Here is a 55,618-nt window from a genome sequence, read left to right as displayed (position 1 = left end):
GGAACTCTTCGTAGTGCTTGCGGTGCGTGTCGCTCATGATGTCGTACACCATGGCGTGAACGCCCTTGTGATCGAGCGCATCGACGTTGATGCGGCGCACGTCGCCGTTGACGCGGATCATGGGCGGCAGCCCTGCGGAAAGGTGCAGGTCGGAGGCTTTGTTCTTGACGCTGAACGCCAGCAATTGGGTGATGTCCACGGGGCTCCTCGGCTCGGTTCTGGTGACGTTTTGATACGATTTTGGACGATTATGACGATGATTGGCGACGACCTCCAGCAAGTAAACAACCGGATCGCAAAGGCATGTGTAACGGCCGGCCGCGCGCCCGCCGAGGTGAGGCTGCTGGCGGTGTCCAAGACCTTCGGGCCGCAGGCCGTGCGCGAGGCGCATGCGGCGGGCCAGTCGGCCTTCGGCGAGAACTACGTGCAGGAAGGCCTGGACAAGATCGAAGCCCTCGCCGACCTGCGCGCTTCCCTCGAGTGGCACTGCATCGGCCCCCTGCAAAGCAACAAGACGCGGCCCGTGGCCGAGCACTTCGACTGGGTCCACAGCATCGACCGGCTGAAGATCGCCGAGCGACTTTCTGCCCAGCGGCCGGCGCACCTGCCGCCGCTCGATGTATGCCTTCAGGTTAATGTGGACGGCGGCGCGAACAAGTCCGGCGTGCCGCCCGAAGAGGCGCTCGCGCTGGCGCGCGCTGTGGCGGTCTTGCCACATCTGCGGCTGCGCGGGCTCATGGCGATCCCCGAGCCGGCGGCCGATTTCGAAGCGCAGCGCGCGTTGTGCCTGCGCGCGCATGCGGTGTACCAGTCGATCCGCGACGCGGGCATCGCGCTAGACACGCTGTCGCTCGGCATGAGCGCCGATCTTGAAGCAGCGATCAGCGCCGGCAGCACGATGGTGCGCGTCGGCACGGCCATTTTCGGCGGCCGCTCGTACGGCAAGCCGGCCTGACCGGCCCGTGTTTCAGATCCCCAGCGGCAGGCGCGCGCTGCTTTTCACTTCTTCCATCACCGCGTAGGTCCGCGTCTCGCGCACGCCCGGCAGCTGCCACAGCACGGTGCCGGCGAACTCGCGGTACGCGGCCATGTCGGCCATGCGGGTCTTGAGCAGGTAGTCGAAGCCGCCCGCGACCATGTGGCATTCCATGATCTCGTCGCGCACCTGCACGGCCGCCTTGAACTGGTCGAACACGTTGGGGGTGGTGCGGTCGAGCAGCACCTCGACGAAGACGGTGAAGCCGCGGCCCAGCTTGTGCGGATCGAGCCGCGCCTCGTAGCCCAGGATGAAGCCGTCGCGCGTGAGCCGCTGCACCCGCGCCAGCACCGCGGTGGGCGAGAGCGCCACCGCCTCGGCCAACTTGAGGTTGGTGATGCGGCCATCCTCCTGAAGGATCTTCAGCAGCCGGAGATCGATGCGGTCCAGGTCGAGCATCGGAGGATTATCCGGCTCGAATGTCAATTTCTTGCAGAAGATGCGGCCTATGGGTGCTGGCCATAGGAAATAGAACCAGGGAGTGCCGGCGGCCTACCCTTGCCTACCCAACGCGCCGCATCTGCGGGGTCGATGCGCCGCGGTGCCTATCGCTCGCCGGACGGAATCGTTCCCTCTCGCATGGCCTTGATGGCCTCGGCCTCCACGGCTTCGCGCGTGGCGGGCTGGCCGGTGCGCGCCACGGGCCAGGGTGCGCCGCGGCTCACGGCGCTCCATGCGGGCTGGTTGCGCGCCGTCTCCAGTTCGGCGACGACGCGATCGCGCGACGGATCCAGCCTGGCGTGGTCGGGGTGGCGCGTCACGCCGGCCTCGGTCGGCGCGAAGTGGTATTCGCTCGCGGCCGAAGCGGCCAGGGGCGCCAGCGCGGCGGCCGAAACGGCCACGGCGAGAAGAGGAAAGAGAAGTGTGCGGTGCAGCATGGTGATGGATGTCCCTTGGTTGTTCGCCGTCGCCGACATGGCGCCAGCCATGCCAGGCCTGGGCCGGCATGCCGGTCGAATCTAGGGAGGCAGGCCGTCAGGTGCCGCACGCCGCGATTACATCGGCGCAATGCGTGGTCCCAACGTCTCTTGCATAACCGTCAGCGCGGCGCGCATAAGCCATGGCGCGACGCGCGGTAGAGGTCTATCGTTGCGCCCACCCGAACAAACCAAGGGATATCCCATGAGCGAAAAACTCTCCTTCGTCAGCCCGACCGCCAACAGCCCGTGGGGCACGTATCTTTCGCAGGTCGACCGCGTCGTGCCGTACCTCGGCCCGCTGGCCCGCTGGGTCGAGACACTCAAGCGCCCCAAGCGCGCGCTGATCGTCGACGTGCCGATCGAGATGGACGACGGCACCATTGCCCACTTCGAGGGCTACCGCGTTCAGCACAACATGAGCCGCGGCCCGGGCAAGGGCGGCGTGCGCTTCCACCCCGACGTCACGCTGGAAGAGGTGATGGCGCTGTCGGCCTGGATGACCATCAAGACCGCGGCCGTCAACCTGCCGTACGGCGGCGCCAAGGGCGGCATCCGCGTCGACCCGAAGAAGCTCTCGCTGCAGGAGCTGGAGAAGGTCACGCGCCGCTACACCAGCGAGATCGGCATCATCATCGGCCCGCACACCGACATCCCCGCGCCCGACGTGAACACCAACGCGCAGATCATGGCGTGGATGATGGACACCTACTCGATGAACGTCGGCGGCACCGCCACCGGCGTCGTCACCGGCAAGCCGCTGCACCTGGGCGGTTCGCTGGGCCGCGTGAAGGCTACCGGCCGCGGCGTGTTCGTCACCGGCCGTGAAGCCGCTCGCCGACTGGGCATGGACCTGCGCGGCGCGCGCATCGCGGTGCAGGGCTTCGGCAACGTGGGCTCGGTCGCGGCGGAACTCTTCGCCGAAGCCGGCGCCAAGATCGTTGCGGTGCAGGACCACACCGGCACCATCGTCAACAGCAACGGCCTCGACCTGGCCAAGCTGGTGCCCATCTCGCGCACCGACGGCGTGGTCGGCTTCAAGGCCGGCGGCGACATCGTGCCGAACGAGGACTTCTGGGAAACGCCCTGCGACATCCTGATCCCGGCCGCGCTCGAAGGCCAGCTCACGGCCGAACGCGCACAGAAGACCACTGCCAAGCTGGTGCTCGAAGGCGCCAACGGCCCCACGGTGCCGATCGCCGACGACATCCTCGCCGAGCGCGGCGTGCTGGTGGTGCCCGACGTGATCTGCAACGCCGGCGGCGTGACGGTGAGCTACTTCGAATGGGTGCAGGACTTCTCGTCCTTCTTCTGGGACGAGGACGAGATCAACGTGCGCCTCGACCGAATCATGATGAACGCGCTCAACCACATCTGGGACACGGCGGACAAGCACAAGATCACGCTGCGCACGGCCACCTATGCGGTGGCCTGCGAACGAATCCTCATGGCACGCCAGGAACGCGGTCTGTACCCATGATTTTTTGACAGGAAGAGGCAGTACGCTCGGGGCATGACCACCATGCCCGCGCAGAACCTCCCTTCCATTCCCGCGGATGGCCTGGCCCGTCTGCAGGCTCTCATGGCCAGCGGGCGGCGCAAGCTGTTGGGCCTCGTCGGCGCGCCGGGCGCAGGCAAGTCCACGCTAGCTGCAGCGCTGCTCCGCTCGGTGGGCGCCGACCGCGCCCAGGTCGTTCCCATGGACGGCTTCCACCTGGCCAACGTCGAGCTGCAGCGGCTCGGCCGCACTGCCCGCAAGGGCGCCCCCGACACCTTCGACAGCGCCGGTTATGTTGCGCTGCTGCAGCGCCTGCGCGAGCAGCGGCCCGACGGCGGCATCGTCTACGCGCCCGAGTTCCGCCGCGAGATCGAGGAGCCGATCGCCGGCGCCATTGCCGTGCTGCCGTCGACGCAGCTGGTCATCACCGAAGGCAACTACCTGCTGCACGCCGACGGCCCCTGGGCCGGCGCGGCGGCGATGCTCGACGAGGTCTGGTACGTGGACATCGACGACGCGGTGCGCGAAGAGCGCCTGGTGCGGCGCCACCAGCAGTTCGGCCGCAGCGCCGAGGAAGCGCGCGCCTGGGTGGCGAGCACCGACGCACCCAACGCGCGCCTGATCGCGGCGACGCGGATGCGCGCGCACCACGTGCTGCCCTGGTCCTGAAAATCCCGCGCGACAGGGAACGCAAGCGCGGCGGCGCGCTCGAAGCCATGCCGGCGAGCCGCCGGTTAGCATTCGCCGCTCCATGCCGTCCACGCACCCCACCTGCTTCTCTCTTGCCCGCGCCCCGGTCCTCGTGCTGGGCCTGCTGTCCGCCTTCGTGCTCGCCGGCTGCGGCAGCGCTTCGCACCGCGTGTCATACGAGCCCGAGGCCTTCGGCTCGACCACCACCCACACCCGCGACTACGAGGCCACCGAGGCCCAGACCTGCGAGGCCGCGCGCCGCGCGCTGCTGAGCCAGGGCTACATGATCACGGCCGCCAACACCGACCTCGTCACCGGGCGCAAGAGCTTCCAGCCTGCGGCCGAGGTGCACGTGGAGGTCGAGTTCCGTGTGGTCTGCGCGCGCGAGAACACGAGGGGCGGCAAGGCCAGCAAGAGCACCGTGGCCTTCGCGACCGCGCTGCAGGACCGCTACGGCATCAAGAAGGTGAACAACTCCGCCAGCCTCGGCGTGGGCGCGATCGGCTCGCTCTCGCTGCCGTTCTCGAGCAGCGACGACGCGATGGTGAAGGTCGCGAGCGAGACGCTGACCGACGAGCGCTTCTACGACCGCTTCTTCGCGCTGCTCGACCGTTTCCTCGACGGCCCGGAAGGAGAGGGCGAAGCCGCGGCACCCGCGGAAACGCCGGTCGCTTCACCGCCTGCCGCGGCGCCCGCCGTCACGCCCGCCGCGGCGCCCGCCGTCACGTATCCCGTGAACTCGTCACCCAACCGGGGCTGACGCCCGGACGCCAAAGTACCAAGATGCGTCTTACAATCCGGGCATGGCTTCCCCCATCCCGGATCCGGCGCAATGCGCCTCGCGCCTGCGCGCCTCGGTGTCGCAGCTGTCGCGCCAGCTGCGCAGCGGCAGCGCCGGGCCCGATGGCCCGAGCGTGGCCAAGCTCAGCGTGCTCGGCCAGCTGCATCGGCACGGGCCGTGCACACCCACCGCGTTGGCGGGGCTCGAACGCGTCAAGCTCCAATCGCTGACCCGGCTGCTGGCCGAACTGGAGGCCGAAGGCTGGATCGGCCGCGCACCCCACCCGAGCGACGGGCGCCAATGGCTGCTGTCGCTCACGGCCGAGGGCGTGCGCCGTCTCAAGGCGCTCATGCGCAGGCGCGAGGCGGCGCTGGCCGAGGCGATCGGCGCCACGCTGGATGTCGGCCAGCGTGCCTTGCTGCTGCAGGCTTGCGGGCTCATCGATGGCATCGCAGCCGCGCTGGACAGCGGTTCAGCGGCAGCAGAGTCATGATCGGCGCCCCGGCTCTCCAACGCCTGACGGACCCCTGGCGCCACGGCCGCTGGCGTCCGGGCGTACAGCTGGCGGCGGCAGTGGCCATCGCCTGGGGCGTGGCGGTCGTCCTGCATCTGCCCGAAAGTTTCTGGGCGGTGATGAGCGTGCTGATCGTCATGCGCCCGAGCGCCGGTTCGACGCTCGACGCCGGATGGAACCGGGTGCGCGGCACGGCCGCCGGCGCGCTGTGCGGCCTGGCCGGCGTCTGGATGCAGCACCACGGCACACCGGCGCTCGCGAGCACGCTGGCCGTCGTCATGCTGCTGTCCTTTGCCAGCGCGGCCGCGCCGGGCCTGCGCAGCGCGCCGGTGGCTGCGTTGATCATCCTGTCGGCCGGCGGCATCCCCGGCCAATCGGCGTTGCAGGTGGCGCTGCTGCGCATGGCGCAGATCGGCATCGGGGTGGGGGTGGCGTTGGCGGTCTCCACGGTCGTGTCCGAATACCACGCGGGTGCGCGTTTCGACGAGAGCTGCGCCGCGCTGCTGCACGGCATCGCGAAGCGCATGGTGGCCGCGCGGCAGCCTGCCGATGCCGAGGCGGAGCGCATCCACTCAGGCACGCGCGTCGCGCTGGGCCGGCTGGCCGTGCTGGCCGACGGCGCGGACCTGGAGGCGCGGTGGTGGCGCCGCGGTGATGCCACGGCGCGCGGCCCCTACCGCGACAAGGCCCGGCTGGCGGCGCGCATCTTCCAGGACGCCGTGGTGCTCGATCGCGTGTTCCGGCAAGCGCGGGACACGGCGGCCGACGCCACGTGGCGAGAAGCCGCACAGGCTGCCGGCACCGCCATCGCCGGCATGGCCGATGCGCTCGCGGGAAGGAGCACTCCGCCCGACCTCGACGGGCTCGGCCGCTGTGCGCAGGCGTCGCGCAGCGTGCCGTCGAATGCGCTCCTGGCCGCGCCGCTGAGCCTGCTCTTCGACGACTTGCGCCGCCTGCAGCACGTGCTCGGTGCCTGATCGCCGTCATCCGCCTGACGGACCCAAGCCCTAGAATCTTCCGAAAATCAATCGTTTCGGAGAGGGACGGGCATGGAAGACCAGTCGCAGGATGCGCGCTACGCACCGCCGCAATCCCATGTGGAGGACGTGCTGCAACCGGGCCGGGCGCAGCCCGGAGAACTTGCATCGCGCGGCAGGCGCTTCCTGGCCGCGATGCTCGATGGCGGCATCTCCATCGCCGCGATATGGCTCCTCGCGAAGTTCACGCCGATCAATCTCTGGGAAGACGACGGCCTCGGCCTCTGGGTGCCCCGGCCCGCCGACGCGGCCGCCGGCATCGTTCTCTACCTCGTGCTGCACGGCTACCTGCTGGTCACACGCGGCCAGACCATCGGCAAGGCGCTGTTCAGGATCCGCATTGCCCGGCCCGACGGAACGCAGGCGCCGATCGGCCGCATCCTCGGCCTGCGCGACAGCCCGATGTTCGTGATGAGCATCTGGCCGCTGCTCGGGCCGATCTACATGCTCGTCGACTGCCTCTTCATCTTCCGTGCATCGCGCCGCTGCCTGCACGACCAGATCGCCGACACCGTCGTGCTGCAGGCCTGAGCTGAGCGCCACGCCAGTGCGCCTCGACACGCTCTACACCGCCGAGACCCCGGAAGGCATCGCACTCTCGCTGCGCCCGGCCGGCCTGGTCGCGCGCGGGCTGGCGTACCTCATCGACTTCGCGATCCGGCTCGGCATCTTCGTCGCGATCTCGATCACCGCCGGCATGCTGGGCAAAATGGGTGTCGGCATCCTGCTGATCAGCTACTTCTGCCTCGAGTGGCTCTACCCGGTGGTCTTCGAGCTCACGCGCGCCGCGGCCACGCCCGGCAAGCGCGCGATGGGGCTGCGCGTGGTGATGGACTCGGGCCTGCCGGTGACGCCCGCCGCCGCGCTGACCCGCAACCTGCTGCGCGCGGCCGACTTCGTGCCGTCCTTCTATGGCGCGGGCATCGTGTCGATGCTGTGGCGGGGCGACAGCAAGCGGCTGGGCGATCTCGCCGCCGGCACGCTGGTGGTGTTCAGCGACCAGGTGAGCCTGCATGGCAGCGTGCCCGCAGCCGAACCGCAGGCGCCCGCGCGGCCGTTGACGGCGCGCGAGCAGGTGGCCATCGTGTCGTGGGCCGGGCGCGCGACGCGCCTGACCCCGGAGCGCTTCGACGAACTCGCACGCGTCGCCGAACCGGTGCTGGGCCCCGACACTTCCGGCGCTTCCGCGTCGCAGCGCCTGCTCGGCGTGGCGCAGTGGGTGCTGGGCCGCCGCGCCGGCGCCGATGCGCGAGGAGCAGCAGAAGGAAGAGGGCCATGACGCCGATCGATTTCGAAGCCGCCTATGCGCCGCTGTGGGCCGAACTCGAAGCCGTCGTCCGCGTCGCGGAGACTCGACGCAAATTCGACGGCGCGCGGCTCGCCACGCTGTACCGCCGCGTGTGCGAGCACCTGGCGCTGGCGCAGGCGCGCGCCTACCCGATCCACCTCACGCAGCGGCTCGAGGGCTTGACGCAGAGCGCGCACCGGTTGATCTACCGGCAGCACGACTACGGCCTGGCACGCTTCGCCCGGCTGGCGCTGGTCGACTTTCCCGAGGCGGTGCGGGCGCACCGCGGCTACCTGCTGGTGTCGGCGCTGATGTTCGTGCTGCCCCTGTTGGCCGCCGGCTGGGCGGCCTATCGCGACCCCGGCTTCATCCTGCACCTGCTCGACGCCAGCGCCGTTCGGCAGTTCGATTCCATGTACGGCGATGGCGCCGAGTCGCTGGGCCGCGCGCGCAATGCAAGCGACGACTGGCAGATGTTCGGCTTCTACGTGATGCACAACATCGGCATCGGCTTTCGCTGCTTCGCGGCCGGCATCTTCGCCGGCGTGGGCAGCGCCGCGGTGGTGGTGTTCAACGGCGTCCAGATCGGAGCGGTCGGCGGCTACCTGATCGCCTCGGGGCATGCCGGGAACTTCTGCTCCTTCGTGGTCACGCACTCGGCCTTCGAGCTCACGGCGATCGTGCTGGCCGGCGCGGCCGGCCTGCGGCTCGGCTATTCGTGGGTCGCGCCCGGAAGACACACGCGGCTCGAGGCCCTGCGGCTGGCCGCGCGCCATGCCGTGGTGATCGTCTACGGCGTCATCGGGCTGCTGCTGATCGCTGCCGCGGTCGAGGCTTTCTGGTCGTCGGCGCGCTGGATCGCGCCGGCCGTGAAGTACGGCGTGGGCGGCGCCTGTTGGGCGCTGGTGCTGGCATACCTGGGCTGGCAGGGCCGGCCGCGCGCTGCTGCTGCTGCTGCTGTCGCAAAGGCCGATGAACATGCAGGTTGACGGTCTCGCCATTGCGCTGCGGCCGCGCCCCATGGCCGAGGCCGCCGACCTGGGCGTCCAGCTGGTGCGCAACCATGCGCGCTCGGTGTGGCGCACCTTCCTGCCGGTGTATGTGGTGACTGTGCTGCTGGCCTTGTGCACGTTCGAGATCGCCGGCTGGCTGCCCAGCCTGCTGATCTTCTGGCTCAAGCCCTGGTTCGACCGCAGCCTGCTGTTCGTTCATTCGCGCGCGGTGTTCGGGCAGGAGACGCGCTGGGCCGACCTGTGGCACAACCGCCGCGCCGTGTGGGGCGGGCAGCTGCTGCGCACGCTGGTGTGGCGGCGCTTCTCGCCCTGGCGCTCGTTCACCCAGGCGATCGAGCAGCTCGAAGGCCAGCGCGGCAGCGCCCGGCGCAAGCGGCGCACGCAGCTGCTGCACGGACGGCGCGGCGCGGCCACGGGAATGCAGCTGGTGTTCGCGAACGTGGAAATGTCGCTCGACATCTGCCTGCTGTCGCTGCTGTTCTGGTTTGCGCCGGAAGGCAGCGTGAGGGACCTGTTCGGCTGGCTCACGCAATCGGACAGCTCGCTGCAGAGCCTGCTGACCGCGGGGGCCTATGCGCTGGTCGTCGGCGTGCTGGAGCCGTTCTACGTGGCGGCGGGTTTCGCGATGTACCTCAACCGCCGGGTGGAGCTCGAGGCCTGGGACATCGAACAGGAGTTCCGCCGTGGGTTCCTGTGACACCCCCAGGCTTCGCGCACTTCGTGTCGCTGCGCCTTCCCCCTTTCAGGGGGCGATGCCAGCGGCCCGGCAAAGCCGGTTCCGCGGTAGCCCTGGAAGAGGGTTGATCGTCGCAATGCTCGTGTTGTGGGGCGCAGGGGCGCTGCCGGCAGCCGTGGCCGCAACTGAGGCATCGCCGACGCGCGAGCAGGTGAAGGCTGCGGTCGACAAGGTGCGCGCCGATCCGAACATGCCCGGCACCAAAACCGAGAAGAAGCTCCGCTTCAAGGAACGGGACGATGAGGAAGACGAAGCCGAGAAGAAGTCCGATAGCCTCGACTGGCTGCGCGATTTCGTGAAGGCGGTGGCCGAAGGGGCGCGCTGGCTCGTGTGGGGGCTGGGCGCGCTGGCGCTGGCCTGGCTGGCGATTCGCCTTCACCGATGGATGCAGGTGCGTGCCGGCGGCGCGCGGCCCGGCAAGGCGCCGCTGCCCAGCCATGTCGGCAGCCTCGACATCCGGCCCGAAAGCCTGCCCGACGACATCGGCAATGCCGCCGCCGCGCTATGGCAGCGCGGCCAGCACAGGCCCGCGCTGTCGCTGCTGTACCGCGGTGCGCTGTCGCGCCTCGTGCATGCGCACGAAGTGCCGGTGCGGGCCGCGAGCACCGAGGGCGAATGCATGCAGCTCTCCGCGACCCGGCTGGCGCCTGACTCGCAGGCTTTCTTCGTGCGGCTGGTCGGGGCCTGGCAACTGGGGGCGTACGGCGGGCGGCTGCCTTCCACCGCACAGGTGCTGGCGGTCTGCAGCGAGTTCGACCTGCGCCTGCCCGCGACCGCGCCGGCCGGCAGTCCGAAAGGCGTGGCCGCATGAGCGCCTGGCTGGTCCGCATCGGCTCGGTGCTCGTGCTGGCACTGATCGGCTTCTGGCTGGTCTGGGCCACCGAATGGGCCGACACCGAGGTGCCGACACCCGCGAGCGGCGAGGCCAGGACGAATTCCTTCTATGCGGCGCAGGCGATGCTGCGCGAACTCGGCATGCAGGTGGTCAAGCGCGACGACCTGGACGCCATGCCCCCCGCACAGGCACGGCTGGTGCTCGCCTCCGGCCACTGGGACATGTTCCCCGAGCGCGAGCGGCGCCTGCGCGAGTGGGTGGAGCAGGGCGGACACCTCGTGATGCCCAGCCATCTGGTCGACAGCGACCTGCTGGAAAGCTGGATTCCGCTGGTCAAGGAAAAGCCGGCAGCGGCGGACGAGAAGAAAGAGCCACCCGTACCGAGGACGAGACTGCCCAGGTCGCCATTCGCCGAACCCGCCAGGGACGCGGATTGCCGTGCGGTGACCGAACCCGAGACCGTGCCCGCGAGCTTCGCCGGCGGCCGCGGCTTCCGGATCTGCACCTGGGCGTCCGCGGCGCGCTACCGGCCCGCCGACAAGCAGCAGCCGCCGCTGTGGGCGGTGGCGGGCAAGCGCGGCACCGAGGCGATCCGCGTTCAGGCCGGACGCGGGACCGTCACCGTGATGCCCCTGGGCCTGTGGCACAACGAGGGCCTGACACGCGCCGACAACGCGCTGCTCACCGCCGCCGCGGTGCAGGCGCGCAGCGGCGCCGAAGTCTGGTTCGTCGCCGAGGAAACGCGCGAACCCTTCCTGCGCTGGCTCTGGCACAAGGGCTGGGCGGCACTGATCGTGGGCATGCTCGCGCTGGCCGCCGCGCTCTGGCGCGCGGCCGTGCGCTTCGGGCCGCTGATGCCCTCGGTTGGCACGCACCGGCGCTCCATGGCCGAGCAGGTGCGCGGCACCGCCGGCTTCCTGCACATGCATGGCGCCGACGCGCTGCATGCGGCGCAACTGCGCGCGCTGCACGAGTCCGCCGGCCGCCAGCTGCGCGGCTACGCGCGCCGCGATGCGTCGGCACGCGCCGCAGCCATCGCCCAGGCCACCGGCCTGGAGCCCGCGATGCTCGTGCGGGCGATGGCCGCGCGAGCGCGCCATGCCGGCGCCATGTCGGTCGACCTGGAGGTGCTGGAAACCGCGCGCCGCCGGCTCGATGCCCACGGGCCGTTCATGCCTTCATCCGATTCTTCCTCCACATCCTGAACCGAGAGACGTCCATGCAAGCCATCCAACCCGAAGAACTCACGCGCGCGGCCCAGTGGCTGCAGACGCTGCGCGCCGAGGTCGGCCAGGCCGTGGTCGGCCAGATCGAGGCGGTCGACCAGACGCTGGTGGCGCTGGTCGCCTCGGGCCACGTGCTGATCGAAGGTGTGCCGGGGCTCGGCAAGACCCTGCTCGCGCGGGCCCTCGCGCAGGCGATGACGCTGCGCTATGCGCGGGTGCAGTTCACCCCCGACCTGATGCCCTCGGACATCACGGGCCACGCGGTGCTCGACCTCGCCACGCGCGGCGAAAGCAGCCTCGGCACGCTGCGCGTGCACCAGGGGCCGGTGTTCACCAACCTCCTGCTGGCCGACGAAATCAACCGCGCGCCCGCCAAGACGCAGAGCGCGCTGCTCGAAGTCATGCAGGAGTACCAGGTCACGCTCGAAGGCACGGCCATGCCGCTGCCGAAGCCCTTCATGGTGATGGCCACGCAGAACCCGATCGACACCGAGGGCACCTACCCGCTGCCCGAGGCGCAGCTCGACCGTTTCCTGCTGAAGATCGACATCGGATTTCCGAGCCACGGCGAAGAGAACGCCATCGTGCAGCTGACCACGCGGCACCGCGCCGGCAACCAGTTTCCGCTCGAGGCCGTGCGCCCCTGCCTCGACGAGGCGCAGGTGCTCGAACTGCAGCGGCTGGCCTGCCTGGTGCAGGCCGACGAGCGCGTGATCGACTACGCGGTGCGCATCGCACGTGCCACGCGCGACTGGCCGGGCCTTTCCTCCGGCGCCGGGCCGCGCGGCGCCATGGCCCTGGTGCGCGCTGCCCGCGCCGCCGCGCTGATGGCCGGGCGCGACTTCATCACCCCCGATGACGTGGCGCGCCAGGCGCTGCCGGCGCTGCGGCACCGCGTGATGATCTCGCCCGACGCGCAGCTCGAAGGCCTGGGCGTCGACACCCTGCTGCGCGCCGCGCGCGACAGCGTGGAAGCCCCGAGGTTATGACACTCCCCCCCAGGCTTCGCGCACTTCGTGTCGCTTCGCCAACCCCCTGCCGGGGGCAACACCTGCGGCCCGGCGAAGCCGGTTCCGCGGTGTTTCCCGAAGGGGCGGTGCTCCGTTGATGCGCCTGCTGCCAATCCCCGCGCGCGCGGCCGTGCTGGCGCTGGCCGGCCTGGCAGCGGTCGCCTCCGCGGCGCTGCTGCTGGGCGCGCCGGTGGGATACGTCGCCGCCGTGGCGGGCGCGCTGCTGGCGGCGGGGCTCGTGCTTGCGGGCGTCGACCTCTGGCACAGCCTGCGCCTTTGGCGCGCCGCGCCGCTGCGCATCGAGCGCAAGCTGCCCGGCGCGTTCTCGCTCGGCGTGCCCACGGTGCTCACGCTCACGCTGGTGAACGAAGGCGCACGGGCCTGGCAGGTGTCGGTGTTCGACGAGCTCGACACGCACTTCGCCTTCGAGGGCCTGCCCCAGACGGTCATCGTGCCGGCGCTCTCGCACATCGCGCTGCGCTACACCGCCACCGCGACGCAGCGCGGCGTTGCGCAGTTCGGCGCCACCCAGCTGCGCTGGCGCACGCGCTTCGGCTGCTTCGACATGCGCCAGACCCTGGGCGAGCCGCGCCGGCTGCGCGTGTACCCCAACTTCGCCGCACTGGCGCGCTACGCCTGGCTGTCGGGCGACCGGCGGCTGGCGCAGATCGGCATCAAGACCTACGCGCAGCGCGGGCTCGGCACCGACTTCCGCCAGCTCGCCGACTACAAGACCGGCGATTCGCTGCGCCACATCGACTGGAAGGCCACGCAGCGCCAGCGCCGCCCGATCGTGCGCGAGTTCCAGGACGATCGCGACCAGTGCGTGCTGTTCCTGCTCGACTGCGGCCGCCGCATGCGTGCCGACGAAGGCGCGCTGGCGCAGCAGGCCGGCAGCCATTTCGACGAGGCGCTCAATGCGCTGATGCTGCTGAGCTACGTGGCGCTGAAGGAGGGCGACGAGGTCGGCGCCATGACCTTCGGCTGCCTTGCCGAGGAGCGGCGCGACTTCGCCCCGCGCAAGGGCACCGCCACCCTCAACGCGCTGATGAACCGGCTGCACGACATCCAGCCCGGCGCCACCCATTCGGACTACCTGCTGGCCGCGCAGGAACTGCTGCGCGTGCAGAGAAGGCGCGCGCTGGTCATCGTGCTGACCAATTTTCGCGACGAAGATTCCGCCGAACTGCGCCCCGCCATCAAGCTGCTGCGCCGCAAGCACCTCGTGCTGGTCGCGAGCCTGCGCGAGCGGGTGCTCGGGCGCATCGCCAATCAGCCGCTGGTGCATGCGCGCGACGCGGTCGACGTGGCCGCGGCGCACCTGTTCGAGCAGTCGCGCCGCGACGCCTTTGCGCGCGTGGTCGGCAACGATCCGCTGTCGGTCGACGTGGAACCGGCCGACCTTGCGGTGGCGTTGGTGAATCGCTATCACGCAGTCAAGAGGGCTGGCCTTTTGTAGGCACCCTTGTTCACAATGTTCGTTCAACAACAGAGGAGAAGCGCATGACAGAGATGGTGAATCCCTATGCCGCGCCGAGGGCGGAAGTGGCCGATGTGTATGACGGCGAAGCCCGAGTGCAGCCCGTGAAGCTGTTGTCCTCCAAGGGGCGGATCGGGCGGCTGCGCTATCTGTCTTACAGCCTCGTGGGCTACTTGCTGTTCGCGATCGTGGTCGGCGTGATCGTTGCGATCTTCGCGAGCTCATTGAGTTCGACCCTCGCGTCGCTGTTGCCGCTGCTGATCGTCATTCCCTATTTCGTGTTCTTCACGCTGCTTTCGATCCAGCGCAGCCACGACATGGGGTGGACCGGTTGGACCGTGCTGCTGTGCCTCATTCCGCTCGTGAGCCTGGTCTGGGTGTTCAACCCCGGTACGAAGGGCGTCAATCGCTTCGGCGCGCCGCCACCGCCGAACGGCGTCGGCGTCATCATCGGCGCCTTGCTTCTTCCCGTCATCGCGGCGATCGGCATCCTCGCGGCCATCGCGCTGCCGGCCTACCAGCAGTACACGGTCAAGGCCAAGGCCGCGCAGGCCGCCAAGCCCTAACGCACCAGCGTCGACTTGCCGAACAGGCTCTCGATGAGTTCGACCGCCACCTCGGCCGTCTGGTTGCGCACGTCGAGCGCGGGGTTCAGCTCCACCACGTCGAGCGAGCCCAGCCGTCCGGTGTCGGCGATCATTTCCATGCACAACTGCATCTCGCGGTAGGTTGGCCCGCCTCGCACGCCGGTGCCCACGCCGGGCGCGTCGGCCGGGTCGAGGCAGTCGAGGTCGAAGCTCACGTGCAGATGCGTGTCGTCGTCCACGTCCTGCAGCGCCTCGGTCATGGTCGTGCGCATGCCGTGCTCGTCGATGTGGCGCATGTCGAACACGCTCAGGCCCAGCGTGCGGATGGCCTCCTTCTCGTCGCTGTCGACGCTGCGGATGCCGATGAAGCGGATGGCGTCGTGGTGCAGCGCCGCGCGCTCGCCGCTCCAGCCCGTGAGCACCGCGGGCCCGTGGCCCAGCAGGCACGACACCGGCATGCCGTGCAGGTTGCCGCTGGGGCTCGTGGTCTCGGTGTTGACGTCGGAGTGCGCGTCGAGCCACAGCACGCGCAGCTTCTTGCCGCGCTTGCGCGCATGCCATGCCACCGCGCTGATGGAGCCGATGGCCAGGCAGTGGTCGCCGCCCATCATCAGCGGCACATGGCTGGCGCCCAGCGCGGTGTCGACGGCCGCGTACACCGAGCGGTTCCAGGCGATCACCTCGTCGAGATGGCGCAGCCCGTTGGCCGGCGGCGCCCACGGCGTGGCGGGGCCCGCGAGGTTGCCGCGGTCGACGACGGCGTAGCCCTGCCGCGCCAGCGCTTCCGGCAGGCCCGCCACGCGCAGGGCGTCGGGGCTCATGCCGGCACCGCGCACGCTGGCGCCGACGTCGGTCGGCGCGCCGATCAGTTCGAGGGTGACGTTGGCGTTGCTCATTTCAACTCCTCAGGTGGTGCCACAGGTACGCATAGCCCAGCGCGTCCATGAAGGCGGACTCCTTGTTGTCCGCGGCTGCGCTGTGGCCGCCTTCCATGTTCTCGTAGAAGCTGCTGGCGTACCCCAGTGCGGACAGCTTTGCGTGCATCTTGCGCGCATGCACCGGGCCCACGCGGTCGTCGCGCGTGGAGGTGGTGAACAGCGCGGGCGGATAGGCCTGGCCCGGCTTCGCGTTCTCGTAGGGCGAGAAGGTCTTGATCCATTCCCATTCCTCGGGCTGGTCGGGGTCGCCGTATTCCGCGATCCACGAGGCGCCCGCCGACAGGTGCGTGTAGCGCTGCATGTCGAGCAGCGCCACCTCGCTCACGATGGCGCCGTAGAGCTGTGGATACAGCGTGAGCATGTTGCCCATCAGCAGGCCGCCGTTGCTGCCGCCCATCGCGCCAAGGTGCGAGGGCGAGGTGATCCCGCGCGCGAACAGGTCTTGCGACACGGCCGCGAAGTCTTCGCAGGTGCGCAGCCGGTTTTCCTGCAGCGCGGCCTGGTGCCAGCGCGGGCCGTACTCGCCGCCACCGCGGATGTTGGCGACGACGTACACGCCGCCTTTGTCGAGCCACGCGCGGCCGATGCTGCCGCTGTAGCTCGGCTGCAATGAAATCTCGAAGCCGCCGTAGGCGTACTGCAGCGTGGGGTTGCGGCCGTCGGCCTTCAGGTCCTTCGGGGCGATCTCGAAGTAGGGCACGCGCGTGCCGTCCTTCGATGTCGCGAAATGCTGGCTCACGCGATGGCGCGAGGCATCGAAGAAGGCGGGGCTGTCCTTCAGCACCTGGGGCTCGCCCTGTCCGATGGTGCCGATGTAGAGCGTGGTCGGCTGCAGGAAACCGCTCACCGTGAGGAAGTAGTCGTCGTTCTCGTCCTCGTCGATGCCGCCCGCGGCGATGGTCGAGAGCTCGGGCGCGCCGCCCAGGCTCTCGCGCCTCCATGGCCCCCTTCCGTCGGCGGGAGGCGTGAGCACCTCGAGGCGGTTCACCACGTCGTGCATCACGTTGACGATCAGGTGATGGCGCGTCCACGAGTGGCTGTCGAGCGCGGTGGTGTCGTCGGGCTCGAACAGCACCGTGAGCTCGCGCCGGCCGGCCATGTAGTCGTCGAACTTCGCAGCCAGCAGCGAGCCCGACCTGTAGGTGGCGCCGCCCACGGTCCAGTCGGTGCGCGGCTCGATCAGCATCCACTCGCGCGTGATCTCGGCCAGCGAGTCGTCGGGCACGTCGATCTTGGCGAGGGTGCCGTCGGCGCCGCGCAGCCAGGTCTCGCTCTCGTAGAAGTCGATCTGGCGCGAGACGAAGTCGCGCTCGAAGCCGGGCGTGTTGTCGCGGTAGGCGCTGATGGACATGTCCTCGTGCAGGCCTTCGTACACCGTGGCCGCGCTCGCGAGTGGCGTGCCGCGCCGCCACTCTTTCACGATGCGCGGATAGCTGGAGCTGGTCATCGAGCCGGGGCCGAAGTCGGTGGCCACGTAGAGCTGGTCGATGCCTTTCCATCCCACGTGGTTCTTGGCCTCGGGCAGCGAGAAGCCGCCTTCGACGAACTGCTTCGATTCGAGGTCGAACTCGCGCACCACGTCGGCATCGGCGCCACCGCGCGACAGCGAGACCAGGCAGCGCTTGTAGTCGGGCTCCAGGCAGTCGGCGCCGTGCCAGACCCAGTTCTCCTTGTCGGCCGCGGCCAGCGCGTCGAGGTCGAGCACGCTCTCCCACGCGGGCTGCGGCTTGCGGTACTCGTCCAGCGTGGTGCGGCGCCACAGGCCCTTGGGGTGCTCCTTGTCGCGCCAGAAGTTGTAGAAGAAGGGGCCGATCTTGCGCACCATCGGAATGCGGTCGTCCGAGTCGAGCACCTCGAGGATGCCCTGCTGGAGCGCCTCGAACGCGGGCGACTGCGCATAGGCCTGCACGGCGAGCGCGTTCTGTTCGCGGGCCCAGGCGAGCTGCTTCTCGCCGTCGATGTCTGCGAGCCAGAGCTGCTCGTCTTGCGGATGCTGCGGGGGGAGGCTGGATGTCATGGCCTCAGTGTACGGAGCCCGTGTGAAAGAGGGCCTTGTGAGCAGTTGCCGCATGCCCGCCAGGCGCCCGACACTTTTTCGCTACTTCGGGCAAACCCCTGTCGCGCCGGTGCCTTCCCCCCGGTGGAAACACTGAAGAACGCGGGGCCCACGAATGCAGTGCCCGCGCTATCCTGCTTAGGGTCTGTCATCAATCAAACGCCCTCGCGCTGGCCCCGCCATGCGGCGTTGCCCTTCACTTGCGTAGCGATGCTACGCGGCGTTCAGGGCGCCTTGCACTGCACCGCGCAGCAGGGGTTCGCGAGGGCGTTTGATTAATGACAGACCCTAGCGGCGCATGCCCCACCAAGGAGAGACAACACATGAAACACCTGAGCGGTCTTGATGCCACCTTCCTGCACATGGAAACGCCGGAAATGCCGATGCACGTGGGCTCCCTGAACGTGCTCGACCTGCCCAAGGGCTACAAGGGCGACTTCTACGAAGACGCCAAGAGCTTCATGGCCAGCCGCATCCACCTGGCCGACGTGTTCACGCGCAAGCTCGCGCTGATGCCCTTCGACATGAGCAACCCGGTGTGGGTCGAGGACGACGACATCGACCTCGACTACCACGTGCGCCACATCACGCTGCCCAAGCCCGGCACCAACCGCCAGCTGCAGCAGTACGTGGCGCGGCTGCATTCCTCGCTCATCGACCGCAGCCGGCCGATGTGGGAGTTCTACATCATCGACGGCCTCAAGAGCGGGCAGGTGGCGCTCTACACCAAGGTGCACCACGCGGGCATCGACGGGCAGGCCGGCGTGGAAGTGGGCAAGGCCATCTTCGACCTCGAGGCCACCGGCCGCGTGGTGAAGCCGCCGCGTTCGCGCCCGCGCGGCAGCGGCTACCAGCTGGGCATGGCGGAGCTTGCGACCGCGGCGCTGCGCAACACCGCGCAGCAGTACGTGAAGCTCTTCAAGATGGCGCCGGCCATCGCGCGTGCCATCGGCGGGCTGGCCAAGCCCGACGAGAAGGCGGCCGAGAAGGACACGGCCGCCGCGCCGAAGAAGTTCAACCTCTTCGCGCCGCGCACCTCGCTCAACGTGTCGATCACCAACCAGCGCACCTTCGCCGGGCGCACCATCTCGCTGGCCGAGACCAAGTACATCGCCAAGCACTTCGGCGTGTCGCTCAACGACGTGGTCATGGCCACCGTGTCCGGCGCCCTGCGCCACTACCTGGCCGACAACAACGAACTGCCGGCCAAGCCGCTGGTGGCCGGCGTGCCGGTCAGCCTGCGCGAGGCCGGCGACCAGACGGCCAACAACCAGGCCAGCATGATCCTCGTGAGCCTGGCCACCGACATCACCGACCCGGTGCAGCGGCTGAAGGCGATCAACGCGTCGTCGACCTCGTCGAAGTCGACCATGAACCGCTTCAAGGCGGTGATCCTCGACGATTTCCCGACCTTCGCCGCGCCCTGGCTGATGTCGGGCATTGCCTCGATGGTGGGGCGCTCTGGCATCGTCAACCTGCTGCCGCCGGCGGCCAACGTGGCCATCTCGAACGTGGCCGGGGCGCCGTTCCCGATGTACTTCGCGGGCGCGCTCGTCACCTGCTATTACCCGGTGTCGATCGCCAGCCACGGCACGGCGCTCAACGTGACGGTGCAGAGCTACAACGGCCGCATGGACTACGGCCTGATCGCCTGCCGCCGCGCGGTACCCGACATCACCGAGATCGGCGACTACATGCTGGCCGAGCACAAGCTGCTGATGGAGCTGACGCAGAAGCACCCGGCGGCCACCGGTGCGGCGCCCGCGCCGGTGCCGGCGAAGATGGCCGAAGACCCGTCGGACGAGGCCGCGCCCACGCCCGCGCCCGTTGCCGCGAAGAAGAAGCCTGCCGCGCGCAAGAAGGCGCCGCCGGTCAAGGCCGTGGCCAGGAAGGCTGCCGTGAAGAAGGCGCCCATCAAGGTCGCGCCCAAGCCACCGGCCCGCAAGGCCGCTCCGGCCAAACGCTCCGGCACCCCCCGGGCCGCTGCGGCATGATCGGCGCACGGGGCCCGGCGGCCTGCTGAAAATTGGGGCAGTTGGACTAGTTTTCCGACCGTTCTAGTTTTTCAGGCCTAGGCCCCGCGGAAGAAGATAGGCCCATCGCGACAGACACACCCGTTTCCTTCGCGAGCCCATCAACTTCAAGGAAATCACTCTCATGTCCACGCAAACCACCATCGCTTCCGCAGCCGTTCATGTCGTCGGCCAGTACAACGACGCCGGCAAGACCCTGGTCGGCGCCTACCGCACCGGCGTGCATCGGCTCCTGGGCGGTGCCGCTTCGCGCTACAGCGAGTTCCTCGGCAGCCGCCAGATTCCGCTGGTGAGCGAGCAGGTCAAGGCCAACCTGATCGGCGCGCAGGAAAAGATCAATGGTTTCCTGGCCAACCGCCTGGATATCGACACCAGCCGCATCGTGTCCGTGATGGACCGCGTTGCAGCCGGCACCACCAGCGGCATCGAAGCCGTTGCTGGCCGCGTGGCCCGCGTCGAGTCGCCGGTCGCCACCTCGGTGATCAATGCCCTGGGCGCGCTGAACCAGCCGATCGCCGCCGTCTCGGTGCAGATCGCCGACAAGATCGCCGCCGGCACGAAGCAGATCGAAGCCCGCGTGAGCGGCGCCGAAGAAGCCAGGCCCGTTCGCACGGTGAAGGCCAAGGCCGCCGCCGCCAAGAAGCCGGTTCGCCGCGCTGCTGCCCGCAAGGCGGCCTGACCCCGGGGCGCGTGAAGCGCCCTTTTCTTTTTTCCGGCATCTGGAGCACTGCATGGCGACCCGTTCTGACGAAACTGCAAAGCTGAAGAAGAGGGCGGCGCCTGCGAAGAAGATGCCGGCTGCCAGGAAGGCGACCGCGGCAACCAAGAAGTCCGCGGAGCCCGGCAAGGCTGAAGTCTTGCTGCGCGCCGGCCTGAAGGCACTGGACAACGTGCGCAACGACGTCGCCAAGCGCCAGGCCAACGTGATCGAGGGCCTGCTCGGCATCGGGCAGGGCAAGGTCCCCGGGCTCGACAGCTTCGGCATCCGCAAGTTCGAGGACGTTTTCGACCAGCGCGTCGCCACCGCCATGCAGCGCCTGGGCATGCCCGGCGCAGAAGAAGTGCAGGCCCTGCGCGACGAGGTCGCGCAACTGCGCGTGCGCGTGGCGCAACTCGAAGGCACCGGCGCCGCCGCCCCCCGTGGCCGCGCCAAACGCTGAGCGACAACCCGACAAGCCGGTTGTGGCCAGTTCCAACACCACACGCGACCGCATCCTGCAGGCCAGCCTCGCGCTGTTCAACGCGCAAGGCCTCGCGGCCGTGTCGACCCACAAGATCGCGGCCGAGCTCGGCATCAGCCCGGGCAACCTGCACTACCACTTCAAGGCCAAGCAGTTGATCGTCGAATGGCTGTTCCGGCGCTTCGAGCAGCGGCTCGAGGCCCTGAACGGTTCGTCGGCATCGATCGCCGCCATCGACGACCTCTGGCTTGCGCTGCACCTGCGCTTCGAGGCCATCGACGAATACCGCTTCATCTACCGCGACATGGCCTTCCTGGCCAGCGAATACCCGGCGCTGGGCCAGCGCGCGCAGGCCCTCACCGCGCAGAACCTGCTGGCTGCGCAAACGCTGTGCGAAGGCCTGGTGGCCTCCGGCGTGATCGAGACCAGTGCCGAGCAGGCCCGCATCCTGGCGCTGCAGATGGTCTTCACCACCACCTGCTGGCTGTCGTTCGAGCGGCTCGTGCCGGGGCGCGACGCGCTGGCGCAGGCCGACCCCGGTTTGGCGGCTTTCTACACGCTCACGCTGGTTTCTCCGTATGTTTCCAGCGAATCGAGGGCTTACCTTGATTACCTGAGGCGCAAATACCTCGGTTAAATGTCGCTGTCGTCCGACGGGGCATTGGTTCCGTCGGCCTCATGTTCGTCTTGAAGCAGATAAAAACCACAAAGGAGCCATCCTTCATCATGACCACTGCCACCTACGCCAAGGAACCTGTCGCGCCGCCGTCGCGCCTGCTGCTGCTGGCCGAAGCCCGAGCGCTCTGGGAAACCGGCGCAGGCATCGCCATGTGGCCGCTGCTGCAGCTCGCGCCGCGCGGCGATGGACACCCGGTGCTCGTGCTGCCGGGCCTGGTGGCGGGTGACGGCTCCACGCTGCTGCTGCGCCGCTACCTGTGCAGCCGCGGCTATGACGCGCACGGCTGGGGCCAGGGCCGCAATTTCGGTCCGCGCGAAGGCGTGGAAGACGCCATGGTCGAGCTGCTGAAGACCCTGCACGACAAGAGCGGCCAGAAGGTCAGCGTGATCGGCTGGAGTTTGGGCGGCGTGTATGCGCGGCTGCTGGCGTCTTCCTATGCGCCCATGATCCGCAACGTCATCACGCTGGGCAGCCCCTTCTCAGGCAGCCCGCGCGCCACCAACGCATGGCGCGTGTACGAAGGCGTGAGCGGCCAGAGTTCGCATGACCCGCGCCGCATGAAGTTCGTGCAGCCCACGCCGCCGGTGCCGACCACCTCGATCTTCAGCCGCACCGACGGTGTCGTTGCCTGGCGCTGCAGCATCGAGAAGACCGGGCCGCAGTCCGAGAACATCGAAGTCGTCGCCAGCCACCTGGGACTGGGCGCGCACCCTGCGGTGCTCTATGCGGTGGCCGACCGGCTGGCGCAGCCCGAGGGCGAGTGGAAGCCCTTCAACCGAGGGCTGCTGGGGCCGCTGGTCTATCCGGATCCCGATCGCGATATCTGAGCCCCAGCGGGCTTCTCAGCTTCCGGCCCACACGTCCAGCACGTAGCGCTGGTCGGCGATCATCTTGTCCATCCACGCCTTGCTGTCGTGCCCGTGCTCGCGCGCGAGGTCGCTCAGCGTGCGCCGCACGTCGGGCTCCATGCGCGAGCCGTCGCCGCACACGTAGACCACCGCGCCCGCTTCCAGCAGCTTCCACACATCGGCGGCCTGCTCGCGGATCAGGTCCTGAACGTAGACCTTGCGCTCGCCCGCGCGCGAGAACGCGGTGTGCAGCTTCATCACGCCGCGGTGCGCCCAGGCCTGGAGTTCGTCGGCATAGATGAAGTCCTGCTCGGGATGGCGGCAGCCGAAGAAAAGCAGCGCCTCGCCGAGCGGGTTACCTCCTTCGATCTGCGCCGCGCGCTCCTGCAGGAAGCCGCGGAACGGCGCGAGGCCGGTGCCTGGTCCGACCATGATGAGCGGCCGGGCCGCATCGTCGGGCAGCCGGAAGCCCTCGGCCGTGGTCTCTCGCACCACGCCGTGCACCGTGTCGCCGGCTTCGGCGCGCGCCAGGAAGTTGGAGCACACGCCCTCGAAGGTGCCGCTGCCCGACCTGGCGGGGCCGCTCACCACGCCCACCGTGACGCTGCACTTGCCCGGCGTCATCGTCGGGGAAGAAGAGATCGAGTAGTAGCGCGGCGACAGCGGCGACAGCATTTCGAGGAACACCGCGAACGGTACCTGGCAGGCACGGTGCTCTTCCAGCAGGTCGAGCAGCGACTTGCGCTTGTGCAGCACCTCTGTCTTGTACATCGCCTGCGAAGCCTCGTCGCTGCCTGACAGCGCCGCGAGCCTGGGTTTGGTGAACGGGCACTCGGTGTACGCCGCGAGCGTGGCGATCTGCTTGCGCGTGGCCACGTCCTGCAGCTCGACGTAGTCGCCCAGCAGGCGGTCGACCGCGATCACCTGCTCCACCGGCAGCGCCGCCTTGCGGCCCGAGCCGGCATGCAGGCGCACATGCGCGTCGCGGTCGAAGCCGAAGCGCGCCATCGCACGTTCGACCTGGGCCGGACTGTTGCGCGGCACCACGCTCAGGTGGTCGCCGGCGCGGTAGACCAGACCCTCGGGCAGCATCAGCTCGACGTGGCGCGTGGAGCGGCCTGCTTCGCCGTTGCCGCCGTTCTGCAGCTCTCGGTTCTCGATCACCCGCAGCGCCACCGCGCCCAGCGCGTCGACGATCGCGTTCTTCTGCGGCGGCGGCAGCTCCTCGAGCGTGTAGAGCGGCTCGCTCTGCGCGGGTGAGTCGGCGCCGGTCTTGATGTCGAAGGCCTTCACCAGCTCGGGCCACAGCGCATCGCTCCAGTCCTGGAAGGCGCCGTCCATGTCCTCGCGCGCATCGCCTTCGCCGCGCGGATGCACGCGCGTGGCGCCGAGCGCCTCGAGCCGTTCGTCGATGCGGCGCGGCACCGCCTGGTAGGTGGCGGCCCAGTCGGTGTTGCCGCAGCCGAACACGCTGAAGCGCACGCCGTTGAGCGAATCGTCGGCCTTGTCGAGCCAGCGGTGGAACTCGGCCGCGTTGTCGGGCGCCACGCCGTTGTACGAGGCGCAGACGATGGCGACCGCGCCGTTGGCCGGCAGCCGCTCGGCATAGTCGTCGAGCGAGGCCAGCTGGGTGGAGAAGCCGCGCGTCTCGCCGGCCTCGGCCAGCTGCCGCGCGAGGTCTTCGGCCGTGCCGAGGTTGGAGCCCTGCAGCACCAGCAGCGAGGTGCCGTGGCGCGCCGCCTGCTGCTTGCGCTGTGCTGGCTGCGTGGGCTGCACGGGCGCGGCGGCCGCGTCGCTCATGTTGCCGCGCGGGCGCGTGGCCGGGTCGCGCAGCAGTGCCTTGATCCTGAAATTCTCGGGCTTGATCGTCAGCGCTTCCTTGATCTTCAGCTTGTAGCCCGTGTGGTCCACGAGGTTGAAGCGCTGAAGGATCATGCCCAGCGTGAGCACCGCCTCCTGCAGCGCGAACTGCCGCCCGATGCAGGCGCGCTGCCCGTTGCCGAAGGGCTTGAACGCGTTCGCCGGCCGCTCGCGCTCGGCTTCGCGGCTGAAGTGGTCGGGGTTGAACTGGTCGGCATCCTCGCCCCAGATGCCCTTGTCACGGTGCAGCGCCAGCGCATGCATGATGACCATGTTGTTCTTCTTGATCGTGTACAGCCCGCCGATCTTCGTGTCTTCCTTGGCGCGCATCGAGATCGCGGGCGCGGTCGGATACAGGCGCAGAGATTCCTTCAGCACCTGCATCACGTACTGCAGCCGGTTGACCTGCGCGTAGGTCGGCTTCTGCGAGGTGTCCGGGCCGAACACGTTGTCCACCTCGGCTTGCGCCTTGGCCATCGCCTCGGGGTTGTTCAGCAGGAAGTAGATGGCGAACGAGAGCAGGCCGCTGGTGGTCTCGTGCCCCGCGATGAGGAATTCGATGCACTCGTCGCGGATCATCTTGTCGGTGAGCTGCTCGCCGCTCTTCTTGTCCACGCCAGCGATCATGTAGCTCAGCAGGTCGGGCTTGGTGGCGATGTCGGCCCCGCTCGCGCGCCGCTCCTCGATGATGTCTTCCACCATCTTGTGCATGAAGCGGATGTCCTTGCGCTGTTGCGCGAGCTCCTTCTTCAGCATCAGCTCTTCCAGCGGCAGGCCGCGGCGGTTCTGCACCGTCTCCAGCGTGCGCACCATCGCGTCGACGAAAGGATGGAAGCCTTCGCGGTAGAACGAGTTGAAGCGATAGCCGAAGCCGCACAGGCCGATGGTGTCGAGCGTGAGCGCGGTCATGTCGCGCACCACGTCCACCTCTTCATCGAAGTTCAACCGCTCCCACTTGGTGACCAGCTGCCCCGCGATGTCCAGCATCATCGGGTGGTAGGCCTGCATCGCGCGCTGGCTGAAGTTGGCCAACAGGATGTTGTGCGGCTTCGACCAGGTCTCCTCGTGCGTGTCCGAAGTGAACAGTCCGTGCGAGGCGGCACGCAGCCGGCGCAGCGCGCCGCGCGTGCTCTTGTCGAAGCGCGCTTCCTCGCAGAGTTCGTCCACCAGCTCGGGCGACGAGACCACGATCACCGGCATGCCCGGCATGTCCAGCCAGTAGATGCCGCCGAGGTCCTGCGCGATCTTCCACATGTCGAGCACGGGAGAGTCGGAGCCGATCGACAGCAGGTTCCCGACGAAGGGCTTCTTCGCCGGATGCGGGATCGGGTGGAGCGAGTTTTTGCCTGCCATGGTCTTGTTGTGCCTTTGGAGTGGACCCGCTTCGGATACCGGGGTATGGAAGCCGGAGTATCCCGACGGCACGGGAGGTGGGCAGGACGGGGTTTCCCTTAGGACATTCGCGGAGGGGAGCACCCGGTGGCCTTCGCGTGCGCCCCGAGGCAAGTCATGGCCGAACCATCTTGCACTCCGTACCTTGCGCCAGCTCGTTCCCGGTATACACCGCGTCGGTGCGAAAGCCGTAGTTCGTGCCCTCCCAGCCCGTCTTCACCGTCTTGCCGTCCACCGGCACGATGGTGTTGACCACCTGCGGCAACAACAACTGGTGGTCTTCGGCACGCATGCGCACTGGGCCCACCGCAGAGTCGAAGCTCAGGTCCTCGAGCGCGCGAGCCACCTTGACGGTGTCGGTCGAACCGGCCTTGTCGATGGCGGCAGCCAGCAGGCGCGGCGTCATGTCGATGCGCGGCGCGAGGAAGTCCTTGCCGGTCTTGGCCTTGTAGGCCTTGGCCAGTGCGTCCACCTTCGGCGTGCCGGCCTCGCCGGGGTGCCATTCGGCGACCCAGGTCAGCTGCCCCAGCTTCGCCTGCGACACCGCCGTGACCGTGCCCGGCACCGACCCTGCGCTGTGGTTGAAGTAGCGCAAGTTGTAGCCCGCGTCGCCCGCGGCCTTCAGCAGCAGCGTCATGTCCTGGCCCCAGTTGCCGGTGATGACCGAATCGGCGCCGCTTTGCTTCACGTTGGCGATGTAGGGCGCGAAGTCCTTCACGCGGCCGATGGGGTGAAGCGTTTCGCCGACGAACTGGATGTCAGGCCGCGCCAGGCCCACCAGCTGCCTGCCATAGCTCGCCCACTGCTTGCCGTGCGCGTAGTCCTGGTTGAGCAGGTAGACCTTCTTCACGTCGGGCGTCTTCTTGATGTAGTTGGCCAGCGCCTTCATCTTCATCGCCGTGTTGGCCTCGGTCTGGAAGTGCCAGAAGCTGCAGCCCTTGCCCGTCATCTCGGGGTCGATGGAGGAGTGGTTCAGCACGATCAGCTCCTTGCCCGGGTTGCGCTGGTTCCAGCGCGCCACCGACTGCACCAGCGCCGTGACCACCGACGAGCCCGAGCCGCCCGTGACGATCGCCTTCGCGCCCTGGTCGATGGCCGCCTGCAGCGCGCTCTGGCTTTCCTGCGCCGAGAGCTTGCTGTCGAACTGCAGCAGCTGCAGCTTCGTGCCGCCGAGCACGCCGCCCCTGGCGTTGATGTCCTCAATGGCGTACTGCGTGTGCATCAGCATCAGCTCGCCGACGTTGGCAAAAGGACCCGAGAGCGGATCGATGTAGGCGACCTTGTAGGTCTGCTGCGCGTGAGCGGCGCCGGCGGTGGCCAGCAGGCAGGCAAGGGCGATCCGCGCCAATGGCGCACGGTTGAACTTCATGGTTTGTCTCCGGGGATGGTTGTCGGTCAGTTCTTCGCTTGCAGCCCGATCACGCGGCCGGCCAGCTTCGTGAGTTCGGCCACCACCTCGTCGGGCGAGAGGCGCCCGTTGGGGCGGTACCAGCTGTAGAGAAAACCCGGCAGGCTGCAGGCCGCGAGCGCGGTGAGCTTGGTCTCGGCGAAGTCGAGGTCGCCGTCGCGCCGCGCTTCTTCGAGCAGCGGGCACAGCAGGTCGTAGAAGTGGTGGGCGAGCTTCTTCTGCGCCGCGATGTACTCGGGCCGGTACACCTGCGGCTCGCGATAAGGAAAGAAGGCGACGGGGTGATGCGCAATGGTCGCGCGAATCAGCCGCTCGATGCCGTCGATCACCTTCTCGCTGGCGCGACGCGGGTCTGTGGCTGCGAAGTCGAGCGCGGTGAAGCAATCGACAGCCGGGCGCCAGGAGAGCGTCTCGAAAATCTCCTGCTTGTCGCGGAAGTAGTAGTACACGAAGGGCTTGGTCACGCCCAGCGCGCGCACGATCTGCGCCATGGTGGTGTTGGCATAGCCCTGCGCCGCAAACAGCTGCGCAGCCGCCTGCAGGATGCGCTCGCGCTGCAGGTCGGTGCCCTGCGTGGCTGCGCGCTGTCGGCCCGTGCCTTGGGGCAGGTGCGGCTGTGCAGCGGTACCGCTCTGGCTTCCAGAGGGTTTGTGCCGTGTCGCGGAAGTTATACCCATGGGTAGGATTGTTCGTGCACCATGCACCATTGGCAAGCGCCAGCCCGGTGCGTGCGGCTATCGATAACCCTGAGGAAGTGACGCCATGGAGACATTGCCCGACCGCCCGCAGCAGCCCCTGCACGAGTACCTGCGCACCCACGCACGCGAGCGCGGCGGCAGCACTGCCTGTCTCTGGTACGGCCAGGCGATGAGCTGGTCCGAGCTCGATCGCGCGAGCGACGCCTTCGCCGCGCGGCTGCAGGCGCTCGGCGTGAAGAAGGGAGAGCCGGTGGTGCTCTTCCTCAACAACTGCCCGCAATACCTTGTGGCGCACTTCGGCATCCAGAAAATCGGCGCCATCGTCTGCCCGAGCGGGCCGCTCAACAAGGAGCACGAGCTGGCCTACCAGGTCAACGACCTGAAGGCGCGCGTGATCGTCGCGGCCGCGTCGCTGTTGCCGGTAGTGCGCAAGGTGCAGCCGCAGAGCGCGCTCGAACATGTGTTCGTGGTGCACTACGCCGATCTGCTGCCTGCCCATCCCGCGCTCGACCTTCCGCTCGAACTCGCCGCGGAGCGCAAGTCCGAACGCACCGTACCCGAAGGCTGCGAAGACTTCCTCGCCGTGATGAAGGCTGGCGCGAAGCCGCAGGCCGTCGCCATCGACATGGACGACGTTGCGCTCATGACCTACACCTCGGGCACCACCGGCCTGCCGAAGGGCGCGATGCTGAGCTATGGCAACGCGCTCTTCAAGACGCGCGCCGCGGCCGACTGCAATGGCGTGGGGCCCGATGACGTGCTGCTGTCCATCGCGCCGCTGTATCACATCGCGGGCATGCTGATGGGCGTCAACGTGCCGGTGCTCAGCGGCGCAGCCTCGGTGCTGATGCACCGCTTCGATCCGCGCGCCGCGCTGCAGGCCATCGCCGCGTACAAGGTGAGCTGGTGGTACAGCATCGCGCCGATGAACGTGGCCTGCATGCAGGTGCCCGACATCGCGAGCTTCGACCTGGGCAGCCTGAAGATGAACCCGGTGACCAGCTTCGGCATCGCCTTCACCGAGCCGCTGGCGCAGCAGTGGCGCTCGCATGCGCCGAACTGCACCTCGTTCGAGGCCGCCTACGGCCTGAGCGAGACCCACACCTGCGACACCTACACGCCGCACCACGCGCCGCGCTGGGGCACGCAGGGCGTGCCGGTGCCGGGCGTGACGATCCGCATCGTCGACGCGGACACGCAGGCCGACATGCCCGCAGGCGAGGTCGGCGAGATCGTGCTGACCAGCCCCGGCGTCTTCAAGGGCTATTGGAACAAGCCCGAGGCCACCGCTGCCACGCTGCGCAACGGCTGGGTGCACACGGGCGACATGGGCAAGCTCGACGCCGATGGCTACCTCACCTTCATCGGCCGCTTCAAGGAAATGATCAAGGTCTCGGGCTACAGCGTGTTCCCCGAAGAGGTAGAGACCATCCTCATCAAGCACCCGGCGGTCGCGCAGGCGGCCGTCATCGCGCAGCCCGATGCCGAGAAGGGCGAGGTCGTGAAGGCCTTCATCGTGCGCAAGCCCGGCGCCGCGCTCGAGGCCGATGCGCTGATTGCCTGGGCGCGAGACAACATGGCGAGCTACAAGGCGCCGCGCGCCGTGAGCTTCATCGATGCATTGCCGACCACCGGCGCGGGCAAGGTGCTGCGCCGCCTGCTCAAAGACCAAAGCTGAGAGGTTCTGTTTGTTCTCCAAAGTTCTGATTGCCAACCGCGGCGAGATCGCCGTGCGGCTGATGCGCGCCCTGCGCGACCTGGGCATCGCCAGCGTGGCGGTGCATGCGCGCGACGACGTCTCGGCGCTGCACGCGCAGCTGGCCGACACGGCCGTCGCACTCGATGCGACCGGGCCTTCCGCGTACCTCGACGTGGCCGCGCTGACTGCCGTTGCAAAGGCGCAGGGATGCGATGCGGTGCATCCCGGCTACGGCTTTCTCAGCGAGCGCGCCGATTTCGCGCAGGCCTGTGCCGAGGCAGGCCTCGTCTTCATCGGCCCGACGCCCGAGCAGCTGGGCCTGTTCGGTGACAAGGCACGCGCACGCGCCCTGGCCACGCAATGCGATGTGCCGGTGATGCCCGGCAGCGCCGGCGCGGTGACGCTTGCGCAGGCGCAGGCCTTCTTCGTCGAGCAGCACGCGCAGGGCGCGGGCGTGATGGTCAAGGCCATTGGCGGCGGCGGCGGGCGCGGCATGCGCGCGGTGATCGATGTGCACGAACTGCCCGAGGCACATGCCCGCTGCATGTCCGAAGCCAGGGCGGCCTTCGGCATCGAGGGCGTGTACGTCGAACGGCTGATGCGCAATGCGCGGCACATCGAGGTGCAGGTGCTGGGCGACGGGCAGGCCGTGGCCAGCCTCGGCGAACGCGAATGCACGCTGCAGCGGCGCTTCCAGAAGCTGGTGGAAATCGCGCCGAGCCCCTCGCTGCCCGAGGCCCTGCGCTCGCAGGTAACGCAGGCTGCGCTGCGCATGGCGAAGGCGGTGGGTTATCGCGGGCTGGGCACGTTCGAATTTTTGGTCGATGCCGGATCGACGACGCTGCCCTTCGTCTTCATCGAGGCGAACCCGCGGCTGCAGGTCGAGCACACGGTGACGGAAGCGGTGACCGGTCTCGATCTGGTGCAACTGCAGATCGCTGTCGCAGCGGGCCAGCCCTTGGATGAACTGGGCGTGGACGCCGATCGCACCGCGCCGCAGCGCGGCTTCGCGGTGCAGTGGCGCATCAACGCCGAGACGCTCGATGCGCAAGGCAACGCGCGGCCTTCGGGCGGCACGCTCGCGCGCTTCGACCTGCCGGCCGGGCCGGGCGTGCGCGTCGACACGCACGGCTATGCGGGCCTTGCGCCTTCGCCGCACTACGACACGCTGCTCGCCAAGCTCATCGTGCATTCGCCATCGCCGCGTTTCGCAGATGCATTGCGCCGTTCGCTGCGCGCGCTGGACGAATGCCACATCGACGGCATCGCCACGAACCAGCCGCTGCTGCGCGCCATCGCAGCGCGGCCCGAGTTCGCGACGCAGGCGGTGCACACGCGCTTCGTGGAGGCGCATCTGGGCGATCTGCTGGCCGCCGCGGCCTCGTTTGAAAAGCATGCGAAGAAGACGGCGGCCGCGCCGGCTACACAACCCGCCGTCGAAGACGACGGTTCGGACGAACTGACCGTCAAGGCGCCGATGCCGGCCCGCCTCCTGCAGTTCGAAGTGGACATCGGTGACGTGCTGCCCGCCGGCGCGCAACTCGGCGTGCTCGAGGCCATGAAGATGGAGCACCTGCTGCACGCGCCCGTGGCCGGCCGCGTGGTCGCGCTGCTGGCCGCGCCCGGCGACTACCTCGTCGAAGGCCAGTCGCTGGTGCAGCTCGAAGCCGTCGATGCGCAAGCCGTCGAGGCCGAGGCGCGCGCCGAGCACGACCTCGATGCGATCCGCCCCGACCTGCAAAAGGTCATCGACCGCCACGCGCCCACGCTCGACATCAATCGCAAGGCCGCCGTCGACAAGCGCCACGCGCAGGGCGGCCGCACCGCGCGCGAGAACATCGCCGACCTGTGCGACACCGCTGCCGACCCCCAAAACTTCATCGAGTACGGCGCGCTCGCCATCGCCGCACAGACGCGCCGCCGCACGCTCGAGGACCTGATCGCCAACACGCCCGCCGACGGCATGGTCACGGGCCTGGGCAGCATCAATGCGAAGCAGTTCGGCCCCGAGGTGTCGCGCTGCGCCGTGCTGGCCTACGACTACACCGTGCTGGCCGGTACGCAGGGCATGCGCAACCACCACAAGACCGACCGGCTGCTGGCGGTCGCGCATCAGCTGAAGCTGCCGGTGGTGCTGTTCGCCGAGGGTGGCGGCGGTCGTCCCGGCGATACGGACATGCCGATCGTCGCGGGGCTCAACAACCATACCTTCAGCCAGTTCGCGGCGCTCTCGGGCAAGGTGCCCGTGGTCGGCATCGTGCACGGCCGCTGCTTCGCGGGCAACGCGGCACTGCTGGGCTGCGCCGACGTGATCATCGCCACCAGGAGCAGCAACATCGGCATGAGCGGCCCCGCGATGATCGAAGGCGGCGGCCTCGGGACCTTTGCGCCCGAACAGATCGGCCCGAGCAGCGTGCAGTCGCGCAATGGCGTGATCGACATCCTCGTGGAAGACGAAGCCGCCGCAGTGGCCGCGGCGAAGCAGTACCTGTCCTACTTCCAGGGTGCGACCACCGGTTGGCAATGCGCAGACCCGCGCACGCTGCGCCACGTCGTGCCCGAGAACCGGCTGCGCGTGTACGACGTGCGAGCGGCGATGCGCGGCGTGGCCGACACCGGCTCGCTGCTCGAACTGCGCGCGGGTTTCGGCGCGGGCATCGTCACGGCGCTCGCGCGCATCGAGGGCCGGCCGGTGGGCCTGATGGCCAACAACCCGCACCACCTTGGCGGCGCGATCGACGTGGAAGCGGCCGACAAGTCCGCGCGCTTCATGCAGCTGTGCAATGCGCACGGCCTTCCAATTGTTTCGTTGTGCGACACGCCAGGCTTCATGGTCGGGCCCGAAATCGAGGCGCAGGCGCAGGTGCGCCACGTGTGCCGCATGTTCATGGTGGCCTCGCACCTGCGCGTGCCGTTCTTCGCCGTGGTGCTGCGCAAGGGCTATGGCTTGGGCGCGCAGGCGATGACGGCGGGCGGTTTCGACGCACCCGTTTTCACCGTGGCCTGGCCCACTGGCGAATTCGGTGCGATGGGGCTCGAAGGTGCTGTGCGCCTGGGCTTTCGCAAGGAACTGGCGGCCGTCCCGGAGGGCGGCGAGCGCGATGCGCTGTTCAGGAAGCTCGTGGCGCAGCAGTACGCGAACGGCGAGGCGATCCACATGGCGCAGACGCTGGAGATCGATGCAGTGATCGATCCGGCCGAAACACGCACCTGGCTGGTGCGTGGGCTGTCCTCCGCGACGAAGGCGCCCGGCGCGGCCGCTGCCTATGTAGACACTTGGTAACCCGGCTTTAGACCTCGTCACGCGCGGGAGATCATGGCTCCGTAAACTGCGTCGCTTTGCGCCAATGAAACTGGTTTCTCGTTGGGCAGCCCACCTCCGCGACGTGGCCACGGCGCACTGGGTGGCAGCCCTCTGCCTCGCAGTGCTGGCCGTGGGTGTGCAGGCCGTCACTCCCGGCAACCATCCCCGCCAGCCCGCCGAGGCGCACTGGGTGGCGAGCTGGGCGGTGGCGCCGGTCGAGTTCGGCGAGCTGGCCGCAAGCCCCGGCGGCGCGGGCTATTCATCGCCCGCCGGCAATGACCTGCGCGGGCAGACGCTGCGCCAGCAGGTCGAACTGTCGCTGGACGGCCAGCGCATCCGCATCCGCTTCTCGAACCGCTTCGGCAAGGCGCCGCTGCGCATTGCCGCCGCGAGTGCGGCACGCGGCACCGGCGCCGATGCGTTCTCGCCGGCCACGCTGCGCGTGCTGCGGTTCGGTGGGCGCACCAGCCTCACGATCGCCCCCGGCGCGGACGCCTGGAGCGATGGCGTCGACCTGCCGGTTCAGGCGGGGCAAACCGTGGTCGTGAGTGCCTTCTTCGACCGCGCCGCGCCGTTTTCCACGGTTTCCATGCTCGAGCCGGGAACGACTTGGGTGACTGCCGGCAATGCCGTGATGGCGCCGAAGCTGAAGAGCCCCACGCCGCTGGTGCTGAACCAGATCGTGACCGGGCTCGACGTCCTCACCACGAAGTCCGTGCGCACCGTCGTGGCTTTCGGCGACTCCATCACGTCGGGCACCGCGGAGGCCAAATTCGGGGCCTATCCCGACATGCTGGCCACGCGCCTGCGCGATACGCAGGGCGCTGGAAACGACATAGCGGTGCTCAATGCCGGCATCGGCGGCAACCGCCTGCTGGCCGACGGCATGGGGCCCAGCGGCCTCTCGCGTTTCGAGCGCGACGCCTTACGGCAGAGCAGCGTGACGCACGCGATCGTCCTGCTCGGCACCAACGACATCGGCCGCACCCTGTTCGCCAACGTGCCCGGCGCCGAGATCAAGCCCCGCGACATGCCGACCGCCGAGCGCATCACCGATGGGCTCGAGCAGCTGGTCAAGCAGGCTCGCGCCAAGGGCGTGAAGGTGCTGCTCGGCACGGTGCCGCCATTCAGGAACACGCCTTACTGGAACGAGGCCAACGATGCCATGCGCGAAGCCGTCAACCGCTGGATTCGCGGTCGGCAGGACATCGACGGCGTGGTCGATTTCGATGCGGCGCTGCGCGACCCCGCGGACCCGCAGGCATTGAACCCGCTGTTCGATTCGGGCGACCACCTGCACCCCAACAAGGCCGGCCATGCCGCGATGGCCGCGACCATCGACCTGCACGAATTGCAGGAGTGAGTGCTCGCAAGGGCTGTGGGAGCAGCGAAAGGCGGGTCACAGCTCTACACAAGATTTCGTGCACCGCTTACAGGCGCTTCACATGGGCTGGGCAGCATGAAGGCTCCTGCAACTCATGAGGGGTACTTCATGAAAAAGATCGCATTGGCTCTTTCCATCGGCGCTGCTTCGCTTCTGTCGGTGGGCACGTTGGCTGTTCCCACGGCCGCGCAGGCGCAGCCCGTCACCATCGAGGTGGCGCCGCCCCCGCCGCGCTTCGAACGCATGCCGCCGCCGCGCCGCGGCTATGCGTGGTCGCCGGGGCACTATGAATGGCACGGTGGCCGCCACGTGTGGGTCCGCGGCTACTGGGTGCGCGAGCGTCCGGGCTATGCCTACCGTCCGCCGGAATGGCGCCAGGACGGCGACCGCTGGCAATACCACAGGGGCGGTTGGGACCGCGATGGCGACGGGGTGCCGAACCGCTACGACCGCCGGCCGGACGACCCGAATCGCAACTGACGGCAGGGTTCAGCGGAACACGACGGTGCGGTGGCCGTTCAGCAGCACGCGGTGCTCGCTGTGCCACTTCACCGCCCGCGCCAGCACCTGGCTCTCCGTGTCGCGGCCGCGGGCCGTGAGGTCTTCGACCGTGTCGGTGTGGTCGGCGCGTTCCACGTCCTGCTCGATGATCGGGCCTTCGTCGAGGTCGGCCGTCACGTAGTGGGCGGTGGCGCCGATCAGCTTCACGCCGCGGTCGTGGGCCTGGTAATAGGGCTTGGCGCCCTTGAAGCTGGGCAGGAACGAATGGTGGATGTTGATCGCGCGGCCAGCCAGGCTGCGGCACAGGTCGTTGCTCAGGATCTGCATGTAGCGCGCGAGCACCACGAGCTCGGCGCCTTCGGCCTCGATGATTTCCAGCTGCTTCGCCTCGGCCTGCGCCTTGGTCGCGCCCGTCACCGGGATATGGTGGAACGGCACGTTGTAGCTGGCGGCCAGCTGGTAGAAGTCGCGGTGGTTCGAGATGATGGCGCGCACGTCGATGGCCAGCAGGCCGCTCTTCCAGCGGAACAGCAGGTCGTTGAGGCAGTGGCCTTCCTTGCTGACCAGGATCACGGTCTTCATGGGCTCGGCGGCGGCATGCAGCTGCAGCGCCATGCCGAAGCCGGCGGCGAAGGTCTTCAATTCCTCGCGCAGCGTGGCTTCGCTGTGCTCGCCGCAGGCGAAGCGCACCCGCATGAAGAACAGGCCCGTGTCGTGGTCGTTGTACTGGGCGGCCTCTTCGATGTTGGCGCCCCGTTCGAGCAGGAAGCCCGACACGGCGTGCACGATGCCCGTACGGTCGGGGCAAGAGAGGTTCAGGATGTAGGCGGGCGAGGTGGGCGTAGTGGTCGTCATCAGGGGCGTGATTGTCGCAGGGGTGCCAGAATCGCGATTTTCCTCGACCACATAACCGCAGGAGCGAGACATGGCCCAGCAGGACTTCAACATGGACAACCAATGGTTGCCCTTCACTCCCAACCGCCATTTCAGGAAAGACCCGCGCGTCTTCGTGGCGGCCGATGGCATGGAGTTCACCACGCATGAAGGCAAGAAGGTGATCGACGGCATCTCCTCGCTGTGGTGCGTGGGCGCGGGCCACAACCGCAAGCCCATCAACGAGGCGATCAAGAAGCAGCTCGACACGCTCGACTACGCCACTGCCTTCCAGGTCAGCAACGACCGCGCCTTCAAGGCGGCCGAGATGATCGCCTCGCTCGCGCCCGGCGATCTCAACAAGGTGCTGTTCTGCAACTCGGGTTCGGAAGCCGCAGACACCTCGATGAAGGTCGCGCTTGCCTATCACCGCGCACGCGGCGAAGGCCACCGCAACGTGTTCATCGGCCGCGAGAAGGGCTACCACGGCGTGGGCTTCGGTGGCATGTCGGTGGGCGGCATTCCCGGCAATCGCAAGGTGTTCGGCTCGGCCTTCCTGCCGCGCGTGGACCACATGCGCTTCATCCACGATCCGGTGAACCACGCCTACATCCACAACGAGGAGCCGGTGTGGGCCGAAGACCCGCTGGTCGAGCTCGAAACGCGCATCCTGCCGCTGCACGATGCGAGCAACATCGCCGCGATCATCGTCGAGCCGGTGGCCGGATCGGCCGGCTGGTACCTGCCGCCCAAGGGCTACCTGAAGCGCTTGCGCGAGATCTGCGACAAGCACGGCATCCTGCTGATCTTCGACGAGGTCATCACCGGCTTCGGCCGCATGGGCACCAACTTCGCGTCCGACTATTACGGCGTGGTGCCCGACATGCTGAACTTCGCCAAGTGCGTGACCAACGGCGTCATTCCGCTCGGCGGCGTGATCTGCCGCGACAAGCTCTACGACGCGATGATGAAGACCGAGGCGCCCGAGCACGTGGTCGAGTTCTTCCACGGCTACACCTACTCGGGCCACCCGGTGGCCTGCGCCGCGGCCATCGCCACGCTCGATCTCTTCAAGCAGGAGAACCTGTTCGCGCGCGCCGGCGAAATGGGCAAGGTGCTGGGCGATGCCTTCCACAGTGCCTTCAAGGGCCTGCCGAACGTGATCGGCATCCGCAGCCTGGGCCTCGCCGCGGCGGTGGAACTCGCGCCCATCGCGGGCACGCCGGGCAAGCGCGCCTACGACATCTTCCTGGACTGCTTCCACAAGGGTGCACTGGTACGGCCCGCGGGCGACGTGCTGGTGATCGCACCGCCGTACATCGTGGAAAAGTCGCACATCGACACGCTGGTGAATACGCTGGCGGATTCGATCAGAAAGCACGCCTGAGCGGGACGGCGGCACTTGCGCAAGCCGGCGACGCGAAGGCCGTTCGCAGGATCGCGGCGCTGGAAACCATGCGACTTTCGTTTTGAACTGACGGTCGGCGAAGCATTTCTACCGCTTTGACAGAAGCCAGCGGGAGCTTCATTCTTCAGCCCTCACCACGGGGCTGGAGATGACGATGTCGGAAAAAATCGAACGCTGGATGAATCAGCCGCTTTTCGTGGGTCGTCAGGCTCTTCTCGTCACCGTGACACTCGGCTCTGTCGGCGCCTGGTTGTTGTTCTGGTTCGGTGAATAGGGTCGACGCGTTCAAGCCTTCGGTTGCGGCCTGGCCAGCCGCTTGAACTCGGCGCAATAGTCTTTCTCGGGCAATGGCGGCGTCTGCCATGTGCTGTCGTAATCGCCCGCCGCCACGTCCGTCGCAGCGGCAGCGGCGCGCATTTGCACCGTGGCAACCTTGATGTCGTCGGGCAGATGCTGCGGCACGCCGAGCGTACGCACGACGTGGCCCGCGCCGGCGATCAGCAGCACCGTCTGGCCCGGCCGCCTTGCCTTGACGATGGCCTGCGCCATTGCACGGTCGCGGCCCACCTGGATGCGCGTCATCGGGACGATCTGGGATTCGGGCAGCATCTTGCAGTGGCCCTCCCGCACGGCGTCCTGCTGCACGGCATAGGCCTCGCCATTGAGCTGCACGTCGAGCGAGACGTCGGCCATGGCGTCCCTCATGCGCGTGCGCGGCAGGTTGGCGCCGACCACGGGCACGCCCGCGCGCACGGCCACCATCACGGTGGGGCCGTAGCTGGCCCAGGGCCAGGCCTTGTCGCTCCAGTCGAGGGCCGCCTGCACCTGCGCTTCGGTGGCGGTGGGGGCGATGCGCGCGGTGCTGCGGCCTTCCTCGGCCATTTCGAGCGCAAGCGCGGCGAGATGGCCGCGCGCGACCAGCGCCTCGACGGCTTCGCGCTCGATGGCGTGGTGCTCGGGGGCGTCGTGCTGCTCGCCGAGCAGGAGGGCGTCGACCGGCTGGAGTGCTGCGATGCGGCGCGCGATGGGTGCATCGGCGCCGGGAGGCAGCACCGAGCAGCCCCCGAATGCGGTGGTGGCGAGCAGGGGAAGAAGCAGGCGCCAGGGAGTCCGCAGGGGCCGGTTTGGAGGGGACATCACGCCATACTATGCCCCGGCACACGCCCGCCGTGCCGTCCATTTCCGCTTTTCCCTGTCGTCTCTTTCGGTTTCTTCGCTGACCCCCGGTTCACGGGACCCGTTGCCGGTGCTTCATGAAAAAAGCGCCCGGACAGGGCGCTTTGTCGTTGGAGGCCGAATTTGCGTCAGTGCACCAGCACCGGCGTGTGGGCCAGCTCGGCGTAGCCTTCGAGCGTGTCCTCGACTTCTTCCTGGGTGGGGGTGTTGAGCTGCCACGCGGCGATCTGCTGCTGGAACAGCTCGGCCCACGAGCCGTCAAGGTAGACCTCCTTGCCCGAACGCTTGTCCACGATCTCGAAGCCGTGGCGCTCCAGAACCGGCACGTTGGGTTGCGCGGGTTCGTCGCCTTCATTGGGCTGCACGTGGACGACGACGAAAGACTCCGAGTCATAAAGCATGTTCATGGCGGGCCCTGTGAGGATGTCGATGGCGTTCATGGGGGATACATAGCAATCAACGCGCCAGTTTCAAGACAGGTTGTCATTCTTGTAAAACCAACGGGCTAATTTTCTTGGCTTTGCTCCGATGGAACGACCTTCTCCTCAGTTCGGGGGGGCCGCGGGTAGGGGTTTGCGCAATTGGGCGTCAGCGAAGTCCCCGTTGGGTTCCGTCTGCCGGATGCGCACTGGCAGGTAGCCGTACGCTGGCGCAAGCCAAAGCTCGAGTTTTCGGTCGAACTCCCGCCGAGGATTGCGGGTGAGCTTGCGCGTGACGTATTCGCCGGCCGGAAGGCTCACTTTTTCTTCGTCACCGACCACGAAGACCCAGACGTCGGCATCGCGCGGCCCCACGGTCTGGACCGAAATCCGGGTGCCTGCCGGATAGCGCCCGGGGCTGGCCGCCAGCAGGCCGCCGAGCTGCATCATCACGCTCATGCGGTCCTGCGCGCCGGCCAGCAGGGGCACGGGTGGCGCGTTGTTGCTGAACACGATCTGCCCCTGTTCGCGTACGAAATGAGAAGCCAGCTCTGACTTGCGGCTTTCGGAGTACCGCTCGGGCTCCAGCCCCGAGGGACCGATGCGGCCGGTGCTGTGCCAGTTGAGCAAGGTGAAGAACACCGCCTTGAGCGTCAGCCGTCCGTCGTAGCGGCTGCCATCCTGCAGCCAGACCAGTTCGCCGAACACGCCACGCTGCGGGGAGGCGCCGGACTGGCCGGTGGCCTCGAAGTCCAGCGTGACCGAGCCGGGGATCTTCATCGCCTGGGTGCCGGCGATGGTGCCCGAGGCCTCGCCGCCGGCCGCCGCAGTGGTGCCGGTTCCGGTGCCGCTGGAAGGCGATACCGCGCCGGTTGGGGCGCTGGCCGCTGCTTCCGGCGGTGTTGCTCCTGAATTGGTAGCGGCCTGGGCTTTCAGGTCGGGCGTTTCGGGGGCTGAAGGCGTGGAGGCATCCGGCTCTGGCGCGGGCGCAGGCTTGACGACGGCCGGTTTCGGCTTGGGCACAGACGCTTCACGGGGACGCCGCGGCTTGGGTGGCGGAGGCGGCTTCGCTTCGGCGGGTGCGGCCGCCGGAGCGGGCGCCTCGGACGCCGGTGGTGCGATCACGATGGTGCGCGTGCTGAACTTGCTAGCCAGCGGCGAGGGTTCCGGCCCGACCGCCGTCGGCGCCAGCCCGAGCAGCAACAGATGGACCAGCCCCACCAGCAGCGTCAGCCCGATCAGAACCCGCCACGACGGACGCCCCGGCAGCCCGGGAGGCAGCGATGGCGAGGAAGAGGGGGCGACGAGCGTCGGCATCGGTATGTGGAGTGAGGCGCCGGCCCGGAGGTTCACGAAAGACCACCTCGGTAAACTGCCGCCCGTTCAACCAGTTTAAGTGGGAGCGGCGACCGGCCCGGGCCGGCGCCCCGTCCCCGTTCTCACGCACGCACCGCATCATGAAACTCGCCACCTTGAAGGACGGCTCGCGCGACGGCCAGCTCGTCGTCGTATCGCGCGACCTCACGCTCGCCCACTACGCCACCGGCATCGCGAGCCGGCTGCAGCAGGTGCTGGACGACTGGGGCTTCATGAGCCCGCAGCTGCAGGACCTGTACGACGCCGTCAACACCGGCCGTGCACGCCATTCCTTTCCCTTCGATCCGTCGATGTGCATGGCCCCGCTGCCGCGCGCCTACCAGTGGGCCGACGGCTCGGCCTACCTGAACCACGTGGAGCTGGTGCGCAAGGCGCGCAACGCCGAGGTGCCCGAGAGCTTCTACACCGATCCGCTGATGTACCAGGGCGGCAGCGACGACTTCCTGGGCCCGACCGACGACGTGGTCGTGCCCAGCGAAGCCATGGGCATCGACTTCGAGGCCGAGATCGCGGTGATCACCGGCGACGTGCGCATGGGTGCCACGCCCGACCAGGCGCTCGACGGCATCCGCCTCGTGATGCTGGCCAACGACGTGAGCCTGCGCAACCTCATTCCGGCCGAGCTGGCCAAGGGCTTCGGCTTCTTCCAGAGCAAGCCCGCCACCGCCTTCAGCCCCGTGGCCGTCACGCTCGACGAGATCGGCGAGGCGTGGCAGGACGGCCGCGTACACCTCGCGCTGCAAAGCAGCTGGAACGGCCGCAAGGTCGGCCTGTGCGACGCCGGCCCGGAGATGACCTTCCACTTCGGCCAGCTCATCGCCCACATCGCCAAGACGCGCAACGTGCGCGCCGGCAGCATCGTGGGCAGCGGCACCGTGAGCAACAAGGGCGTCGAGAAGAAGGACGGCCAGATGGACTGGCCCAAGGGCTATTCGTGCATCGCCGAGAAGCGCTGCATCGAGACCATCCAGACCGGCCAGCCCTACACCGAGTTCATGAAGTTCGGCGACACGATCCGCATCGAGATGAAGGGGTTGGACGGGCGCTCGCTGTTCGGGGCGATCGATCAGGAGATCGTGTCCACGGCGGGGCGGCCGAAGGAGGCGCCGGTGTCGCTGGTGAAGCCGCAGCAGGGCGGGGCGCCGGACGAGCCACGGCCGGAGCAAGAAGCTTCCGAAGACTGAGGGGCCGGCTCAGTGCGGCCCCGCGCCGCGCAGCAACTCCTTCTGCGACCGTATCCCCAGCCGCCGGAACGCCCGGTACTGGTGGGTGCGCACCGTCGTCAGCTCCACGCCGATCTCGCGCGCGGCTTCCTTGGCCGTCCGGCCCGCCATCAGGTGGCCGATGACCTCGCGCTCGCGCAGGCTCAGCTTCAGCAGCCGCGAGGCGAGGACGGGCTCCACCGGCTCCCGCGCGGCCACTGCGCTGCGGCCGTGCGCGGCGGTGGCATCGGCCAGGAGCGTGGCGTGCGCCTCGATGCGCGCGAAGTCGGCCGCGCCGAACTCCGGCTGCGCGAGGCTGCGGTAGAAGCTCACGGCCACGCGCTGGCCCGTGGGCTGCAGCAACAGCACCGAGGCGCGCTCGCGAATGCCCACGTCGCCGTAGCAGGCGGCGCGGTACACCGGGTCGGCCACTTCGTCGGCGCGCTGGTGCCCCATCCAGAGCTGCGCACGCCTGGGCAGCTTGCGCGCCGCCAGCCAGGCCATGTTCGGGTCGAGCAAATCGAAGCGCTGCGCCACGTAGCGTTCGGACGTGCGCTCGGCCGTGCTGCCGTAGCTGCTGGCGGCAGACACGAGCTCGATGCGTCCGGCGGCATCGACCACGAACACGGTGCAGAAAGTCACCGGCATCACGCGCTGCATGGCCTTGAGATAGCTGGTCGCCAGAAGCGGCGTGCCCACGCCGGAGAGCACATCGCCGACCACGGCGGCGGCCAGCGCGGTGTCTTCGGCGGGGTGGATGCGCCAGCGTCTCATGCGGGAGGAAAGAAGAAGAAAAGGGCGCGCATACGGGTAACTACCTCGTACGAAGTTATGACATTGACGCTCCTCCCGCATCGGGACAATCCCGCCGGATGACGAACTCTCCCGCTGCCACCCTCGGCGATGCCGCCAGCGGCCCCGTGCCGCCGAAGTCCGGCGCCGACGCCGGACTGCCGCCCTCGGTCGGCGCGTTCCACTACACGCGCTACGGAGCCCGAACGCCCGCGCTCGGCCCTGGCGGCGTTGAAGCCGGCAGCCACCCGGTGGTGATCGCCGGCGGCGGCCCTGTCGGCATGGCGCTGGCGCTGGGGCTCGCGAACCACGGTGTGCGCTGCGTGATCCTCGAAGCTGACGACACCGTGTGCGTGGGCAGCCGCGCGGCCTGCATCTCGCGCCGCAGTCTCGAGATCATGGAGCGGCTCGGCGTGCTGCGCGGCTTCATGGGCAAGGGCCTGCCGTGGACCGGCGGGCGCAGCTTCTACAAGACGGCCGAGGTGTTCCGCTTCGAGATGCCGCACGACGCGCAGCAGAAGCTGCCGCCGATGATCAACCTCGAGCAGTACTACGCCGAGCACTACCTGCTCGAAGAGATCTTCCGCCGCAACGAGGCGACGCCGGGGCTCATCGACATCCGCTGGGGCACCGAGCTCACCGGCCTCGCGCAGCACGACGACGGCGTGACGCTCGACATGCGCAACGCCGAAGGCGCATACCGGCTGCATGGCCAGTGGCTCGCAGCCTGCGACGGCGGCCAGAGCTTCGTGCGCAAGGCGATGGGGCTCGCGCTCGAAGGTACGGGCTACGAAGGCCGCTACGTGATCATCGACATCGAGCTCAAGAGCAGGCACCCGACGGAGCGCCGCGCGTGGTTCGACCCGCCGTGGAACCCGGGCTCGACCGTGCTGATGCACCGCCAGCCCGACGACATCTGGCGCATCGACTACCAGCTGCGCCCCGGCCAGAGCACCGAGGAGGCGCTGCAGCCACCAGCCGTGGCCGAGTTCGTGCAGCGCCACCTCGACGCCATCGGCGAAGGCCACCTGCCATGTAAGACGGTGTGGACCTCGGTCTACCGCGCCGGCGCGATGACGCTCGACAGCTACCGCCACGGCCGCGTCGTGTTCGCGGGCAACGCGGCGCATGCGATGCCGATCTTCGGCGTGCGCGGGCTCAACTCGGGCTTCGACGACGCAGACAACCTCGCGTGGAAGCTGGCGTTCGTCGCCAGGGGCTTGTCGGATGCGGCACTGCTCGACTCGTACTCGCAGGAGCGCATCGCGGCCTTCCACGTGAACGCCGAGAACGCGATGCGCAGCACCGAGTTCATGTCGCCGCCGTCGCGCGGCTTCGACCTGCTGCGCGAGGCGGCGCTGTCGCTGTCGGAAAGGCACCGCGGCATCGCGCAACTCATCAACCCGCGCCAGACGCAGGCCGTGCGCTACGCCGATTCGCCGCTGTCGTCGGGCGAAGGAGATGCATTGCCGGCCGGCCCGCTGCCGGGCGAGGTGATGCCGGAGCAGCAACTCGAACAAGGCCATCTCACCGACTGGGTCGCGCCGGCCTTCACGCTGCTGGTGCTGCAGCCCGAGGTGGCCGCGCCGCCCGCGGCCGACGTCGCGCAGGCACGGCAGGGCGCGCTGCCCTTCGTCGTTCGCAGCATTGCGAGCCCGGGCTCCGGCGGCGCCGATGCGCATGCATCCCCTGCCGTCTTTGAAGCGCTCGGCGCACAGGACGGCGCGGTCTACCTGCTGCGCCCCGACGGCCACGTGGCCGCGCGCTGGCATCGCCTGCCGCCCGGCGCCCTGCAACCCGCACTGGCCCGCGCGGCCCAGGAACTCCCCGCATGAGCGCGACACCGTTGAACCCCGACGCCCGCGACCGCCTCTACGCCGAGTGCGCGCGCGCCATCACCGAGGCGGGCGCCGAGCGCGAATCGCTGTTCCTCGCGCGGCTTGCGCTGCTGCTGTTCGAGCAGGTCGGCGACGAGGCGCGCTGCCGCGCCGCGCTGGCCGACGCGTTGCACGCGCTGCCCGTACCATCGCTGTCCGCTTCCGAATCACAAACAACGACTGGAGACTGATCCATGGATCGCCGCACCCTTCTCGCCACGCTCGCATCCGGCGCCGCCGTGGCCGCCACGCCTTTCGCCCATGCACAGGAGTACCCCGCGCAACTCGTCAAGTGGGTGGTGCCGTACCCTGCGGGCGGCGGCACCGACGTGATCGCGCGCGTGCTGGCCGAATCGATGCGCCAGACGCTGGGCCAGCAGATCGTGGTCGACAACCGCCCCGGTGCCTCGACCAACATCGGCGCCGACATCGTCGCCAAGAGCAAGCCCGACGGCTACACGATCATGTCGGCCGACAACGCCGTGCTGGCCTTCAACGAGCACTTGTTCAGCAAGCTGCCGTTCAACCCCGAGAAAGACTTCACCTACATCGGTGCGATCGGCAAGTTCCCGCTGGCACTGGTCGTGCATCCGGACTTCCCGGCGAAGAACTTCAAGGAGTTCCTGGCCTACGTGAAGGCCAACCCCGGCAAGGTCAACTACGCCTCGCCCGGCAACGGCTCGCCGCACCACCTCGCGATGGAGATGTTCAAGGTGCGCACCGGCACTTTCATCACCCACATTCCGTACCGTGGCGCGGCGCCGGCCATGGCCGACGTGATGGGCGGGCAGGTGCCCTGCATGTTCCTCGACCTGGCTTCGGGCCTGTCGATCATGCAGGGCAACAAGGTGCGCGTGCTGGCCATCGGCTCGGGTGCGCGCAGCAAGCTGCTGCCCAACGTGCCGACGCTGGCCGAAGTGGGCGTGCCCAACACCGAGGTGTTCGCTTTCCAGGGCATCCTGGGCCCGGCGGGCCTGTCGGCGGCGGTGGTGAACAAGCTCAACGGCGACCTCAACAAGGCCTTCGGCACGCCGACCGTGCAGAAGCGCTTCGATGATTTCGGAATGGAAGCGATGCCCGGCACGCCGGCGCAGTTCGCGGCGCTGTCGCGCGCCGAGTCCAGGCGCTGGGGCCCGATCATCAAGCAAGCCGGCATCAAGCTGGACTGAAGCCGCAGAGGGGACTCTCTCCCTTCGTGAAACACCGAGGAACCGGCGTTGCCGGGCCCCTGGTGTTGCCCCGGTAGGAGGCGAGCCTATTTTTTCGAGCCGTCCTCGAAGACCTCGTCGTCGCGCTGCAGCTCGCCGTTCTCGTCCCAGGCGCGCTCGCGCGTCACGCGGCCCTTGGCGTCGAAGGTGGATTCAGCCAGCAGCGTTCCCTTTTCGCTGAAGCGTTGGTGGGTGCCGACCGGGATTTGCCGGCCGCGGCTCACCACCTGGTAGCGGCCCTGCGCGGCGCGCTGGCCGCTGTCGTAGAACTCGGTGATCTCCACCGTGCGCGTGTCGCCGCTGCCGCTGTAGGCGGATTTGCTGCTCGGCTGGCCGTTGAGGTAGTAGCTGTCGTCGACGATCGGCTCGCCCGCGCTGTTCCAGCGCTGGTCGCGCACCAGCGCGCCTTTTTCGGAGAAGGCCTGCTCGCGCAGGCGCACGCTCGCGCGCTCGACCAGCAGGTACACCGCCTCGCGGCGCTTGACGCCCTCGGACGAGTAGTTCTGCTCGGTGCGCTGGTTGCCGACGATTTCGTCGATCGCCGCGGTCTTGCCGTTGTCGTAGAAGCTTTGCGAGCGCACCCGCTTGCCCGACACGTACGACAGCCGCGAGCGCAGGGTGCCGCGCGAGTCGAACAGTTCGACCTGCGACGGGCCGGTGCCCGTAAAGCCGCAGAGCCTGGCGTCATCGACCACCGGGGCCAGCGTGGGCGCGTCGGCACAGCGCAGGGCCGAGAGTTGGCCGTGCTCGGTGAATTCGACCGACGCGCGTTCGCTGCCGCTGCCGGTGTCGGGATAGAAGATGGCGCGCCGAAGCCTGCCGTCGGGGTAGAAGCTGCGCACGAGCCCCCGCTCCTGGCCGTCGTCGTAGGTGGCGTCGCGCAGCACGCGGCCCGTGGGCGAGAACTCGCGGGCGCGGCCCTGCAGGTTGCCCTTGGCATTGAGGGTGTGCTCCTTGGCGAGCTTGCCCTTCTCGTAGATGCGCACCAGACCCATCGACACGCCGTTCTGCACCTGTTCCTCGCGCTGCAGCTCGCCGGTTGCCCGGTCCTTGCAGCGCAGCAGGCCGGTCTTGCCCGCGGTGCTGCTGCCGTCGGCCGGGTTCACGCTGCGGCCGTTCAGCTCGCAGTCCAGCTGCGCGTGCGCCGTCGCGGCGCCGAGCAACGCGAGCAATGCGGCGGCGCCGCGGAGGGCGGTCCGGCGCGGGGTCATGTCACTTGTCGTAAAGCGTGTCGAGCGAGCGGAAACCCTTGACCTCGATCGGGTTGCCGAACGGGTCGAGGAAGAACATCGTCCACTGCTCGCCCGGCTGGCCCTCGAAGCGCACCTGCGGCTTCAGCACGAACTCGGTGCCGGCGGCTTCGAGCCGCGCGGCCAGCGCCTGCCAGTCGGGCAGGGCCAGCGCGAGGCCGAAGTGCGGCATCGGCACCATCACGTCGCCGACCCGGCCGGTCCGGGCGGTGGCGAAGGGCTCGCCGAGGTGGAGCGAAACCTGGTGACCGAAGAAGTCGAAATCGACCCAGGTGCCGGTGCTGCGGCCTTCGGCGCAGCCGAGCACGCCGCCATAGAAGCGGCGGGCGACGTCGAGGTCGCGGACGTTGAAGGCCAGGTGGAAGATGCTCTGCATGGTTTCGGATTATGGGCAGCGGTGCTGTGAGAATGCCGGACTTTCTTTTATCGTGGAGCAAGCCTTGCGGATACTCCGGATCTTCGCCGCGCGGATGTGCGGCATCGCTCTTCTGTTCACTTTCGCGGCTGCGCATGCCGCCTGCCCCCCCTCGGCCATCGCCAGCCTCGAAAAGCCGGGCATGGGCGTGCGCAATGGCGTCGACCGCGGGGTGCTCTGGCGCATCGAGCGCGACGGGCGCAGCTCGTGGCTCTACGGCACCATCCACGTCGGCCGCGGCGACTGGGTGCGGCCCGGTCCGACCATCCAGAAAGCGCTCGCGCAGAGCGACACCCTTGCGCTGGAGCTCGACTTGCGCGACGAGGCTACTGCCCAGGTCATGGGCCAGCCGGCCGACCCGGCACTGCTGGCACGCATGCTCAGCGGCGAGCGTGCCCGCCGTCTCGAGCGCCAGAACACCGAGGCTTGCGTGCCGCCTGGCACGCTGTCGAAGCTGCAGCCGATCCTGCAGGTCACGGCACTGGCCGGCCTGGCGGGACGGGCCGACGGGCTGTACCCGGAATTCGGCGTGGACGAGACGCTGGCGGTTTCCGCCCGCAACGGCAACAAGCCGGTCGTCGCGCTCGAAAGCGCGGCCGAGCAGCTGAAGGCGCTGACCGGCGAATCCGAAGCCGAGGAGGCAGAGCAGGTCGATGCGGCGCTGGACGAACTGGAATCGGGCAAGCTGCGCGGCCAGCTCAAGGAGCTGGCCGACGTCTGGGCGCGCAGCGACGCGGCCAGGCTCGCCCGCTACCCCGAGTGGTGCGACTGCCTCAAGACGACCGCCGAGCAGCGGCTGATGAAGCGCCTGCTCGACGACCGCAACCCGAACCTGGCCGACGGCATCGAGCGCCTGCACTTCGGTGGCAAGCGCGTGTTCGCGGCGGTCGGTGCGCTGCACATGATCGGCCCGAAGGGATTGCCCGCGCTGATGGCGGCGCGCGGCTTCACCGTGACGGCGGTGCTGACCGATGCACAGGCGCAGACGGCGGTGCCGATGCCGGCGCTTGCGGCGCCTTCGCCAGCGCCGAAGGCCGTGCGCGGCGGCAAGGCCGCCAAGGGTCAGCGTGGTCAGAAGGGTGCGCCTGCTGCCGCAGCAAAGGGCGGTAGATCGGCAAAGGCTGTGCCTGCCGCCAAAGGGGGCAAGGCGCCTGCCAAGGGCAAAGTGCGCAGATAATCGCGACCGCCATGCACATGCTGCGCCACCCCACCCGCTTCCTCGGCCTCGTCGGCCGCTGGGTGCTGCTGTGGTTCGTGCTGTCGCTGGGCGTGGCGGTGGCATCGCCGCTGGTGAACCCGCAGGCCATGGAGTTGGTGTGTTCCAGCGCCGGCTCGATCAAGGTGGTGGTCCACACCGAAGACGGCACGCAGGAAATGGGCGCGTCGCACATGGACTGCCCGTTGTGCGTGCTGAGCGGCGCACCGCCGCCGGCTGTGGCCGCTCCCGTCTTCGATCTTCCCTTGCCGCTGGGCCGCGTGGTCCAGTCCATTCCCGCCGCGCGCCTGGCCGCGGCCACCGCGGCGCCGTTGCCGGCGCGCGGGCCCCCGGCTTTCTCCTGACGCTCTCAAAACCGTAGCTGCATGCGCGCGACCGAAGCGCATGTGCGGCCTGTCCGGCTTGAAGTTTCGTGGAGAAGGTTCCTCTTGAAAAAGCATTCCCGCGCCCTGGCGATCGCCATGGCATTTCCCTTCGGCGCGCCTGCGCTGGCACAGCAGTCCGCCGAGACACCTGAAAGCGGCACCGGTGGCCGCGCGCTCAGCACCATCACCGTGACCGGCGGCCGCCCGACCTCGCTGCCGACGCAGATCCCGACCACCATCGAAGGCGTGACGCACGAGCAGGTCGTCGAAACCGTCAACGCCACCGACAGCGAAGACGCGCTCAAATACCTGCCGAGCCTGGTCGTGCGCAAGCGCTACATCGGCGATTTCAACCACGCCGTGCTCGCCACCCGCGCCTCGGGCACGGGCAACAGCGCGCGCTCGATGGTGTACGCCGACGGCATCATGCTGTCGAACCCGCTGGGCAACGGCGCCACCTACGCGCCGCGCTGGGGCATGGTGTCGCCGGAAGAAATCGAGCGGGTCGACGTGCTGTACGGGCCGTTCTCGGCCGCGTACCCGGGCAACTCGGTGGGCGCGGTGGTCGACTACGTGACGCGCATGCCCACGCAGCTGGAGGCGCACGTCAAGCTCAGCGGCTTCGCGTCGAACTTCGACCTGTACAACAGCCATTCCTCGCCGGCCGGCCAGCAGCTCGACCTGTCGCTGGGCAGCCGCAGCGGTGACTGGTCGTGGTGGCTCAGCGCGTCGCGCACCCACAGCAAGGGGCAGGCGCTGGTGTTCGGCAACCGGCTGGTGAGCGCGGGCACGGTCGGCAGCGCGGGCACGCCGGTGACCGGCGCGGTACTCGGGCTGAATCCATCGAACCAGCCGTGGTGGCTGGTGGGCGGTTCGACCCTCTACGACACCACGCAGGAACAGGCCAAGCTCAAGGTGGCCTACGACTTCTCGCCTACGGTGCGCGCTACCTACACGCTGGGTGCATGGAACAACACCACGCACGGCAGCGTCGACACCTGGCTGCGCGACGCCTTCGGGCGGCCGGTGTACGGCGGGCGCGTGAACATCGGCGGGCGCAGCTACAACCTCGATTCGCCGAGCGCCGCGCTCGCACCGACCGAGACCGCGCTCACGCACTACATGCACGGCCTCTCGGTGAAGAGCCACACCGGCGGCGTGTTCGACTGGGAGGTGGCGGCGAGCCTGTTCGACTATTCGCGCGACACCTCGCGCACGCCCACCACACCGCTACCCGGCGCCTTCAACGGCGGCCCGGGCCGCACCACCGACATGGGCGGTTCCGGCTGGAACACCTTCAAGGCGGCCGGCACCTGGCGGCCCACCGGCTCGGCCGAAGGCGTGGGCGCGCACGTGGTCGACTTCGGCTTCCAGCAGGACACGGCGCGCCTGCGCACCAGCGTCGGCAACACGCTCGACTGGATCGACGGCTCTCCCGTCACGCCGTTCTCGGCCTTCAACGGCAACACCCGGCTGCAGTCGCTCTACGCGCAGGACACCTGGCGCTTCGCAAAGGACTGGAAGACCACGCTCGGCCTGCGCCATGAGCGCTGGCAGGCCTACGGCGGCCAGCTCGGCAACGCAAGCACGCTGCTGAACTTCACGCCGCGCAAGAACAGCTACGACTCGCCCAAGGCCGCCATCGCGTGGCAGGCCACGTCCGACTGGCTCTTCAAGGCCTCGACCGGCCGTGCGGTGCGCATGCCGACGGTGAGCGAGCTCTACCAGGGCTCGATCGACGGCAACCGCATCGTCAACACGAATCCGAACCTGCGCCCTGAACGCTCGTGGACCACCGAGCTCAGCGCCGAGCGCGACATGAAGGGCTGGGGGCTCGACGGCGTGCTCCGCACCACGCTGTTCTTCGAGAACACCAAGGACGCGCTCTACACCCAGGCACTCACCAACCTCGTGAGCACGGTGCAGAACGTCGATGCCATCCGCACGCGCGGGCTCGAAGTGGCGATGAACGCGGTCGACGTGGGCGTGCGGGGGCTCGACCTGAGCGGCAGCCTCACGCTGACCCGCTCGAAGATCACCGCCAACAGCGGCTTTGCGGCCAGCGTCGGCCGCGACCAGCCGCGCGTGCCCAAGGTGCGCGCCGCGCTGCTCGCCACCTACCGCCCCGACGCCCGCTGGAGCTACACCGTCGGCGCGCGCTACAGCGGCAGGCAGTACGGCACGCTCGACAACAGCGACCCCAACGGCGCCGCGTACATGGGCTTCTCGAAGTTCTTCGTGGTCGACGCGCGCGTACGTTACCGGATCGACCGGCAGTGGAGCGCGTCCTTCGGCATCGACAACCTGAACAACAACAGGTACTGGGCCTTCCACCCATACCCGCAGCGCACCTACGTGGCCGAACTCAAGTTCGACCTTTGACCCTCTTTCCACTTCAAGGATCTTTCGCCATGAATGCCTCGACCACTCTCAAGACTCTCGCTGCCTGCGCCATGCTGACGGGCGTTGCGGCCGCCTCCGCGCATGTCACGCTGCCGCCGGGCGGCGCCACCGTGGGCAGCGACTACAACGCCGCCTTCCGCGTCGGCCACGCCTGCGAAGGCGCCAAGGCCACCACCGGCCTCGCCGTGCGCCTGCCAAAGGGCTTCGTGCTGAGCGACGCACAGGCGCGCAAGGGCTGGAAGCTCGACGTGCAGAAGGGCGGAACGGGCGGCGATGGCGAAGTGCGCTGGACCGCCGAGAAGCCCGAGAACGCGCTGCCCGGCAGCGAGCGCGCCGAGTTCGTGCTGCGCGGCAAGATGCCCGCGGCACCGGGCACGCTGTGGTTCAAGGTGCTGCAGACCTGCGACGTTGGCGTGGCCGATTGGGCCGAGGTGCCGGCCTCGGGCAATTCGACCAAGGGGCTGAAGAGCCCCGCCGCGAAGCTCGAAGTGGTGGCGCAGGGCGTGGCCACCGTCGACGTACGCGATGGCTGGGTGCGCCAGTCGGTGCCGGGCCAGAGCGGCACCGGCGCCTTCATGAAGCTCACCGCACCTACCGGCACCAAGTTGGTCGGCATCTCGACCCCGGCAGCCGGCATCGCCGAAGTGCACGAGATGAAGATGGAGGGCGACACCATGAAGATGCGCGAACTCTCCGGCGGCCTGGACCTGCCCGCGGGCCAGACCGTCGAGCTCAAGCCCGGCGGCTATCACGTGATGATGATGGACCTGCAGGGCCCGCTGGCCAAGGGCGCGAGCGTGCCGATGACGCTGAAGTTCGAGGACGCCAAGGGCGTGAAGACCGCGCTGGACGTAGCGCTGCCGGTGGGCGCGCCCGAAGGTGCCGATGCCGCCGGCCCGGCGCATCAGCACAAGCACTGAGCCTCTTCAAAGCAGCTGGTCGGGCGCCAGCGGGCCGAAGAGCTTGAGCATCAGCCGCAGCATGGCGCTGGCGTCTGGCTCGGTGCGGGTGTCCTTCAGGTCGCTGCCTTCGGGCGCGTGCCACTGCAGCGATCCGTCCACCAGATCGACGTGCCAGGAGCGCTCGCGCATGCCGCGCTCGATCTGCTCCGACGCTGCGCGCGAGAGTTCGTTGCTGCGGATCAGCAGCGCGAGCTCGGTGTTCTGCAGCTGCGAGCGCAGATCGAGGTTCATTGAGCCGACCACCAGCAGCCGGCCATCCATCACCAGCACCTTGGAGTGCAGCATCGCGCGCGATTCACCGGGAGCGCTGTCGCCGACCGAGGAGCCGAAGACATTGCCGAGGCTCGCCTGCTCGCTGCGCAGTTCGTAGAGCTCGACGCCCATCCTGAGCAGTTCCTCGCGATGGCGCGCGTAGCCCACGTGCGCCACCGGGGCATCGTTCGAGGCCAGCGAGTTGGTCAGCACGCGGATGCGCACGCCCCTCCCGCGGGCTTCGGAAAAAGCCCGCAGCATGTCCTTGCCGGGCACGAAGTAGGGCGAGATGATGACCAGGCCGGTGCGCGCCTGGCCGATCAGCTGCAGGAGGCCCTCGACCACCGTGTCGCCGTTGGCCGCCCGGTCGGAGGCGGCTTCCAGCGACGCCGCACCGCGCGAGGTGCCGGCCTTGTCATCGGGCCGGCTGACCACGAGGCCCGGTGCCTTCGCATTGGTGGGATCCGAGTCGGCGGGGATCTTGCCGGGCTTGTCGGCCAGCATCACGGCCGGAGCCCAGACGAAGGTAGCGGTGCGCAGGTCCAGCGGCTTTTCGTCCCAGGCGCGGGCGCGCTGGGCGGCGGTGGGAGGCGCGTTGGGGCGCGGCTCGCCGTCCGGCGGTTTCGGGTTGCCGTTCGCGTCCTGGGCGCGGGCCGATTCCTCGGCCAGTTCCTGATCGGCCTTGCGCGCGCGGTCGCGCATGGCCTGCAGCTCCTCGCGCGTGATCAGCGATTGCACGGGGTAGGCGCGCTCGTTGTTCCAGTAGCTGTCGAAGCTGCGCGAGAGATCCTGCACGATGGGACCGGCCGCCAGCACGTCGACATCGATGAAGTTGGCGTTGGCCGCATTGCCGAAATACGCATCGCCGAGATTGCGCCCGCCCGTGACGGCGAGTACGTTGTCGGCAATGAACAGCTTGTTGTGCATGCGCTGCTGGATGCGCGAGGCGTCGTCGATCGAATTGAGGAAGCGGCTGATGCGGGAATCGCGCGAGCCCGCGATCGGATTGAACAGCCGCATCTCGATATTGGGAATGAAGGCCAGCCCCAGCACCGCCGCGTCGCGGCCGGTAGTGTGGAAGTCGTCGAGCAGCACGCGCACCCGCACGCCGCGCTCGGCAGCTCCCCGCAGGCCGCGCACGAGGCGGCCGGTGCTGGCATCGGCGTGGATGGCGTAGTACTGCAGGTCCAGCGTCTTCTGGGCACCCTCGATCAGTGCCAGCCGGCTGCCGTACGCCGCTTGCGGGCCTCCCATGAGCATGAAGCCGGATTCATAGCGGGCCTTGTCGGCCTGCCGGCGCTGCTGCACCAGGTCGGCCAGCGCGGTGCCGCTGGCTGGCGAGGTGATCGCGGTCGAGATGGGGCGCTCGACGTTCTGCGGCAATTGCGCGCAGCCGCAGAGGAACAGGAGCGCCAGGAACGCGCCGAGCGCGGGAAGCGTGGCGGATCGGCGGCAGAACGCCTGGAAGGAGGAAGGCATGCGGCTTCTCCCGGTGTTGAGATGAGCAGCATGTATAGCCTAGTCGGCGCCTGCCGCGCGTCGGACAGGCGGACGACCGGCATGGGCGTCAGCGCCCGGCGACCAGCTCTTCCTGGCGCTCCAGGGCGGCGAGCAGTTCGTCGTCGATGTTGGCGTGGCGCTCGGCCAGTTCGGCGGCGCGAGAGGCATCGGTGGCGTAGATGGCGCCACCGTCGAGTTCGAGCATCTCGGTAATGCGCTTCTGCTCGGCTTCGAGGGCTTCGATCTGCGCGGGGAGGGCGTCCAGTTCGCGCTGCTCCTTATAAGAGAGCTTCTTGCGGGCGACGGCTGTCCGGGGGGCTGCCGCGGGTTCCGCGGCCGGGGCGGGCGCAGGTGCTGGAGCGGGTGCTGCGGCGAGGCGCTGCTCGGCAATCTCGCGGGCGCGCCTGGACTGGATCAGCCAGTCCTGCACGCTGCCTTCGTACTCGCGCCAGCTGCCGTCGCCTTCGTAGGCAATGGTGCTGGTCACCACGTTGTCGAGGAAGGTCCGGTCGTGGCTCACCAGGAACACCGTGCCGTCGTAATCCTGCAGCAGGGTTTCGAGCAGCTCGAGGGTGTCGATGTCGAGGTCGTTGGTGGGTTCGTCCAGCACCAGCACGTTGGCCGGGCGGGCGAACAGGCGGGCCAGCAGCAGGCGGTTGCGCTCGCCGCCGCTGAGGGAGCGGACCGGGGAGTTGGCGCGTGCCGGCGAGAAGAGGAAGTCCGAGAGGTAACTCTTGACGTGCTTCTTCTGGCTGCCGATCTCGATCCACTCGCTGCCGGGGCTGATGAAGTCTTCCAGCGTGGCGTCGAGGTCGAGCTTGTCGCGCATCTGGTCGAAGTACGCCACCTGCAGGTTGGTGCCGCGGCGGATCTTGCCGGTGTCGGGCTCGAGCTCGCCCAGGATCAGCTTCAGCAGTGTGGTCTTGCCCGCGCCGTTCGGCCCGAGCAGGCCGACCTTGTCGCCGCGCAAGATGGTGCTGCTGAACTTGCGGATGACGGTCTTCTCGCCGAAGGACTTGGTGGCATCGGTGAGCTCGGCCACGATCTTGCCGCTGGACTGACCCGAGGCCACGTCCATGTTGACGCTGCCTTGCACGTTCCGGCGGGCGGCGTGCGTGGCGCGCAGTTCCTGCAGGCGGTTGATGCGGCTCTGGCTGCGGGTGCGGCGTGCTTCGACGCCCTTGCGGATCCAGATCTCTTCCTGCGCCAGGAGCTTGTCGGCCTTGGCGCTGATCACGGCTTCCTGGGCGAGCTGCTCTTCCTTCTGCAGGAGATACTGCTCGAAGTTGCCGGGGTAGGAGCCCAGCTTGCCCCGGTCCAGCTCGACGATGCGGGTAGCGACGCGGTTCAGGAAGCTGCGGTCGTGGGTGACGGTGACGACGCTGCCCTTGAAGTCGATCAGCAACTGCTCGAGCCATTCGATGGAGTCGAGGTCCAGGTGGTTGGTGGGTTCGTCCAATAGAAGCACGTCGGGCGCGGCCACCAGCGCCTGGGCCAGTGCGACGCGCTTGCGGGTGCCGCCGGAGAGCGACCCGACGCGGGCGTCGCGGTCCAGGTGGAGGCGGTGCAGCGTTTCTTCCACGCGCTGCTCCCAGTTCCAGGCGTCGAAGGCTTCGATCTGGGACTGCAGCGCGTCCAGATCGAGGCCGTCCGCACCGGAGAGATAGAGATCGCGAATGGCAATGACGGGGCCCAGGCCCTGGCTGGCTGCGGTGAATACATCCGCGTCCATGTCCAGCAAGGGTTCCTGGGCGACATAAGCCACACGGAGGTTCTGCTGCAACTGGAGAGTGCCGTCGTCGGTCTTCTCCAGGCCGCCCAGTATCTTGAGCAGGGAAGACTTGCCAGCACCGTTGCGGCCGATCAGGCCGATACGCTCCGATTCGAGAAGAGAGAAGTCCGCATGATCCAGCAGCGGGACGTGACCGAACGCGAGCTGGGCGTCGAGGAGTGTGATGAGTGCCATGTGGCGCGGATTATCGGAGGAGCCGATGTCAGGGCCTGGTGGTGGAGGAGGAGGCCGCTCCGTGTGAGGGGCCTGAGGGGCCTTCTTCGAGTTTCTTGCGGGCAGCCTTGCAAGGTCCGAAAACTGTCATATACTCGTGGGCTTCGCTGATGAATACCGCAAGGTGTTCGAGGCAAGCAGTCCTCCCAGGAGTTCTGTTTGCGAGTCGGCAAAGAAAGTCTTCAAAAAGTTTGACTGGTCTTAAAAAACCGGTGCATAATCGAAGGCTTCGCTGAAACGGCTTCAGTGGTTTGCAATGAAAGTTGCGGGTTGCGATGAGGGGCTGGTT

51 protein-coding genes (1 of these 51 cut by a window edge) are annotated in these 55,618 nt (G+C 68.5%); 34 read left to right on the top strand and 17 right to left on the bottom strand.

All coding sequences use genetic code 11. The features are described from left to right. A protein-coding gene (locus AC1DFC_RS10050; RefSeq protein ID WP_007833310.1) for a type IV pilus twitching motility protein PilT crosses the window boundary here: on the bottom strand, window positions 1–199 show its beginning. 845 nt of this gene lie to the left of the window's left edge; the window shows 199 of its 1,044 coding nt (coding positions 1–199); the start codon lies at window positions 197–199; its stop codon lies beyond the left edge, outside the window. A 51-nt stretch (window positions 200–250) separates the two neighbouring features. On the opposite strand from AC1DFC_RS10050, the gene AC1DFC_RS10045 reads away from it, so the two are divergent. Further along, a complete protein-coding gene (locus tag AC1DFC_RS10045) occupies window positions 251–955 on the top strand; it encodes a YggS family pyridoxal phosphate-dependent enzyme (RefSeq protein WP_007833309.1) in 705 nt (234 codons plus the stop codon). A 12-nt stretch (window positions 956–967) separates the two neighbouring features. On the opposite strand, the gene AC1DFC_RS10040 is transcribed toward AC1DFC_RS10045, so the two are convergent. Then, on the bottom strand, window positions 968–1,435 hold the full coding sequence (locus AC1DFC_RS10040; RefSeq protein WP_007833308.1) for an Lrp/AsnC ligand binding domain-containing protein: 468 nt from the start codon (window positions 1,433–1,435) through the stop codon (window positions 968–970). Window positions 1,436–1,581: 146 nt separating this feature from the next. Further along, window positions 1,582–1,914, bottom strand: a complete 333-nt coding sequence (locus AC1DFC_RS10035; protein WP_478179151.1) for a DUF4148 domain-containing protein — start codon at window positions 1,912–1,914, stop codon at window positions 1,582–1,584. 244 nt (window positions 1,915–2,158) lie between these two features. Here AC1DFC_RS10035 and AC1DFC_RS10030 point away from each other — a divergent pair, with 244 nt between their 5' ends. The 14 genes from AC1DFC_RS10030 (at window position 2,159) to AC1DFC_RS09965 (ending at window position 14,627) form a co-directional block, all read left to right on the top strand. Continuing rightward, the gene (locus tag AC1DFC_RS10030) at window positions 2,159–3,433 is read left to right on the top strand and encodes a Glu/Leu/Phe/Val family dehydrogenase (RefSeq protein WP_007833298.1); all 1,275 of its coding nucleotides are present in this window, start codon (window positions 2,159–2,161) and stop codon (window positions 3,431–3,433) included. Window positions 3,434–3,466: 33 nt separating this feature from the next. After that, on the top strand, window positions 3,467–4,120 hold the full coding sequence (locus AC1DFC_RS10025) for a nucleoside/nucleotide kinase family protein (protein WP_413331623.1): 654 nt from the start codon (window positions 3,467–3,469) through the stop codon (window positions 4,118–4,120). A gap of 82 nt (window positions 4,121–4,202) precedes the next feature. Beyond that, complete coding sequence (locus AC1DFC_RS10020) at window positions 4,203–4,901, top strand: DUF2242 domain-containing protein (protein ID WP_413331622.1); 699 nt, start codon at window positions 4,203–4,205, stop codon at window positions 4,899–4,901. A gap of 43 nt (window positions 4,902–4,944) precedes the next feature. Further along, entirely contained in the window at window positions 4,945–5,415 is a 471-nt protein-coding gene (locus tag AC1DFC_RS10015; protein WP_413331621.1) for a MarR family winged helix-turn-helix transcriptional regulator, read from the top strand. Continuing rightward, window positions 5,412–6,413: an FUSC family protein gene (locus AC1DFC_RS10010; protein ID WP_413331620.1), complete on the top strand. Its 1,002-nt coding sequence runs from the start codon at window positions 5,412–5,414 to the stop codon at window positions 6,411–6,413. Before AC1DFC_RS10015 ends, AC1DFC_RS10010 begins: the two co-directional genes overlap by 4 nt. Before the next feature lie 72 nt (window positions 6,414–6,485). Then, complete coding sequence (locus AC1DFC_RS10005; protein ID WP_007833288.1) at window positions 6,486–7,004, top strand: RDD family protein; 519 nt, start codon at window positions 6,486–6,488, stop codon at window positions 7,002–7,004. A gap of 16 nt (window positions 7,005–7,020) precedes the next feature. After that, window positions 7,021–7,752: an RDD family protein gene (locus AC1DFC_RS10000; RefSeq protein ID WP_007833287.1), complete on the top strand. Its 732-nt coding sequence runs from the start codon at window positions 7,021–7,023 to the stop codon at window positions 7,750–7,752. After that, window positions 7,749–8,750 (top strand): stage II sporulation protein M, encoded by a 1,002-nt coding sequence (locus AC1DFC_RS09995; protein WP_413331619.1) that lies wholly within the window; start codon window positions 7,749–7,751, stop codon window positions 8,748–8,750. Before AC1DFC_RS10000 ends, AC1DFC_RS09995 begins: the two co-directional genes overlap by 4 nt. Then, the gene (locus tag AC1DFC_RS09990) at window positions 8,734–9,471 is read left to right on the top strand and encodes a hypothetical protein (RefSeq protein ID WP_237726093.1); all 738 of its coding nucleotides are present in this window, start codon (window positions 8,734–8,736) and stop codon (window positions 9,469–9,471) included. Before AC1DFC_RS09995 ends, AC1DFC_RS09990 begins: the two co-directional genes overlap by 17 nt. Before the next feature lie 103 nt (window positions 9,472–9,574). Beyond that, the gene (locus AC1DFC_RS09985; protein WP_478179150.1) at window positions 9,575–10,321 is read left to right on the top strand and encodes a DUF4129 domain-containing protein; all 747 of its coding nucleotides are present in this window, start codon (window positions 9,575–9,577) and stop codon (window positions 10,319–10,321) included. Beyond that, window positions 10,318–11,550: a DUF4350 domain-containing protein gene (locus AC1DFC_RS09980; protein WP_478179149.1), complete on the top strand. Its 1,233-nt coding sequence runs from the start codon at window positions 10,318–10,320 to the stop codon at window positions 11,548–11,550. The genes AC1DFC_RS09985 and AC1DFC_RS09980 overlap by 4 nt, the downstream gene beginning before the upstream one ends. A gap of 14 nt (window positions 11,551–11,564) precedes the next feature. Next, a complete protein-coding gene (locus AC1DFC_RS09975) occupies window positions 11,565–12,560 on the top strand; it encodes an AAA family ATPase (RefSeq protein WP_007833282.1) in 996 nt (331 codons plus the stop codon). Window positions 12,561–12,678: 118 nt separating this feature from the next. Further along, a complete protein-coding gene (locus AC1DFC_RS09970; protein ID WP_413331614.1) occupies window positions 12,679–14,040 on the top strand; it encodes a DUF58 domain-containing protein in 1,362 nt (453 codons plus the stop codon). A gap of 44 nt (window positions 14,041–14,084) precedes the next feature. Further along, entirely contained in the window at window positions 14,085–14,627 is a 543-nt protein-coding gene (locus tag AC1DFC_RS09965) for a DUF805 domain-containing protein (RefSeq protein ID WP_007836003.1), read from the top strand. Here AC1DFC_RS09965 and rocF read toward each other — a convergent pair. Together rocF and AC1DFC_RS09955 are read right to left on the bottom strand one after the other, a co-directional pair. After that, entirely contained in the window at window positions 14,624–15,544 is a 921-nt protein-coding gene (gene rocF / locus AC1DFC_RS09960) for an arginase (RefSeq protein WP_478179148.1), read from the bottom strand. The two genes, AC1DFC_RS09965 and rocF, sit on opposite strands and share 4 nt — an antisense overlap. Window position 15,545: 1 nt before the next feature. After that, a complete protein-coding gene (locus AC1DFC_RS09955) occupies window positions 15,546–17,603 on the bottom strand; it encodes a prolyl oligopeptidase family serine peptidase (RefSeq protein ID WP_478179147.1) in 2,058 nt (685 codons plus the stop codon). 362 nt (window positions 17,604–17,965) lie between these two features. Here AC1DFC_RS09955 and AC1DFC_RS09950 point away from each other — a divergent pair, with 362 nt between their 5' ends. From AC1DFC_RS09950 to AC1DFC_RS09930, 5 genes are all read left to right on the top strand, one after another. Beyond that, window positions 17,966–19,636 (top strand): WS/DGAT/MGAT family O-acyltransferase, encoded by a 1,671-nt coding sequence (locus tag AC1DFC_RS09950; protein WP_007835998.1) that lies wholly within the window; start codon window positions 17,966–17,968, stop codon window positions 19,634–19,636. Window positions 19,637–19,799: 163 nt separating this feature from the next. Further along, the gene (locus AC1DFC_RS09945) at window positions 19,800–20,354 is read left to right on the top strand and encodes a hypothetical protein (protein ID WP_007835996.1); all 555 of its coding nucleotides are present in this window, start codon (window positions 19,800–19,802) and stop codon (window positions 20,352–20,354) included. 52 nt (window positions 20,355–20,406) lie between these two features. Next, window positions 20,407–20,835, top strand: coding sequence for a phasin family protein (locus tag AC1DFC_RS09940; protein ID WP_478179146.1), 429 nt, complete (start codon window positions 20,407–20,409; stop codon window positions 20,833–20,835). A 22-nt stretch (window positions 20,836–20,857) separates the two neighbouring features. Beyond that, a complete protein-coding gene (locus AC1DFC_RS09935; protein WP_007835992.1) occupies window positions 20,858–21,493 on the top strand; it encodes a TetR/AcrR family transcriptional regulator in 636 nt (211 codons plus the stop codon). Window positions 21,494–21,582: 89 nt separating this feature from the next. Beyond that, entirely contained in the window at window positions 21,583–22,362 is a 780-nt protein-coding gene (locus AC1DFC_RS09930; RefSeq protein WP_478179145.1) for an esterase/lipase family protein, read from the top strand. Between the two features lie 15 nt (window positions 22,363–22,377). Here the strand turns inward: AC1DFC_RS09930 and AC1DFC_RS09925 are convergent, their stop codons facing one another. The 3 genes from AC1DFC_RS09925 to AC1DFC_RS09915 form a co-directional block, all read right to left on the bottom strand. Further along, complete coding sequence (locus AC1DFC_RS09925) at window positions 22,378–25,596, bottom strand: bifunctional cytochrome P450/NADPH--P450 reductase (protein ID WP_413331607.1); 3,219 nt, start codon at window positions 25,594–25,596, stop codon at window positions 22,378–22,380. 154 nt (window positions 25,597–25,750) lie between these two features. Then, window positions 25,751–27,004 carry a branched-chain amino acid ABC transporter substrate-binding protein gene (locus tag AC1DFC_RS09920; protein ID WP_478179144.1) on the bottom strand — a complete coding sequence of 418 codons (1,254 nt, stop codon included), beginning with the start codon at window positions 27,002–27,004 and terminating at the stop codon, window positions 25,751–25,753. Between the two features lie 26 nt (window positions 27,005–27,030). After that, the gene (locus AC1DFC_RS09915; protein WP_007835982.1) at window positions 27,031–27,720 is read right to left on the bottom strand and encodes a TetR/AcrR family transcriptional regulator; all 690 of its coding nucleotides are present in this window, start codon (window positions 27,718–27,720) and stop codon (window positions 27,031–27,033) included. A gap of 85 nt (window positions 27,721–27,805) precedes the next feature. On the opposite strand from AC1DFC_RS09915, the gene AC1DFC_RS09910 reads away from it, so the two are divergent. From AC1DFC_RS09910 to AC1DFC_RS09895, 4 genes are all read left to right on the top strand, one after another. Then, complete coding sequence (locus AC1DFC_RS09910; protein WP_413331605.1) at window positions 27,806–29,419, top strand: AMP-binding protein; 1,614 nt, start codon at window positions 27,806–27,808, stop codon at window positions 29,417–29,419. Window positions 29,420–29,429: 10 nt separating this feature from the next. Further along, window positions 29,430–32,723: a carboxyl transferase domain-containing protein gene (locus AC1DFC_RS09905; RefSeq protein WP_478179143.1), complete on the top strand. Its 3,294-nt coding sequence runs from the start codon at window positions 29,430–29,432 to the stop codon at window positions 32,721–32,723. 64 nt (window positions 32,724–32,787) lie between these two features. After that, entirely contained in the window at window positions 32,788–34,107 is a 1,320-nt protein-coding gene (locus tag AC1DFC_RS09900) for an SGNH/GDSL hydrolase family protein (RefSeq protein WP_413331603.1), read from the top strand. Window positions 34,108–34,236: 129 nt separating this feature from the next. Further along, window positions 34,237–34,608: a YXWGXW repeat-containing protein gene (locus AC1DFC_RS09895; protein WP_007835978.1), complete on the top strand. Its 372-nt coding sequence runs from the start codon at window positions 34,237–34,239 to the stop codon at window positions 34,606–34,608. Between the two features lie 9 nt (window positions 34,609–34,617). Here AC1DFC_RS09895 and purU read toward each other — a convergent pair whose 3' ends face one another. Beyond that, the gene (purU, locus tag AC1DFC_RS09890) at window positions 34,618–35,484 is read right to left on the bottom strand and encodes a formyltetrahydrofolate deformylase (RefSeq protein WP_007835977.1); all 867 of its coding nucleotides are present in this window, start codon (window positions 35,482–35,484) and stop codon (window positions 34,618–34,620) included. A 70-nt stretch (window positions 35,485–35,554) separates the two neighbouring features. Here purU and aptA point away from each other — a divergent pair, with 70 nt between their 5' ends. Beyond that, window positions 35,555–36,889 (top strand): omega-aminotransferase AptA, encoded by a 1,335-nt coding sequence (aptA, locus tag AC1DFC_RS09885; RefSeq protein ID WP_007835976.1) that lies wholly within the window; start codon window positions 35,555–35,557, stop codon window positions 36,887–36,889. A gap of 169 nt (window positions 36,890–37,058) precedes the next feature. Beyond that, window positions 37,059–37,184: a hypothetical protein gene (locus AC1DFC_RS09880; protein WP_478179142.1), complete on the top strand. Its 126-nt coding sequence runs from the start codon at window positions 37,059–37,061 to the stop codon at window positions 37,182–37,184. 11 nt (window positions 37,185–37,195) lie between these two features. Here the strand turns inward: AC1DFC_RS09880 and AC1DFC_RS09875 are convergent, their stop codons facing one another. The 3 genes from AC1DFC_RS09875 to AC1DFC_RS09865 form a co-directional block, all read right to left on the bottom strand. After that, a complete protein-coding gene (locus tag AC1DFC_RS09875; RefSeq protein WP_478179141.1) occupies window positions 37,196–38,047 on the bottom strand; it encodes a ChaN family lipoprotein in 852 nt (283 codons plus the stop codon). 167 nt (window positions 38,048–38,214) lie between these two features. Next, the gene (locus AC1DFC_RS09870; RefSeq protein ID WP_007835970.1) at window positions 38,215–38,526 is read right to left on the bottom strand and encodes a BTH_I0359 family protein; all 312 of its coding nucleotides are present in this window, start codon (window positions 38,524–38,526) and stop codon (window positions 38,215–38,217) included. Between the two features lie 105 nt (window positions 38,527–38,631). Next, a complete protein-coding gene (locus AC1DFC_RS09865) occupies window positions 38,632–39,822 on the bottom strand; it encodes a DUF3108 domain-containing protein (RefSeq protein ID WP_478179140.1) in 1,191 nt (396 codons plus the stop codon). Between the two features lie 140 nt (window positions 39,823–39,962). Between AC1DFC_RS09865 and AC1DFC_RS09860 the strand changes: the two genes are divergently transcribed. Further along, entirely contained in the window at window positions 39,963–41,066 is a 1,104-nt protein-coding gene (locus AC1DFC_RS09860; protein WP_478179139.1) for a fumarylacetoacetate hydrolase family protein, read from the top strand. A 9-nt stretch (window positions 41,067–41,075) separates the two neighbouring features. On the opposite strand, the gene AC1DFC_RS09855 is transcribed toward AC1DFC_RS09860, so the two are convergent. After that, window positions 41,076–41,858, bottom strand: coding sequence for a helix-turn-helix transcriptional regulator (locus AC1DFC_RS09855; protein ID WP_007835965.1), 783 nt, complete (start codon window positions 41,856–41,858; stop codon window positions 41,076–41,078). A gap of 98 nt (window positions 41,859–41,956) precedes the next feature. Between AC1DFC_RS09855 and AC1DFC_RS09850 the strand changes: the two genes are divergently transcribed. Genes AC1DFC_RS09850 through AC1DFC_RS09840 form a run of 3 tightly spaced genes read left to right on the top strand, consistent with a single transcriptional unit; the run spans window position 41,957 to window position 44,922 of the window. After that, window positions 41,957–43,711 (top strand): FAD-dependent monooxygenase, encoded by a 1,755-nt coding sequence (locus AC1DFC_RS09850; protein ID WP_478179138.1) that lies wholly within the window; start codon window positions 41,957–41,959, stop codon window positions 43,709–43,711. Beyond that, on the top strand, window positions 43,708–43,944 hold the full coding sequence (locus AC1DFC_RS09845) for a hypothetical protein (RefSeq protein WP_478179137.1): 237 nt from the start codon (window positions 43,708–43,710) through the stop codon (window positions 43,942–43,944). The genes AC1DFC_RS09850 and AC1DFC_RS09845 overlap by 4 nt, the downstream gene beginning before the upstream one ends. A gap of 3 nt (window positions 43,945–43,947) precedes the next feature. Then, window positions 43,948–44,922, top strand: coding sequence for a Bug family tripartite tricarboxylate transporter substrate binding protein (locus tag AC1DFC_RS09840; protein ID WP_478179136.1), 975 nt, complete (start codon window positions 43,948–43,950; stop codon window positions 44,920–44,922). 86 nt (window positions 44,923–45,008) lie between these two features. On the opposite strand, the gene AC1DFC_RS09835 is transcribed toward AC1DFC_RS09840, so the two are convergent. Then, a complete protein-coding gene (locus tag AC1DFC_RS09835) occupies window positions 45,009–46,172 on the bottom strand; it encodes a toxin-antitoxin system YwqK family antitoxin (RefSeq protein ID WP_007835961.1) in 1,164 nt (387 codons plus the stop codon). Between the two features lies 1 nt (window position 46,173). Further along, window positions 46,174–46,587: a VOC family protein gene (locus AC1DFC_RS09830; RefSeq protein ID WP_007835960.1), complete on the bottom strand. Its 414-nt coding sequence runs from the start codon at window positions 46,585–46,587 to the stop codon at window positions 46,174–46,176. 64 nt (window positions 46,588–46,651) lie between these two features. Between AC1DFC_RS09830 and AC1DFC_RS09825 the strand changes: the two genes are divergently transcribed. The 4 genes from AC1DFC_RS09825 to AC1DFC_RS09810 all read left to right on the top strand — a co-directional run bounded on the left by AC1DFC_RS09825 (window position 46,652) and on the right by AC1DFC_RS09810 (window position 51,530). After that, window positions 46,652–47,803: a TraB/GumN family protein gene (locus AC1DFC_RS09825; RefSeq protein ID WP_478179135.1), complete on the top strand. Its 1,152-nt coding sequence runs from the start codon at window positions 46,652–46,654 to the stop codon at window positions 47,801–47,803. 11 nt (window positions 47,804–47,814) lie between these two features. Then, window positions 47,815–48,186 (top strand): DUF2946 family protein, encoded by a 372-nt coding sequence (locus AC1DFC_RS09820; RefSeq protein WP_478179134.1) that lies wholly within the window; start codon window positions 47,815–47,817, stop codon window positions 48,184–48,186. Window positions 48,187–48,303: 117 nt separating this feature from the next. Further along, entirely contained in the window at window positions 48,304–50,589 is a 2,286-nt protein-coding gene (locus AC1DFC_RS09815) for a TonB-dependent receptor (protein WP_478179220.1), read from the top strand. Between the two features lie 29 nt (window positions 50,590–50,618). Next, a complete protein-coding gene (locus tag AC1DFC_RS09810; protein ID WP_478179133.1) occupies window positions 50,619–51,530 on the top strand; it encodes a copper chaperone PCu(A)C domain-containing protein in 912 nt (303 codons plus the stop codon). Between the two features lie 6 nt (window positions 51,531–51,536). Here AC1DFC_RS09810 and AC1DFC_RS09805 read toward each other — a convergent pair whose 3' ends face one another. Both AC1DFC_RS09805 and AC1DFC_RS09800 read right to left on the bottom strand, forming a co-directional pair. Next, the gene (locus AC1DFC_RS09805; RefSeq protein WP_478179132.1) at window positions 51,537–53,303 is read right to left on the bottom strand and encodes a phospholipase D family protein; all 1,767 of its coding nucleotides are present in this window, start codon (window positions 53,301–53,303) and stop codon (window positions 51,537–51,539) included. An 88-nt stretch (window positions 53,304–53,391) separates the two neighbouring features. After that, window positions 53,392–55,290: an ATP-binding cassette domain-containing protein gene (locus AC1DFC_RS09800; protein WP_007835946.1), complete on the bottom strand. Its 1,899-nt coding sequence runs from the start codon at window positions 55,288–55,290 to the stop codon at window positions 53,392–53,394. Between the last annotated feature and the right edge of the window lie 328 nt (window positions 55,291–55,618).

The organism is Variovorax sp. 10L421, from assembly GCF_056395365.1.
This window is presented reverse-complemented; position numbering and strand designations above follow the sequence as displayed.

Excerpts from the sequence above, each read along its gene's own strand:
- AC1DFC_RS09865 (WP_478179140.1), bottom strand. The coding sequence starts at position 39,822 with ATGCCGACGCTCGTCGCCCCCTCTTCCTCGCCATCGCTGCCTCCCGGG.
- AC1DFC_RS09995 (WP_413331619.1), top strand. The coding sequence starts at position 7,749 with ATGACGCCGATCGATTTCGAAGCCGCCTATGCGCCGCTGTGGGCCGAA.
- AC1DFC_RS09895 (WP_007835978.1), top strand. The coding sequence starts at position 34,237 with ATGAAAAAGATCGCATTGGCTCTTTCCATCGGCGCTGCTTCGCTTCTG.
- AC1DFC_RS09800 (WP_007835946.1), bottom strand. The coding sequence starts at position 55,290 with ATGGCACTCATCACACTCCTCGACGCCCAGCTCGCGTTCGGTCACGTC.
- AC1DFC_RS09955 (WP_478179147.1), bottom strand. The coding sequence starts at position 17,603 with ATGACATCCAGCCTCCCCCCGCAGCATCCGCAAGACGAGCAGCTCTGG.
- AC1DFC_RS10020 (WP_413331622.1), top strand. The coding sequence starts at position 4,203 with ATGCCGTCCACGCACCCCACCTGCTTCTCTCTTGCCCGCGCCCCGGTC.
- AC1DFC_RS09915 (WP_007835982.1), bottom strand. The coding sequence starts at position 27,720 with ATGGGTATAACTTCCGCGACACGGCACAAACCCTCTGGAAGCCAGAGC.
- AC1DFC_RS09910 (WP_413331605.1), top strand. The coding sequence starts at position 27,806 with ATGGAGACATTGCCCGACCGCCCGCAGCAGCCCCTGCACGAGTACCTG.
- AC1DFC_RS10005 (WP_007833288.1), top strand. The coding sequence starts at position 6,486 with ATGGAAGACCAGTCGCAGGATGCGCGCTACGCACCGCCGCAATCCCAT.
- aptA (WP_007835976.1), top strand. The coding sequence starts at position 35,555 with ATGGCCCAGCAGGACTTCAACATGGACAACCAATGGTTGCCCTTCACT.
- AC1DFC_RS09970 (WP_413331614.1), top strand. The coding sequence starts at position 12,679 with ATGCGCCTGCTGCCAATCCCCGCGCGCGCGGCCGTGCTGGCGCTGGCC.
- AC1DFC_RS09925 (WP_413331607.1), bottom strand. The coding sequence starts at position 25,596 with ATGGCAGGCAAAAACTCGCTCCACCCGATCCCGCATCCGGCGAAGAAG.
- AC1DFC_RS09845 (WP_478179137.1), top strand. The coding sequence starts at position 43,708 with ATGAGCGCGACACCGTTGAACCCCGACGCCCGCGACCGCCTCTACGCC.
- AC1DFC_RS09870 (WP_007835970.1), bottom strand. The coding sequence starts at position 38,526 with ATGAACGCCATCGACATCCTCACAGGGCCCGCCATGAACATGCTTTAT.
- AC1DFC_RS10025 (WP_413331623.1), top strand. The coding sequence starts at position 3,467 with ATGACCACCATGCCCGCGCAGAACCTCCCTTCCATTCCCGCGGATGGC.
- AC1DFC_RS09980 (WP_478179149.1), top strand. The coding sequence starts at position 10,318 with ATGAGCGCCTGGCTGGTCCGCATCGGCTCGGTGCTCGTGCTGGCACTG.
- AC1DFC_RS10010 (WP_413331620.1), top strand. The coding sequence starts at position 5,412 with ATGATCGGCGCCCCGGCTCTCCAACGCCTGACGGACCCCTGGCGCCAC.
- AC1DFC_RS09945 (WP_007835996.1), top strand. The coding sequence starts at position 19,800 with ATGTCCACGCAAACCACCATCGCTTCCGCAGCCGTTCATGTCGTCGGC.
- AC1DFC_RS10035 (WP_478179151.1), bottom strand. The coding sequence starts at position 1,914 with ATGCTGCACCGCACACTTCTCTTTCCTCTTCTCGCCGTGGCCGTTTCG.
- AC1DFC_RS09835 (WP_007835961.1), bottom strand. The coding sequence starts at position 46,172 with ATGACCCCGCGCCGGACCGCCCTCCGCGGCGCCGCCGCATTGCTCGCG.
- AC1DFC_RS10040 (WP_007833308.1), bottom strand. The coding sequence starts at position 1,435 with ATGCTCGACCTGGACCGCATCGATCTCCGGCTGCTGAAGATCCTTCAG.
- AC1DFC_RS09860 (WP_478179139.1), top strand. The coding sequence starts at position 39,963 with ATGAAACTCGCCACCTTGAAGGACGGCTCGCGCGACGGCCAGCTCGTC.
- AC1DFC_RS09820 (WP_478179134.1), top strand. The coding sequence starts at position 47,815 with ATGCACATGCTGCGCCACCCCACCCGCTTCCTCGGCCTCGTCGGCCGC.
- AC1DFC_RS09930 (WP_478179145.1), top strand. The coding sequence starts at position 21,583 with ATGACCACTGCCACCTACGCCAAGGAACCTGTCGCGCCGCCGTCGCGC.
- AC1DFC_RS09950 (WP_007835998.1), top strand. The coding sequence starts at position 17,966 with ATGAAACACCTGAGCGGTCTTGATGCCACCTTCCTGCACATGGAAACG.
- AC1DFC_RS09975 (WP_007833282.1), top strand. The coding sequence starts at position 11,565 with ATGCAAGCCATCCAACCCGAAGAACTCACGCGCGCGGCCCAGTGGCTG.
- AC1DFC_RS10045 (WP_007833309.1), top strand. The coding sequence starts at position 251 with ATGACGATGATTGGCGACGACCTCCAGCAAGTAAACAACCGGATCGCA.
- AC1DFC_RS09965 (WP_007836003.1), top strand. The coding sequence starts at position 14,085 with ATGACAGAGATGGTGAATCCCTATGCCGCGCCGAGGGCGGAAGTGGCC.
- rocF (WP_478179148.1), bottom strand. The coding sequence starts at position 15,544 with ATGAGCAACGCCAACGTCACCCTCGAACTGATCGGCGCGCCGACCGAC.
- AC1DFC_RS09805 (WP_478179132.1), bottom strand. The coding sequence starts at position 53,303 with ATGCCTTCCTCCTTCCAGGCGTTCTGCCGCCGATCCGCCACGCTTCCC.
- AC1DFC_RS09900 (WP_413331603.1), top strand. The coding sequence starts at position 32,788 with ATGAAACTGGTTTCTCGTTGGGCAGCCCACCTCCGCGACGTGGCCACG.
- purU (WP_007835977.1), bottom strand. The coding sequence starts at position 35,484 with ATGACGACCACTACGCCCACCTCGCCCGCCTACATCCTGAACCTCTCT.
- AC1DFC_RS09850 (WP_478179138.1), top strand. The coding sequence starts at position 41,957 with ATGACGAACTCTCCCGCTGCCACCCTCGGCGATGCCGCCAGCGGCCCC.
- AC1DFC_RS09815 (WP_478179220.1), top strand. The coding sequence starts at position 48,304 with ATGGCATTTCCCTTCGGCGCGCCTGCGCTGGCACAGCAGTCCGCCGAG.
- AC1DFC_RS09875 (WP_478179141.1), bottom strand. The coding sequence starts at position 38,047 with ATGTCCCCTCCAAACCGGCCCCTGCGGACTCCCTGGCGCCTGCTTCTT.
- AC1DFC_RS09840 (WP_478179136.1), top strand. The coding sequence starts at position 43,948 with ATGGATCGCCGCACCCTTCTCGCCACGCTCGCATCCGGCGCCGCCGTG.
- AC1DFC_RS09880 (WP_478179142.1), top strand. The coding sequence starts at position 37,059 with ATGACGATGTCGGAAAAAATCGAACGCTGGATGAATCAGCCGCTTTTC.
- AC1DFC_RS10030 (WP_007833298.1), top strand. The coding sequence starts at position 2,159 with ATGAGCGAAAAACTCTCCTTCGTCAGCCCGACCGCCAACAGCCCGTGG.
- AC1DFC_RS09990 (WP_237726093.1), top strand. The coding sequence starts at position 8,734 with ATGAACATGCAGGTTGACGGTCTCGCCATTGCGCTGCGGCCGCGCCCC.
- AC1DFC_RS09810 (WP_478179133.1), top strand. The coding sequence starts at position 50,619 with ATGAATGCCTCGACCACTCTCAAGACTCTCGCTGCCTGCGCCATGCTG.
- AC1DFC_RS09940 (WP_478179146.1), top strand. The coding sequence starts at position 20,407 with ATGGCGACCCGTTCTGACGAAACTGCAAAGCTGAAGAAGAGGGCGGCG.
- AC1DFC_RS09830 (WP_007835960.1), bottom strand. The coding sequence starts at position 46,587 with ATGCAGAGCATCTTCCACCTGGCCTTCAACGTCCGCGACCTCGACGTC.
- AC1DFC_RS10015 (WP_413331621.1), top strand. The coding sequence starts at position 4,945 with ATGGCTTCCCCCATCCCGGATCCGGCGCAATGCGCCTCGCGCCTGCGC.
- AC1DFC_RS09855 (WP_007835965.1), bottom strand. The coding sequence starts at position 41,858 with ATGAGACGCTGGCGCATCCACCCCGCCGAAGACACCGCGCTGGCCGCC.
- AC1DFC_RS09920 (WP_478179144.1), bottom strand. The coding sequence starts at position 27,004 with ATGAAGTTCAACCGTGCGCCATTGGCGCGGATCGCCCTTGCCTGCCTG.